The sequence below is a fragment of the Kocuria rhizosphaericola genome (assembly GCF_044462205.1).
Taxonomy (GTDB): Bacteria; Actinomycetota; Actinomycetes; order Actinomycetales; family Micrococcaceae; genus Kocuria; species Kocuria rhizosphaericola.
In genome coordinates, this window is sequence record NZ_JBISWK010000141.1 from 1 (window position 1) to 47,434 (window position 47,434).

Annotated in this window: 47 protein-coding genes; 22 read left to right on the forward strand and 25 right to left on the reverse strand. The window is 73.9% G+C overall.

Annotation, left to right across the window (positions count from 1 at the left end; all coding sequences use genetic code 11):
• A partial coding sequence (gene allB, locus ACH9D2_RS14460) for an allantoinase AllB (protein ID WP_396363507.1) occupies window positions 1-1,206 on the forward strand: 1,206 nt, incomplete at its 5' end.
• Window positions 1,207-1,301: 95 nt separating this feature from the next.
• Here the strand turns inward: allB and ACH9D2_RS14465 are convergent.
• Entirely contained in the window at window positions 1,302-2,192 is an 891-nt protein-coding gene (locus ACH9D2_RS14465) for a lysylphosphatidylglycerol synthase domain-containing protein (protein ID WP_396363508.1), read from the reverse strand.
• Window positions 2,193-2,283: 91 nt separating this feature from the next.
• On the opposite strand from ACH9D2_RS14465, the gene ACH9D2_RS14470 reads away from it, so the two are divergent.
• Window positions 2,284-3,051, forward strand: coding sequence for a CDP-alcohol phosphatidyltransferase family protein (locus ACH9D2_RS14470; RefSeq protein ID WP_396363509.1), 768 nt, complete (start codon window positions 2,284-2,286; stop codon window positions 3,049-3,051).
• On the opposite strand, the gene ACH9D2_RS14475 is transcribed toward ACH9D2_RS14470, so the two are convergent.
• The 5 genes from ACH9D2_RS14475 to ACH9D2_RS14495 form a co-directional block, all read right to left on the reverse strand.
• Window positions 3,044-3,910: a class I SAM-dependent methyltransferase gene (locus ACH9D2_RS14475; RefSeq protein WP_396363510.1), complete on the reverse strand. Its 867-nt coding sequence runs from the start codon at window positions 3,908-3,910 to the stop codon at window positions 3,044-3,046. The two genes, ACH9D2_RS14470 and ACH9D2_RS14475, sit on opposite strands and share 8 nt — an antisense overlap.
• A gap of 42 nt (window positions 3,911-3,952) precedes the next feature.
• The gene (locus tag ACH9D2_RS14480) at window positions 3,953-5,080 is read right to left on the reverse strand and encodes a glycosyltransferase (protein ID WP_396363511.1); all 1,128 of its coding nucleotides are present in this window, start codon (window positions 5,078-5,080) and stop codon (window positions 3,953-3,955) included.
• The gene (locus tag ACH9D2_RS14485; protein WP_396363512.1) at window positions 5,077-5,496 is read right to left on the reverse strand and encodes a 6-pyruvoyl trahydropterin synthase family protein; all 420 of its coding nucleotides are present in this window, start codon (window positions 5,494-5,496) and stop codon (window positions 5,077-5,079) included. The genes ACH9D2_RS14480 and ACH9D2_RS14485 overlap by 4 nt, the downstream gene beginning before the upstream one ends.
• Before the next feature lie 29 nt (window positions 5,497-5,525).
• Entirely contained in the window at window positions 5,526-6,530 is a 1,005-nt protein-coding gene (locus ACH9D2_RS14490) for a zinc-dependent alcohol dehydrogenase (RefSeq protein WP_396363513.1), read from the reverse strand.
• A 65-nt stretch (window positions 6,531-6,595) separates the two neighbouring features.
• Window positions 6,596-7,042 carry a MarR family winged helix-turn-helix transcriptional regulator gene (locus tag ACH9D2_RS14495; protein ID WP_396363514.1) on the reverse strand — a complete coding sequence of 149 codons (447 nt, stop codon included), beginning with the start codon at window positions 7,040-7,042 and terminating at the stop codon, window positions 6,596-6,598.
• A 75-nt stretch (window positions 7,043-7,117) separates the two neighbouring features.
• Between ACH9D2_RS14495 and ACH9D2_RS14500 the strand changes: the two genes are divergently transcribed.
• The 3 genes from ACH9D2_RS14500 to ACH9D2_RS14510 all read left to right on the forward strand — a co-directional run bounded on the left by ACH9D2_RS14500 (window position 7,118) and on the right by ACH9D2_RS14510 (window position 9,368).
• On the forward strand, window positions 7,118-7,765 hold the full coding sequence (locus ACH9D2_RS14500) for a maleylpyruvate isomerase family mycothiol-dependent enzyme (RefSeq protein ID WP_396363515.1): 648 nt from the start codon (window positions 7,118-7,120) through the stop codon (window positions 7,763-7,765).
• A 73-nt stretch (window positions 7,766-7,838) separates the two neighbouring features.
• Window positions 7,839-8,372, forward strand: a complete 534-nt coding sequence (locus ACH9D2_RS14505; RefSeq protein WP_396363516.1) for an alpha/beta fold hydrolase — start codon at window positions 7,839-7,841, stop codon at window positions 8,370-8,372.
• 51 nt (window positions 8,373-8,423) lie between these two features.
• Window positions 8,424-9,368 carry a hypothetical protein gene (locus tag ACH9D2_RS14510; RefSeq protein ID WP_396363517.1) on the forward strand — a complete coding sequence of 315 codons (945 nt, stop codon included), beginning with the start codon at window positions 8,424-8,426 and terminating at the stop codon, window positions 9,366-9,368.
• Window positions 9,369-9,370: 2 nt separating this feature from the next.
• On the opposite strand, the gene fmdA is transcribed toward ACH9D2_RS14510, so the two are convergent.
• The 6 genes from fmdA to ACH9D2_RS14540 form a co-directional block, all read right to left on the reverse strand.
• Window positions 9,371-10,624, reverse strand: a complete 1,254-nt coding sequence (gene fmdA / locus ACH9D2_RS14515) for a formamidase (protein ID WP_396363518.1) — start codon at window positions 10,622-10,624, stop codon at window positions 9,371-9,373.
• 53 nt (window positions 10,625-10,677) lie between these two features.
• The gene (locus ACH9D2_RS14520; RefSeq protein ID WP_396363519.1) at window positions 10,678-10,962 is read right to left on the reverse strand and encodes an FmdB family zinc ribbon protein; all 285 of its coding nucleotides are present in this window, start codon (window positions 10,960-10,962) and stop codon (window positions 10,678-10,680) included.
• 153 nt (window positions 10,963-11,115) lie between these two features.
• The gene (locus ACH9D2_RS14525; protein ID WP_396363520.1) at window positions 11,116-12,543 is read right to left on the reverse strand and encodes an FAD-binding protein; all 1,428 of its coding nucleotides are present in this window, start codon (window positions 12,541-12,543) and stop codon (window positions 11,116-11,118) included.
• Between the two features lie 110 nt (window positions 12,544-12,653).
• Window positions 12,654-14,327 (reverse strand): peptidoglycan DD-metalloendopeptidase family protein, encoded by a 1,674-nt coding sequence (locus ACH9D2_RS14530; RefSeq protein WP_396363521.1) that lies wholly within the window; start codon window positions 14,325-14,327, stop codon window positions 12,654-12,656.
• Between the two features lie 203 nt (window positions 14,328-14,530).
• Window positions 14,531-16,165, reverse strand: a complete 1,635-nt coding sequence (locus tag ACH9D2_RS14535; protein ID WP_396363522.1) for a M23 family metallopeptidase — start codon at window positions 16,163-16,165, stop codon at window positions 14,531-14,533.
• A 137-nt stretch (window positions 16,166-16,302) separates the two neighbouring features.
• The gene (locus tag ACH9D2_RS14540) at window positions 16,303-16,827 is read right to left on the reverse strand and encodes a mycothiol transferase (protein WP_396363523.1); all 525 of its coding nucleotides are present in this window, start codon (window positions 16,825-16,827) and stop codon (window positions 16,303-16,305) included.
• A gap of 178 nt (window positions 16,828-17,005) precedes the next feature.
• Between ACH9D2_RS14540 and ACH9D2_RS14545 the strand changes: the two genes are divergently transcribed.
• Window positions 17,006-17,602: a hypothetical protein gene (locus tag ACH9D2_RS14545; RefSeq protein ID WP_396363524.1), complete on the forward strand. Its 597-nt coding sequence runs from the start codon at window positions 17,006-17,008 to the stop codon at window positions 17,600-17,602.
• A complete protein-coding gene (locus ACH9D2_RS14550; protein WP_396363525.1) occupies window positions 17,599-19,152 on the forward strand; it encodes an FAD-dependent monooxygenase in 1,554 nt (517 codons plus the stop codon). The genes ACH9D2_RS14545 and ACH9D2_RS14550 overlap by 4 nt, the downstream gene beginning before the upstream one ends.
• Here ACH9D2_RS14550 and ACH9D2_RS14555 read toward each other — a convergent pair.
• Complete coding sequence (locus ACH9D2_RS14555; RefSeq protein WP_396363526.1) at window positions 19,115-20,626, reverse strand: MFS transporter; 1,512 nt, start codon at window positions 20,624-20,626, stop codon at window positions 19,115-19,117. The genes ACH9D2_RS14550 and ACH9D2_RS14555 overlap by 38 nt on opposite strands.
• 122 nt (window positions 20,627-20,748) lie before the next feature.
• On the opposite strand from ACH9D2_RS14555, the gene ACH9D2_RS14560 reads away from it, so the two are divergent.
• Window positions 20,749-21,294 carry a TetR family transcriptional regulator gene (locus tag ACH9D2_RS14560; protein ID WP_396363527.1) on the forward strand — a complete coding sequence of 182 codons (546 nt, stop codon included), beginning with the start codon at window positions 20,749-20,751 and terminating at the stop codon, window positions 21,292-21,294.
• Between the two features lie 33 nt (window positions 21,295-21,327).
• On the opposite strand, the gene ACH9D2_RS14565 is transcribed toward ACH9D2_RS14560, so the two are convergent.
• On the reverse strand, window positions 21,328-22,551 hold the full coding sequence (locus ACH9D2_RS14565) for an FAD-dependent oxidoreductase (RefSeq protein WP_396363528.1): 1,224 nt from the start codon (window positions 22,549-22,551) through the stop codon (window positions 21,328-21,330).
• A 195-nt stretch (window positions 22,552-22,746) separates the two neighbouring features.
• Here ACH9D2_RS14565 and ACH9D2_RS14570 point away from each other — a divergent pair, with 195 nt between their 5' ends.
• Window positions 22,747-23,304: a dihydrofolate reductase family protein gene (locus tag ACH9D2_RS14570; RefSeq protein WP_396363529.1), complete on the forward strand. Its 558-nt coding sequence runs from the start codon at window positions 22,747-22,749 to the stop codon at window positions 23,302-23,304.
• Between the two features lie 18 nt (window positions 23,305-23,322).
• Here the strand turns inward: ACH9D2_RS14570 and ACH9D2_RS14575 are convergent, their stop codons facing one another.
• Together ACH9D2_RS14575 and ACH9D2_RS14580 are read right to left on the reverse strand one after the other, a co-directional pair.
• The gene (locus ACH9D2_RS14575; RefSeq protein ID WP_396363530.1) at window positions 23,323-25,008 is read right to left on the reverse strand and encodes a RecQ family ATP-dependent DNA helicase; all 1,686 of its coding nucleotides are present in this window, start codon (window positions 25,006-25,008) and stop codon (window positions 23,323-23,325) included.
• 16 nt (window positions 25,009-25,024) lie between these two features.
• Entirely contained in the window at window positions 25,025-26,488 is a 1,464-nt protein-coding gene (locus ACH9D2_RS14580; protein ID WP_396363531.1) for an aldehyde dehydrogenase family protein, read from the reverse strand.
• A gap of 124 nt (window positions 26,489-26,612) precedes the next feature.
• Between ACH9D2_RS14580 and ACH9D2_RS14585 the strand changes: the two genes are divergently transcribed.
• Both ACH9D2_RS14585 and ACH9D2_RS14590 read left to right on the forward strand, forming a co-directional pair.
• Window positions 26,613-27,365 carry a TSUP family transporter gene (locus ACH9D2_RS14585; protein WP_396363532.1) on the forward strand — a complete coding sequence of 251 codons (753 nt, stop codon included), beginning with the start codon at window positions 26,613-26,615 and terminating at the stop codon, window positions 27,363-27,365.
• Between the two features lie 100 nt (window positions 27,366-27,465).
• On the forward strand, window positions 27,466-28,740 hold the full coding sequence (locus ACH9D2_RS14590) for an FG-GAP-like repeat-containing protein (RefSeq protein ID WP_396363533.1): 1,275 nt from the start codon (window positions 27,466-27,468) through the stop codon (window positions 28,738-28,740).
• A gap of 17 nt (window positions 28,741-28,757) precedes the next feature.
• Here ACH9D2_RS14590 and ACH9D2_RS14595 read toward each other — a convergent pair whose 3' ends face one another.
• Together ACH9D2_RS14595 and ACH9D2_RS14600 are read right to left on the reverse strand one after the other, a co-directional pair.
• Window positions 28,758-29,183 carry a ChaB family protein gene (locus ACH9D2_RS14595; protein ID WP_396363534.1) on the reverse strand — a complete coding sequence of 142 codons (426 nt, stop codon included), beginning with the start codon at window positions 29,181-29,183 and terminating at the stop codon, window positions 28,758-28,760.
• A gap of 35 nt (window positions 29,184-29,218) precedes the next feature.
• Window positions 29,219-30,121 carry an SDR family oxidoreductase gene (locus ACH9D2_RS14600; protein WP_396363535.1) on the reverse strand — a complete coding sequence of 301 codons (903 nt, stop codon included), beginning with the start codon at window positions 30,119-30,121 and terminating at the stop codon, window positions 29,219-29,221.
• A gap of 200 nt (window positions 30,122-30,321) precedes the next feature.
• Between ACH9D2_RS14600 and ilvD the strand changes: the two genes are divergently transcribed.
• The gene (ilvD, locus tag ACH9D2_RS14605; protein ID WP_396363536.1) at window positions 30,322-32,013 is read left to right on the forward strand and encodes a dihydroxy-acid dehydratase; all 1,692 of its coding nucleotides are present in this window, start codon (window positions 30,322-30,324) and stop codon (window positions 32,011-32,013) included.
• Here ilvD and ACH9D2_RS14610 read toward each other — a convergent pair.
• Entirely contained in the window at window positions 32,003-32,887 is an 885-nt protein-coding gene (locus ACH9D2_RS14610; RefSeq protein ID WP_396363537.1) for an SRPBCC family protein, read from the reverse strand. The genes ilvD and ACH9D2_RS14610 overlap by 11 nt on opposite strands.
• A 267-nt stretch (window positions 32,888-33,154) precedes the next feature.
• Between ACH9D2_RS14610 and ACH9D2_RS14615 the strand changes: the two genes are divergently transcribed.
• The 5 genes from ACH9D2_RS14615 (at window position 33,155) to ACH9D2_RS14635 (ending at window position 36,772) form a co-directional block, all read left to right on the forward strand.
• On the forward strand, window positions 33,155-33,676 hold the full coding sequence (locus tag ACH9D2_RS14615) for a hypothetical protein (protein WP_396363538.1): 522 nt from the start codon (window positions 33,155-33,157) through the stop codon (window positions 33,674-33,676).
• Between the two features lie 39 nt (window positions 33,677-33,715).
• Window positions 33,716-34,915: a histidine kinase gene (locus ACH9D2_RS14620; protein ID WP_396363539.1), complete on the forward strand. Its 1,200-nt coding sequence runs from the start codon at window positions 33,716-33,718 to the stop codon at window positions 34,913-34,915.
• Window positions 34,912-35,625 carry a response regulator gene (locus ACH9D2_RS14625; RefSeq protein WP_396363540.1) on the forward strand — a complete coding sequence of 238 codons (714 nt, stop codon included), beginning with the start codon at window positions 34,912-34,914 and terminating at the stop codon, window positions 35,623-35,625. Before ACH9D2_RS14620 ends, ACH9D2_RS14625 begins: the two co-directional genes overlap by 4 nt.
• 167 nt (window positions 35,626-35,792) lie before the next feature.
• Window positions 35,793-36,326 (forward strand): hypothetical protein, encoded by a 534-nt coding sequence (locus ACH9D2_RS14630; RefSeq protein WP_396363541.1) that lies wholly within the window; start codon window positions 35,793-35,795, stop codon window positions 36,324-36,326.
• A 122-nt stretch (window positions 36,327-36,448) separates the two neighbouring features.
• Window positions 36,449-36,772, forward strand: a complete 324-nt coding sequence (locus tag ACH9D2_RS14635; RefSeq protein ID WP_396363542.1) for a hypothetical protein — start codon at window positions 36,449-36,451, stop codon at window positions 36,770-36,772.
• On the opposite strand, the gene ACH9D2_RS14640 is transcribed toward ACH9D2_RS14635, so the two are convergent.
• The 4 genes from ACH9D2_RS14640 to ACH9D2_RS14655 all read right to left on the reverse strand — a co-directional run bounded on the left by ACH9D2_RS14640 (window position 36,747) and on the right by ACH9D2_RS14655 (window position 39,571).
• Entirely contained in the window at window positions 36,747-37,280 is a 534-nt protein-coding gene (locus ACH9D2_RS14640; protein WP_396363553.1) for an Lrp/AsnC ligand binding domain-containing protein, read from the reverse strand. The genes ACH9D2_RS14635 and ACH9D2_RS14640 overlap by 26 nt on opposite strands.
• 82 nt (window positions 37,281-37,362) lie before the next feature.
• Complete coding sequence (locus tag ACH9D2_RS14645; protein ID WP_396363543.1) at window positions 37,363-37,698, reverse strand: permease prefix domain 1-containing protein; 336 nt, start codon at window positions 37,696-37,698, stop codon at window positions 37,363-37,365.
• A gap of 53 nt (window positions 37,699-37,751) precedes the next feature.
• Window positions 37,752-38,108, reverse strand: a complete 357-nt coding sequence (locus tag ACH9D2_RS14650; RefSeq protein WP_396363544.1) for a helix-turn-helix transcriptional regulator — start codon at window positions 38,106-38,108, stop codon at window positions 37,752-37,754.
• A 2-nt stretch (window positions 38,109-38,110) separates the two neighbouring features.
• Window positions 38,111-39,571, reverse strand: coding sequence for an aldehyde dehydrogenase family protein (locus tag ACH9D2_RS14655; RefSeq protein ID WP_396363545.1), 1,461 nt, complete (start codon window positions 39,569-39,571; stop codon window positions 38,111-38,113).
• A 122-nt stretch (window positions 39,572-39,693) separates the two neighbouring features.
• Between ACH9D2_RS14655 and ACH9D2_RS14660 the strand changes: the two genes are divergently transcribed.
• The gene (locus tag ACH9D2_RS14660; protein WP_396363546.1) at window positions 39,694-41,247 is read left to right on the forward strand and encodes a GMC family oxidoreductase; all 1,554 of its coding nucleotides are present in this window, start codon (window positions 39,694-39,696) and stop codon (window positions 41,245-41,247) included.
• A gap of 43 nt (window positions 41,248-41,290) precedes the next feature.
• Here the strand turns inward: ACH9D2_RS14660 and ACH9D2_RS14665 are convergent, their stop codons facing one another.
• Together ACH9D2_RS14665 and ACH9D2_RS14670 are read right to left on the reverse strand one after the other, a co-directional pair.
• Window positions 41,291-42,082: a nitroreductase family protein gene (locus ACH9D2_RS14665; RefSeq protein WP_396363547.1), complete on the reverse strand. Its 792-nt coding sequence runs from the start codon at window positions 42,080-42,082 to the stop codon at window positions 41,291-41,293.
• A gap of 11 nt (window positions 42,083-42,093) precedes the next feature.
• Window positions 42,094-42,516 carry a hypothetical protein gene (locus ACH9D2_RS14670; protein ID WP_396363548.1) on the reverse strand — a complete coding sequence of 141 codons (423 nt, stop codon included), beginning with the start codon at window positions 42,514-42,516 and terminating at the stop codon, window positions 42,094-42,096.
• A 130-nt stretch (window positions 42,517-42,646) separates the two neighbouring features.
• On the opposite strand from ACH9D2_RS14670, the gene ACH9D2_RS14675 reads away from it, so the two are divergent.
• The 4 genes from ACH9D2_RS14675 to ACH9D2_RS14690 all read left to right on the forward strand — a co-directional run bounded on the left by ACH9D2_RS14675 (window position 42,647) and on the right by ACH9D2_RS14690 (window position 47,375).
• Entirely contained in the window at window positions 42,647-43,414 is a 768-nt protein-coding gene (locus ACH9D2_RS14675) for a methyltransferase domain-containing protein (RefSeq protein ID WP_396363549.1), read from the forward strand.
• A 57-nt stretch (window positions 43,415-43,471) separates the two neighbouring features.
• Complete coding sequence (locus ACH9D2_RS14680; RefSeq protein ID WP_396363550.1) at window positions 43,472-44,692, forward strand: NAD-dependent epimerase/dehydratase family protein; 1,221 nt, start codon at window positions 43,472-43,474, stop codon at window positions 44,690-44,692.
• Between the two features lie 8 nt (window positions 44,693-44,700).
• Window positions 44,701-45,852 carry a glycosyltransferase gene (locus ACH9D2_RS14685; RefSeq protein WP_396363551.1) on the forward strand — a complete coding sequence of 384 codons (1,152 nt, stop codon included), beginning with the start codon at window positions 44,701-44,703 and terminating at the stop codon, window positions 45,850-45,852.
• Between the two features lie 113 nt (window positions 45,853-45,965).
• Entirely contained in the window at window positions 45,966-47,375 is a 1,410-nt protein-coding gene (locus tag ACH9D2_RS14690) for a rhodanese-like domain-containing protein (protein WP_396363552.1), read from the forward strand.
• Window positions 47,376-47,434: the final 59 nt, after the last annotated feature.

Consider the following 47,434-nt stretch of genomic DNA (forward strand, 5'->3'; position numbering starts at 1 on the left):
GAGGTCGTGGAGCTCGCCGACGACGAGACCTTGCTGCCCGGGCTGGTGGACACCCACGTGCACATCAACGAGCCCGGCCGCACCGAGTGGGAGGGCTTCGCCTCCGCGACCCGGGCCGCCGCCGCCGGAGGCGTCACCACGGTCCTGGACATGCCGCTCAACTCGATCCCGGCGACCGTGAACGTGCCGGCCCTCGAGTACAAGCGCCTCTTCGCCCAGGACAACGTCTTCGTGGACGTCGGCTTCTGGGGCGGGGCGATCCCCGGCAACACCCCCGACCTGCGCGGGCTGCACGACGACGGCGTCTTCGGCTTCAAGTGCTTCCTGCTGCACTCCGGGGTGGACGAGTTCCCGCACCTGGAGGCCGACGAGATGGAGGAGGACCTCGCGGAGATCAAGACCTTCGACTCCCTGATGATCGTGCACGCGGAGGACTCCCGGGCCATCGACCGGGCCCCGCAGCCGGAGGGGGACCTGTACCAGAACTTCCTGGCCTCCCGGCCGCGCGGGGCGGAGAACCTCGCGATCGCCGAGGTCATCGAGCGCACCCGCTGGACCGGAGCGCGGTCGCACATCCTGCACCTGTCCTCCTCGGACGCCCTGCCCATGCTGGCCACCGCCAAGCGGGACGGCCTGGACATCACGGTCGAGACCTGCCCGCACTACCTCACCCTGCTCGCCGAGGAGGTCCCCGACGGCGCCACCGCCTTCAAGTGCTGCCCGCCCGTGCGGGAGGCCGGCAACCGCGAGCTGCTGTGGGAGGGCCTGCTCGACGGGACCATCGACTTCATCGTCTCGGACCACTCCCCCTCGACCCTGGACCTGAAGGACCTGGACAACGGGGACTTCGGGGTGGCGTGGGGCGGGGTGTCCTCCCTGCAGCTGGGGCTCTCCCTGATCTGGACCGAGGCCCGCCGCCGGGGCATCGGGCTGGAGCGGGTGGTGGAGTGGATGTCCACCAAGCCGGCCCAGCGGGCCGGCCTGCGCACCAAGGGCAGGCTGTCCCTGGGCTACGACGCGGACCTGGTGGTCTTCGCCGCCGACGACGCGTTCGTGGTCGACGCCGGACGGCTGCACCACAAGAACCCGATCACCCCGTACCAGGGCAAGGCGCTGTCCGGGAAGGTCCGGAGGACCTTCGTCCGGGGCACCGCCGTGGACTTCGAGACCCCTCGGGGCCGGCTCCTCCGGCGCGGGGAGAGCTGACGGGCGGGGGCCGCCGTCCGCCGCGGTCGTGCACGAGACCGCGGTGCCCGTCGCCGGCCGGCCTCCGGGCTCTCCGCTCCCGCACCTGCTGCCGGTCACGGGCGGGACGCGCGGTGACGCACCGGCAGGAGCCAGCGTGCCAGGACCGCAGCACCCGGCAGGGCGGAGATCAGGGCGAGCAGGCCGTAGCCGATCGAGATCGCGAAGCCGGTCTCGGCGGGCAGTCCGTGGGCCATCGCGGCCAGGGTGGTGATCCCCTCGCGCGGGCCCCAGCCGCCGACCCCGACGGGGACGGACATTCCCGCCAGGCCCAGCACGGTGGTCCCCCACAGGTTCGCCAGGGACTCCTGCGGAGCGGTGCGCACGGCGGCCAGCAGGAACAGTCCCTGGTAGCAGGCCCAGGCGAGCACGGACAGTGCCCACACCCCGGTCCGGTCCCGCGCCGGGGCGCCTGTCGTCGACCGCCAGGCGACGGCCCCGACGGCGAGCGCCCCGAGGCCGATGGCCACGGCGAGCCAGCCACCGACCGCCAGGGCAGGAACGATCCCCGCCGCGAGGAGAACGGACGTCCCGGCCAGCCGCTCGCCCAGCACGGAGCCGCCGGCCCCGGGCCAGCTGTCGCCGCGCCGGCGGCGGCGCAGCACGCGCACCGCGTCCCCGGTCACGCCACCGGGCAGCAGCAGGTTGACGAGCCCGGCCGCCAGGCACTCGCCCATCGCCTCCCGGAAGCCGATCGGCACGCCTTGGCTGCGGGCCACGAGCCGCCAGCGCTGGGCCTGGGCAGCGGTGGCGAGGAGCCCGGCGCCCAGCGCGAGCGCCACCGTGGCGGGGGTCAGGATGCCGACGGCGCTGCGCACCGCGTCCGCGCCCAGGGCGCGGAACAGCAGGGCGAGCAGCACGAGTCCGGCCACCGCCTGACCGGCGGCGAGCAGCGCGCGGAGAACGGGCCGCCGACCGGTGAGGGCAGGCGGGGTCTCGGCGGGCATGGGCGCAGTCTAGCCACCGCCCGTCGTCGCCCGGATTGACGCCGCGGGCCGGATCCGCTCACGATGAAGGCCCCCTCCGGAAGGCGGCCGCATGCCCCTGCCCCGTTCCACCTGTCCTCGTCCCTCGGCACGCCGGGACGGTGTCCTCGCGTTCGTGGCGCTGGGAGGAGCGCTCGCGGTGCTCTTCCTCCTGGTGGACGTGGAGCTCCCCGTGCTGGTGGCCGCTGGGGCACTGGGCCTCGCCGTGGTCGGCGCGGTGGTGCGCAGCGCCGTGCGCCGCCGCGACGAGCCCTACGGCCCCGCCGACCGGGTCACCGTGGGCCGCTCCGTGCTCGTCGCGCTGGCCGCCGCGCTCCTGCCCGTGGGGCTGGCCCCCGTGCTGGGACAGGACGCGGACCGGCCCGTCGACGCCTGGTGCTGGGCCGTGTTCGCCGTCGCGCTGCCCGCCTGGCTGCTCGACGGGGTCGACGGGTGGGTGGCCCGCCGCACCGGCACCGCCACGCGCGCCGGGGCACGGTTCGACCAGGAGGTCGACGCCGCACTGCTGATCGTCCTCTCCCTGGCCGCCGCCGCGCGGCTCGGACTGCCCGGCGCGTGGTGGGTGCTGGCGATCGGCGCGCTGCGGTACCTGTTCCTGCTGGGCCAGCGGGTGCGTCCCGCGTGGCGCCGCGCGCTGCCCTTCTCCTCGTACCGGCGGGTCGTGGCGGGGATCCAGGGCGGGGTCCTGCTCGGCGCGCTGGTCCCTCTGATCCCGCTCCCGCTGGCCGTCACCGCCACAGTGATCGCGCTGGTCCTGCTGCTGGGGTCCTTCGGCCGGGACGTCCTGTGGCTGGAACGGGCGGGCCGCGACCTCAGCTGACGGGTGGCAGGCCGAGCACGTCCGCGTGCCCCACCGTGGCCCGCAGCCGGCCGCGGGCGCAGTCCACCAGGCGGGTCCGCAACCAGGCGTGGGACTCGGCCGTGAGGTCCGGGCGGTGCTCCACGGCGGCGTCCGCCCGGTCGGCGAGGAAGCGCTCCAGGAGGGGCCGGGCCCACGCCTGGTCCGAGATCCACCAGGGCGTGGGCGTCACGTCCACGGCCATGCCGTGCTCCTGCAGGGCCTCCGCGGCCAGCCGCACGGCGTCGGTGCCGGCGTGCTCGCCGCGGTGCTGGTGGTCCTCGAAGGCCCCCAGCACCGAGGGGTCCAGGTGGTGCGGCGGGTCGAGCAGGACCTCGCCGTCGACGGTGAGGGCGAGGAGGGCCGGAACGCCCTCCTCGGAGAGCACACGGGCCAGCTCCCGGACCTGCGCCCGGGTGAGCAGGTCGAGCAGCGCGGAGCACGTCACGAGCCGGCGGGCCGCCGGGTGGTCCGCCAGGACACGGCCGAGCTCCTCGACCCCGGCGAGGACGGGCACGACGTCGGAGCCGTCCGCCCGGGCGGCGGCCACGGCCTGGTCGAGCAGCTCGCGGTCGTGGTCGAGCAGGATCCAGCGCTGGGGACCCGGGAGGTGCCGGGCCAGCCACGCCCGGTTCGCGCCCGTTCCGGCGCCGAGGTCCACGACGACGACGGGCTCGGCGTCCGAGGAGCCGGGGGCCCCGGCCGGCGGATGCTCCTCCCAGTGCCGGACGAGCCGGGCGATCAGCGGCAGGGAGTGTTCTCGGGCCGCGGCGTCGGCCGGCTCGCGCAGGGCCAGCCAGTCACCGGCGACGGGCCGGTCGGGGGCGAAGTGGTTCGTCATGTCGGTCTCCTGGTGCGGTCGGTGACGGGGTCGGGGTGTCTGTCAGGATGCCTGTCGTGGTGGGTGTCGTGGTCCGGGGGGATCCGTCGGGTCGAGGGGCCGGCCGATCGCCGCGAGGACGTCGCGGGCGGTGTCCTCCCAGCTGCGCAGGTGCTCGCGCCGGGCCAGCGCCGCGGTCCGCCACTGTGCGCGCAGGGCGGGATCGGTCAGCCAGTCCCGCAGCACGGCGGTCCAGGCGGACGGGTCGGCGGGGTCGAGGGCGGCACCGGCCCGGGCGCCGGCAGCCGGACCGTGCCGCGGCGTGCCGTCGAGGGCCTCGACCGCCCCGGTGCCGGCCGCGACCACCGCGGGAACGCCGTGGGCGAGCGCCTCGGTGACGACCATGCCGTAGGTCTCTGCCGTGGAGGGCAGCAGCAGCAGGTCCGTGCGCGCCCACTGCCGGGCCAGAGCGGCGCCCTCGAGGGGGCCGTGGCAGCGCACCCGCCCCGGCTCGGGGAGGCCGAGGACCGCCGCGCGCAGCTCGCGGACGTGGCGGGGGTCGCCCGCGGGGCCCACGAGGTCGAGGGTCCAGCCGAGGCCGGCCAGCGGCGCGAGGGCCCTCAGCAGGAGGCGCTGGTTCTTGCGCGGGGTCAGGGACGCGAGGCAGAGCAGCCGCGGCGGGCTCGACCCCGCAGCCACCGGCCCGCGCCCGGCCCCCGGTTCGGCCACCGCGGCGCCCGCGGTGCCGTAGCGGCGGCGGAGGTCGCGGGCCGCCCAGTCGCTGGGCACCAGCACGCCGGTGGCGGCGGCGAGGGCTGCGGCCTCCCGCCGGGCGAGCTCCCTCGTGGCCGCGGGGTCCAGCCCGGTCTCGGCGGGCAGGGGCAGGTGCACGAGCAGGTGCACGGGCACGCCGGAGCGCACGGCGTCGTCGACGGTCTCCGGGTCCGCGCACCCCATGAGGCCGTCGAGGACGACCGCCCGCCCCGGGGCCGGTCCGCCCAGCGCCCGCCGCAGCCGCACCCGGGCGGCGCCGTCCGGCGCGGGCCAGTCCCCGGCCACCGGCACGAGGCGGGCCGGGCGGCCCAGGACGCCCAGCGCCGCCACGAGCCGGCGGTCGTAGAGCGAGCCCCCGGTGGGCCGTCCGCCGTCGTCGGGCACCACCACGTCGATGCCCGCGCGCGTGGTGCTCACCGGGCCGGGACGGGCCCACCGCGCTCGCTCAGCACGGGCAGCTCGAGGGTGTAGGAGGCCCAGGCGTCGGGGTTCTCCCGCAGGGTCACGGTCAGCCGCTCGAGCCCCTCGATGAACGCCGCACCCGCCGCGAGCCGCTCGGCCACGTACTGGGCGAGGACCTCCGTGGTGGACAGCCGGCCCGCGAAGTCCGGGTGCTCGTCGAGGTTGCGGTAGCGCAGCCCGTCGAGGACGCCCGCGAGCAGGTCGTTGGCCACACCGATGTCCATGACCACCCCGTGCTCGTCGAGGACCGGCCGGGACCAGGTGGTCTCCACCTCGTAGGTGGCCCCGTGCAGGTTCTGGGCGGGGCCGAAGAAGGGGTCCGGCAGGCTGTGGGCGATCATCATGTGGTCTCGGACGGTCAGGGTGAACACGGGGCTCCTCGGGTCGGTGTGGCGGGTGGTCAGTCGTAGTGCACCACGTGGCACAGCACGTCCGGGGAGACTCCGGCGGCGAGCCGCGCCATGGTGGCGGGCAGCTCGTCGAAGGAGGAGGTCCCGGAGAGCAGGGCGTCGAAGCGGGGGTCCCGCAGGGCGTCCAGCGCGGTGGCGAGCCGGTCGGCGGTGGTGCGGCGGGCCCGGCGGGCGGGGGCGACGACCCCTACCTGGCTGGCCCGGATCTGCAGCCGGCGGGCGTGGAAGTCCGCGCCGAGCGGGACGGCGGGGTCCTCGTCGCCGTACCAGGACAGCTCGATCAGCTCGCCCTCCTCGCCGAGCAGCTCGAGTCCCCTCGCCAGGCCGGCGGCGGTGGAGGAGGCGTGCACGACGACGTCGCACTCCCTCGCGGCGTCCTCCGGCAGCACGTGCTCCACGCCTAGCCGTGCCGCGAGTTCCCGGCGGGACGGCTGCGGGTCCACGAGCTGCAGCCGGGCGAGCGGGAAGCGGGCCAGCAGCGCGGCCGCGCACGCGCCGATCATCCCGGCGCCGATCACGGCCACGCGGTCCCCGAAGCGGGGCGCGGCCTCCCACAGGGCGTTGACGGCCGTCTCCACCGAGCCGGCGAGCACCGCGCGGTCGGAGGGCACGTCGTCGGGCACGGGGGTCACGGCCGAGGCCGGGAGCACGTAGCGGTCCTGGTGGGGGTGCAGGCTGAACACCCGCCGGCCCACCAGTTCCTCCGGCCCCTGCTCCACGACGCCCACGGACAGGTAGCCGTACTTGACCGGGCCCGGGAAGTCCCCCTCCTGGAAGGGGGCGCGCATCCGCTCGTGCACGCGCGCCGGGACGAGGCCGCGGTGGACGAGCGACTCGGTCCCGCGGCTGATCCCGGAGCGCAGCGCCCGCACCAGGACGTCCTCCGGGCCCGGGCACGGCAGCTCCGCGGTGCGCAGCTCGCCCCGGCCGGGCTCCACGGTCCAGTAGGCGCGGCAGGTGCGGGAACCCTCCGGGGCGGCAGCGGCGTCGGTCATGCTCCCATTGTGGCGTGCCCGCGACTGCGCGCCACCACCGCCCGTGGCCGGTCCCGGCCCGCGGGTCAGGCGGTCGGGGCGGCGGGCCCCTCCTCGTGCAGCTCGGCGAGCGCCCGGCGCAGCGCGGCATAGCGTCTGGCCCCGAGCCTCCGCCGCCACTCTTCCTCCACCTCGGCGACCACGCCGGCCGCCACCGCCTGGGCGGCCCTGCCGCGCTCGGCGATGGTCACGAGCCGCGCCCGGGCGTCGGCGGGATCGGGCCGCCGCTCGACGTACCCCTCCTCCTCCATGGCCTGCACGAGCAGGCTGGCCGTCTGCTTGGTGACCCGGGCCTGCTCCGCCAGGTGCACCGTGCGGGTGCCGTCCGGGCCGATGCGCTGGAAGATCCGCGCCTGGGCGTAGGAGAGGTCCGCGAAGCCGGCGGCGTGGAGGGCCTCCAGCACCCGGATCTCCATGTCCCGGTACGGGTAGTACAGCAGCAGCCCCGTGTTCGTCCCCTCGTCCTCGCGCATTCCACCCCTTGACGACGTGGCGGTCCCCGCCGGAAAATTTAGTCAGTAAACCTGACCTTTTAGGGGGAGACTACCATGGACCGCACCGCCATCTGGGACGCCGTTCACCAGGAGCGGTCCGCGCTCGCGGACCTGCTCGAGACCCTCAGCCCCGAGGAGTGGGACCACCCCACCCTGTGCCCCGGATGGGCGGTGCGGGACGTGGCGGCCCACGTCATCTCCTCGCCCCAGTTCGGGCTCGCCGATCTCGTCGCGGCCCTGTGGCACGGCCGGGGAGACTACAACCGCGCCGTGTTCCTGGACGCCCGGCGCCGCGGCCGTCAGCCGGTCGAGTCCATCGTCGCGGACTACCGCCGCCTGGACGGTTCGCGGCGCCATCCCCCGGGAACGGGCATCCGGGACCCGCTCCTCGACGTCCTGGTCCACACCCAGGACATCGCGCTGCCCCTGGGGCGGCGCCACGCCATGCCGCCGGAGGCCGCCCGCACGGCAGCCGACCGGGTGTGGTCCATGCCGTTCCCGTTCTGGGCGCGCCGGAGACTGCGCGCAGTGACGCTCGCCGCGACCGACATCGACTGGCGCGCCGGCAGCGGTCCCGAGGTCCGCGGAACCATGGAGGCGCTGCTCCTGCTGCTCACCGGCCGGACCGCGGCGCTCGACCGGCTCGAGGGGCCGGGCCTGGGCGTCGTGGGACCGGGGGCAGGGGCCGCCCGCCGCTCTTGACACCCCGCCGCGGCGGCGGGGACGCTGGTGGAGGCGGCGTCCGCCGTCACCTCCCCCGTCCCCGAGGTGACCCATGGTCCAGCGCATCCTCTTCCTGCACGGGGCCGGACTCCAGCCCGGCCCCGGTGGAAACCCGGTGCTCGAGGCCGTGCGACGGCAGTGGCCGGACGCGGATCTCGTCGCCCCCGACCTCCCGAGCCCGGAGAACCCCGATCCGGAGCTGTGGCAGGAGGCGATAGGCCGGGCCGTCCGCGCCATCCCGGACGAGCCCTGGGTGATCGTGGGCCACTCCCTCGGCGGGTCCGAGGCACTGCGCTTCCTCTGCAACCGGATCCCCACCCTGCTGCAGCGCGTCGTGACCGTGGCCTCGCCGTGCTGGGACCCGGAGGACCCGGACTGGAACGAGCGCGGCTTCGCCCTGCCCTCCACCGTGGGCCGGACGCTGGCGGACCTCGAGATCGTCGTGGTCCACGCCGAGGACGACGACGTCGTCCCCTCCGCCCACGCGCGCCGCCTCACCGAGCGGCTGCCCTCGGCCCAGCTCGTGCTGCTCCCCTCCGGAGGACATCTGCCGACGTCCTGGACGGACCGAGGTCTCATTACGTGAGGCGGACCCGCGCGAATCGGGAGAACCGCCGCCGTGCGGGAGCATGGGGCCATGACCCGACCGCACCCGCAGCACCGAAGGACCGTCCGCACCCTGGGGACCGCCGCCCTCCTCGTGGGGCTCTCCGTGCAGGCTCCCGCGTCAGCGCTCCCCGCCGCCCCGGGCGGCGAGGTCGCCGGGACCTCCTCGGTCGCCGTGCCCGCCTCCTGCGGTCCGGCGGCCGCCGCGTCGCTCCCCGTCACGGACGGACCCACGGCGGAGGACGACCGGCGCGCCCTGACCGCCGCGCTGGACGGGCTGGGCGGAGCGGTGGGAGCCGAGATCGGCCTGCTGGTGCAGGACACGGAGGGCCGCACGGTCTTCGCCCACCACCCCGAGCTGTCCGGCATGGAGGCGAGTCTCTCGAAGGTCCCGCTGGCCCTGACCACCATGCGCCTGGCCGCCGAACGGGACGGCCGGCTCACGGAGCAGCAGCGCGCGCTGATCCGCGACAGCGTCCACGAGAGCGGCAACGAGTCGACCACCGCCCTCTACGGCGCGCTCGGGCCCACGGTCTCCGCGATGGAGGGCGAGATCAACGAGACCTACGACCTCATGGGCGTCACCTCGACCCGGTCCTCGGGCGGCTGGGGCCACAACCTGACCACGGCCTCCGACCAGCTGGCCGTGCTCGGCACGGTCGTCCACGGGGCGGACTGGCTGCCCGAGGAGGACCTCGCCTGGCTCCGGGAGCAGATGCGCCCCAGCCACCCGTCCCAGACGTGGGGCGTGGGGGCCGCGCGCGCTGACGGGGCCGGTACGGCTGGCTCCCTCGTCAAGAACGGGTGGCTGCCGGACGCCGGTGGCGAGTGGGACACCCACAGCGTGGGCCGGGCCGCGGTGGGCGGGACGGCCCACCACATCGCGGTGCTGGGCTCCGGCTACCCCACCGCGGCGTGCGGTCAGGACGTGGCCACCACCGTGGTGGAGCTGTACCTCGCGCTCGAGGACGCCTGAGCTCACGCGGCCGCGTGCGGCGCCCCCGCTCCCGGGTCCACCCGGTGCGGACCGGCCGCGGAGGGCCGGATGTCGAAGTCGAAGATCGCGGTGGGGATGTACACCGTGGCGCAGGAGTTGGGGATGTCCACCACCCCGGAGAACCGGCCCTCGATCGGCGCGGCGCCCAGCAGCAGATACGCCTGCTCGGGTGCGTACCCGAACTTCGTGAGGTAGTCGATGGCGTGCAGGCACGCCCGCTGATAGGACAGCTGCGAGTCGAGGTAGCGCTGCTCGCCGTCGAGGGTCACCGAGGTGCCGGAGAAGGAGATCCACTCGCTGTACTGCGGGTCCGTTCTGCCCGGCAGGAAGATCGCGTTCTCCGAGACCCCGTAGGTCTCCATGCCGCCCTTGATGACGTCCACGTGGAAGTCGATGAACCCGCCCATCTCGATGGCGCCGCAGAACGTGATCTCGCCGTCGCCCTGGGAGAAGTGCAGGTCCCCCACGGAGAAGTTCGCGCCGTCCACGAAGACCGGGTAGAAGACGCGGGTGCCCTTGGTGAGGTTCTTGATGTCCTGGTTGCCGCCGTTCTCCCGCGGCGGAGCGGTGCGCGCGGCCTCCGCGGCGACCCGCTCGGCGTCGGAACCGGGGACCCCGCCCAGCAGGGCATTCTCGGGCTCGGGCGGCAGCGCCAGGGGCGGGACCCGGTCCGGGTCGGTGGCGATGAGCGCGCCTTCGCGCGCATTCCACCGAGCCAGCAGCTCGGCGGAGGGCGCGGTGCCCATGAGGCCGGGGTGGACGATGCCGGTGAAGGAGACCTCCGGGACGTGGCGGGAGGTGGCCGTCTGGCCGCGGAAGTCCCAGATCGCCTTGTAGGCGTCAGGGAACCGGTCGGTGAGGAAGCCCCCGCCGTTGGACCGCGCGAAGACACCGGTGTACCCCCAGCCCTGCCCGGCCAGCGGGCCGGAGTCCTCCTGCGGGATGGGGCCGACGTCGAGGATGTCGACGACGAGCAGGTCTCCCGGCTTCGCGCCCTGCACCGCGAACGGGCCGGAGAGCTTGTGCACGGTCGTCAGCGGCGCGTTGCGGACGTCCTCCGCGGAGTCGTCGTTGACGATCGCGCCGTCGAACCACTCCCGGCAGTGCACCCGGAACGTGTCCCCCGGTCGCACGGTGGCCACCGGAGGGATCTCCGGGTGCCACCGGTTGTGCCCCACCAGCTGCTGGTCCTCGAACGGCCGTGACGAGTCCAGGGGAAAGATGAGCTCCGGCATGACGTGCCTCCTTGGCTGCTGTGCTGCGGGGTGGTGCTCCGGTGGTGTGCCTCTCAGGGCCGGGGAAGTCTGCGGTGCAGGGGATTGCCGGTGGTCCGGGGCGCTCTCCGGGAGCCGGGCGGGGGCGCGGCGACGACGTCGGGCTCGGCCGCGGTGCGCTCGGCGCGCTCGATCAGCCGCGCCGCGGGGGTGCCGGCCCGGGAGAGTCCGGGCGCGCTCATCAGCCGCCGCGCCGCGGACCCGCAGCGGGGGCAGGCGCTCTCGCGCGTGGCGGCGCCCATGCCCAGCAGGAGCTCGAAGACGCCGCACTCCGGGCAGCGGTACTCGTAGATCGGCATGCGGTGCGCCTCCTGGGAACGCGGGGTCTCTGGACTGTCGACCGTAGTGCCGGGCCCGCGGCCGGGGAAGGGCGGTCACCGACATCGCCCGGACATGACGGGTCGGGCCTGCCCGGTGCCCGCGCCGCGGACGTGGGCGGTCCTGCCGTGCGCTCAGGACCGGCCGGGCGGGACGTTCAGGTTGTGCCGGAAGAGGTTCCCGGGGTCGTAGCGGTCCTTGAGGACGGCCAGCCGCTGGTGCTTGTCCCGCCCGTACGCCAGGCGGGCCGCCTCCGAACGGTCGCCCCCGAGCTCGGCGTCCGGGCCCATGAGGTTGACGTACTCGCCGTGCTCGGCGAACGGCTGCATCCCGTCGCGCACGGTTCGGACGAAGGCGGCGAGGTGCTCGTCGTCGGCGGGGTCGTGCCGGACGCCGTAGACCGTCAGCCAGTACCGCGCGGACCGGTTGGGGAAGGCGGTGGCCTCCTCGGGCACCCGGCCGAAGGCGCCCTCGAGGTGGTGGACGTCGATGCCGGTGCCCCGGCACGTGATCGCGGACGCCAGTCCGACGAGGACGTCGACGACCTCGTCGTCCAGCCGGGAGAAGGGCACGTTCCGCCAGTGGCCGTGCGAGCCCTTCGGGTAGGCTCCGTCCCTCGCTCCCTGCCAGGCGAGCCACGGCGTCGGGCCCATCTCCTCGGCGTCGGGGGGCGCGTCCTGCCGCAGCGCGTCGACGACGTCCAGGCCGGCGACGTGGTCCTCGGAGACCCAGCTGAACCCCACGGTCAGCACCGGCTCGTCGCCCATCCCGGCCCCCGGCGACGGGATCGCGAACGTGAGGACCGGGTTCATCTCGTCCGGCAGACCGTGCGACCACTCGGCGAAGGCGGTCAGGGCGTCCCGCCAGTGCGGTCTGCGGTAGTAGAGGTTCCCCGCGAGCACCGCGGACGGCATCCGGCGGGCCCGGAAGGTGAACGAGGTGACCACCCCGAGGTTGCCCCCGCCGCCGCGCAGTCCCCAGAACAGCCCGGCGTTCTCCTCCTCGCTGGCGTGCAGGTGGTCGCCGGCGGCGGTCACGACGTCGGCGGAGTCCAGGTTGTCGAGCGTCAGCCCGTTGCTGCGGGTCAGCCACCCCATGCCCCCACCGAGGGTGAGTCCCGCCACGCCGGCGACACCGACGAGGCCCCCGGGAACGGCGAGGCCGTGCCGGGCCGTGGCCCGGTCGAGCCCGGCGAAGGTGGTGCCCGGGTCCACGCTCACCAGCTGGTTCGCGGGGTCGACGACGACGCCACGCAGCCGCCCGAGGTCCAGCACCAGACCGCCCTCGACCGTGCCGTGGCCAGCCACCCCGTGTCCGCCGCCCCGCACCGCCAGCGGCAGCCGCGTGCGCTGCGCCGTGGCCAGGACGAGGTCGATGTCGCCGACGCCCCCGGCCCGCACGACAGCCCGGGGACGGACGTCGATCATGCCGTTCCAGACCCGGCGGGCCCTGTCGTAGTCGGGGTCCCCCGGCTCGATCAGTCCCCCCGAGAGACGGTCCCGGAGTTCGTGGAGCGCCCCGGCCGTTCCGTCGCCCGGCGCACCGTGGTCCGTGCTGCTCATGGCTCCCGCTCCTGCGCGAATAAATCGTCAGCCCGGGGGGAAATTCTAGTCCGCCCAGCTCAGGAGTCGGCGGAACCCCTTGTCACGCCTGCATAACTCCGGGCAGCGCGTCAGGGACGGACCGCCCCGTCCGCGCCGGCTGCCGGCGTGGACCCGGCAGCCGGCGCCGCCCCGGCGGCGCCGGCGCCCTGCTTCGTGCCGGCGGCGCCGCCCGGCTCGGCCGGGTCTGCGGTCGGCTCGGTCGCCGCCTTCGGCGCCGGGCGACGGGGCTCGTCGTCGTCGGTGTCGAGGATCCCGTCCCCGTCGAGGTCGTCGTCCAGCTCGTTGCGCAGGCCGTCACCGTCCATGTCCGGGTCGACGTCGTTGAGGATCTGGTCCCCGTCGATGTCGGAGTCCAGCTCGTTGGGGATCGTGTCCCCGTCGATGTCGGGGTCCTCGACGTCGAGGACCCCGTCTCGGTCGACGTCCCGCACGGCGTCCGGAACGACGACGGGAGCGACTCCCGGCTCGAGCACGGGCTCGGGCTCGGGCACCGGCTCGGGCTCGGGCTCCGCCACCGGCACGGGCTCGACCTCCGGCTCGGGCTCCACCACCACGGGAGGCGTGGTGGGCTCTCCGGAAGCCGGCGGGGTCGGCGGGGGAACCGTCACGACCGGAACGTCCGGCGCGGGAACCCTCACCACCGGAGCATCCGGAACGGGAACCGTCACCGCCGGGGTCGCCGGAACCGGTGCCGCCTCCTCCTGCTGCACGGGCCTCGCGGGGGTCGCGGTCCTGTCCGGACCTGCCGTCCTCGCGGCGTCGGCCTGTTTCTTGGCCGCCTCCACCTTCTTCGCCGCGTCGGCCTTGTTCTTGGCGTCGATCTTCTTCTTGGCGTCAGCCTTCTCCTTGGCGTCGGCCTTCTTCTTGGCGGCTTCTGTCTTCTCGAGGGTCTCGGCCTTCTTCGCCTTCTCCCCGGCCCGGTCCTCGACCGTGTCCGGGACGGGGACCTCGAGGGAGTACTTGCTGCGGGAGGCGGGGATGACGCGCATGCCGTCGACCCAGTCGAAGGACTGCGGGTCGACCGCCTGGCCGTTCACCCAGGTCTCGAAGTGCAGGTGCGGGCCCGTGACACGGATGCCGGTGGCCCCGATCGAGCCGAGCTGCTCGGAGGCGGCCAGCCGGTCACCGGTCTGCACCCGGACGTCCTCGAGGTGGTTGTAGGTGGTCCTGATCCCGTCCGCGTGGGTGACCTCCACCCGGTTGCCGCCCCAGACGTCCCAGAACACGGCCGTCACCACGCCGTCGAGGGCGGCGACGACCGGGAGACCCGCCGCGGCGGAGACGTCGGTCCCGTTGTGGAACTCGCGCCCGCCGCGATCAGGGGCGATCCGCCACCCGAACTGCCCACCGGGCAGGACAGCACCGGGCCGGGCCGGCGCGATGATCGTGTTGACCGGCAGCTCCCCCTGGTACAGCTTCGGCGCCTGCCGGCCCGGGCGCACCGATGACGCCGTCTCGCGGCCTCCGTCGCCGCGCCCCGTTCCTGGCCGCCAGGAACCCTTCCCCTCGCCGCCGTCCCGCACGGGCGAGGCTGCGTGGTCGTCCCGCACCGGACCGGCCGGAGGAACGACCTGCTCCGCTCCGGCCGCGAGCAGGCTCCACCCCTTGTTCGGCGGTTCGGCGGATGCGGCGGGGACGCCGAAGGCCGACGGACCCCGTTCGCCGCCGGCTCCTGGTGCGATGCCCGCGCTGACCGCCACGCTGACGGCCACGAGGGCCGAGAACGCGGTGAGAGCGGTCACCGGCGACGAGGCACGATGGCGCAGGTCGGTGGGCGCAGGGCGGCGAGAGGAGTCGCGGGGCATGACAGTGTTTCCCCCAGGATGTCGCGGCGAGCGACGAGAAGAACGAGCAGATGGTGGGGGCACTCTCGCCCCACGGCATCAGCTTAAGTGAACCAGAGGGTGTGGACCGAGGGATCGGCCGTCCCCTCATCGGCGCCTTGTCACACGGCGACTTTATGCAATTGCAACACAACTGACCGGTGGACCGGCTCCGGAGCCAGAGCAGGCCCAGGAGCCCCGAACAGCTGAGCCGCGGTGCCACCACCGTTGCCGGAGGACGAGTCCTCCGAAGAGGGCAGCGCCACTGGGCAGTCGGTGCGTCCGCCTTCCGCCGCCGGGCAGTCCTCCGGTCCGGCCCCTGCGGGCGCGCAGTCCAGAGCGCCAGGACCGCGTACAGCGCAGTCCTCCAGCCCGGGACCCAAGGGGTGGCAGTCGACCTGACCGGGCACTGTGGGCGGGCAGTCCTCGGGCCCCGGCCCGAGAGGCTCGCAGTCGACCGACCCCGGCGTCGCAGGGGGGCATGCCGGGGACTCCGGCGTCGGACACCCAGGAGTCCCCAATCCACCCTCCGGACACGGATCCCGCTCCGGCTCCGACGTCGGACACCCAGGAGTCCCCAATCCACCCTCCGGACACGGATCCCGCTCCGGCTCCGACGTCGGACACCCAGGAGTCCCCAATCCACCCTCCGGACACGGATCCCGCTCCGGCTCCGACGTCGGACACCCAGGAGTCCCCAATCCACCCTCCGGACACACCGGCACCTCCCCCGACCTCGGACACTGCTCCGTCACCGGACCACCCTCCGGACACTGCACCTCCCTGCCTTCATCGGGGCAGTCGCTGTCGTCGCCCCCCGTGGAGCACCTCTCCTCCAGGTCCACGGCGTCCGGTGCGCTGCATTCGATGTCGTGGTCCTCCGGATAAGGGCAGTCCTCGGACTCGTCGAGCGAGGTTTCGTCGCCGGGACCGCCGGACGGGATCCGTTGCACTTCCTGCCCGGCCTCGCGGGGCGCCTTGATGACGCGCCCCTGGTCGATCCAGTCGAAGGACTGCGGGTCCACGGTCTCGTCATCCACCCACGTCTCGAAGTGCAGGTGCGGGCCGGTGACGCGCGACCCTGTCATGCCCACGGTCCCGAGCTGCTGGGACGCCTTGAGGGGGTCCCCCTTTTTCACGTGGATGTCATCGAGGTGGTTGTAGGTGGTCAACAAGTCGCCGACATGGGAGACCTCGACCCGTTTGCCCCCCCACTCGTTCCAGAACACTGCCCGCACCACGCCGTCCATCGCTGCGACCACGGGGGATCCGCGCGGGGCGCCGATGTCGGTACCGTTGTGGAGCTCCCCGCGACCGAGGTCGGGGGCGATCCGCCAGCCGAACTGCCCGGCCGGATGCACGGCGTCCGGTGGTCTGGCTGGGGCGATGAGCGTGTTCACCGGCAGCTTGCCCTTGTACACCGGGGGGTCGGCCCCCGGAGCCAGGTGGGACACCAGCGGGGTCCCCTGGGCCCACGGCGAGCCGATCTGCATGAGGGAGAACTTCACCTGCCACTGCTCGGACCCGGCCAGGAACACCGTCCACCCGGCACTGCCCCCTTCCTCCGCGGTGCCCGTGGGACGCGCGCCGGAAGTGCTGGTGGCCGGCGCGTCGGGCCCGGACGGTGACTGCGCCCCGGCCTGGGCCACGCAGCCGCTGAGCACGAGCAGCACGGCGAAGACCAGGGCCGGCACCAGGGAGAGACGCCGATGACGGGGCCCCGTGAGGGCCTGTCGGCGGACGCGGTCGTCAGGCATGACGTCACCCACTCCGGGAGACCGCGGCAGAGCCGCGGTGGTGGTTCCGAGCACTCCCACGCTAGAGGCCGGGCAAGGCGTCCGCGGATCTGCGCGCGCACCTCCTCATGGGCAGAGGTGCTCGCCCCTTGGGGCAGTCAGTAGGGCCCGGACCACCCGTCGTCGAGCAGGCCGCGGACGTAGGCGGCCTGGCCGAGGTGCTGCGCGGAGTCGTCGACCGTGCTCATCAGGCGCACTCCGCGGGTGACGGGCGGGGTCCAGGACCGGTCCACCACGTCGTCGAGCTGGGCGTCGGTGAGCCCGCGCACGTAGGCCACCGTGCGCTCGACCACCGCGTCGAGGTAGCCCCTCAGCAGCTCGGGGGACGTCACACGGATCCGTGCGACGTCCTCCGGACCGTCGCCGAAGCCCATGGAGGAGTCGGGGACGTCGAGGCCGAGCCGCCCACTCCACCCCTCCGCGGTCCACACCTCCTCGGTGCCGGCGAGCTGGGCCACCTGCACGTCCTGCTGGCGGGCGGCGTGCCACACCAGCCAGGCCACGGAGTTCGCGGTCCCTCCCGGCATGGTGTTCAGCACCTCCGACGAGATGTCCTCGAGCACGTGCTCCGCCACCTGGGACGGGCGACGGGCGGCGTCCTCGAACAGGTCCTGCGGCGTCATCGCGACCACTCCTTCCGTACCGAGGGACCGGGCCGGCCCCTGCCGCCGAGCCTACGTCCCACGAAGCGCGCGGATCCGCGCAACAATCCGGCGGCGTCGCCCGGTCCGGGGCCGGGTGGGACGTCCCGGACCTACACTGGCATCTCCGACCATGCCCACGGCGGAGGCGGAGCATCCGATGGCAGCACCACGCACAGCACAGACGATCACCCGCCCGTTCCTGGGGACCAGCCCTGCGGCCCGGGCCGTGGCGGCGTCCGTGGCCTCCACGGCCGCTCTCCTCGCGGAGCGGCGCCTGCACCAGCCGGCGGACCACCGGGGAGCGCGCCTGAGCTTCGCCGACGGGACGGGCTCCCGCGTCTACCGCGAGACCGCGGTGGACGGAGAGCATCCCCGCGAGCCGGTCGTGCTCGTCGTCGCCTTCCGGCTGCGGGCGGTGCGGGGCCGGGCGCACGCCCTGTTCCGCTGGGAGAGCGAGCTCAACACCCCGTTGTTCGCGGGCTTCCCAGGGTTCGTCTCGAAGCTCTGGACGGCTCACGACGACCAGGACCGCTACCGCGGCCTCTACGAGTGGGACGGCCCGGAGCGTGCCCACGACTACGTGCGGGCCCTGGGACGGGTGCTCAGCCTGGTCAGCGAGCCGGCGTCGGTGCAGGCGGTGGTCTTCCCCGGCCTGCGCCGCGACGAGGTGCTGCAGACACCGGACCTGATGGCGGACCACGGCGCGCCCGCGTGGGGCGTGCTCACCTCCGTGGACCCGTCCCCGATGCCATGACGCCGGAGGCCGGGGCGGAGGACCCCGCCGATGTGCTCGTGGTCGGGGCCGGTCCGAGCGGTCTGGCCCTCGCCCTGTCCGCGCACGACCACGGGGCGCGGGTGCGGGTCGTCGAGCGACGCCCCGAGCGGTTCCGGCCGTCCCGCGCCCTCATCCTGCATCCGCGCGCCCTCGAAGGTCTGCGCCCCCTGGGGGTCGTGGACGAGCTGCTGGCCCGCGCCGACACCTCGCCCGTGGTGGACCTGCACCTCGGCGCGCGCGTGGTCACGGCCCGGCTCGACGACGTCGTCCTGCCGGGCACCGCGTTCCCGCACCCGGTGCTGGTGCGCCAGGCCGAGGCCGAGTCCGTGCTGGACGAGGCCCTGGCCCGGCGGGGGGTGACCGTGGAGCGGGGCACCGAGTTCGTGGGCAGGGTCGGTCACCGGGCGGGCCTGCGCCGCGGCGGGACCTCGGAGGAGGCCTCCTTCCGTTGCCTGGCCGGGTGCGACGGGCCCGCCAGCGCCGTGCGGGCCACGACCGGTGTGCCCTGGCGCGGCGGCCCCTACCGGCAGGAGATCCTGCTCGCGGACCTCGAGCTGGACGGTCTGCGCCCGGGGCGGGCCCACGTCGTGGCCGCGGCGGACGGACTCGTGTTCCTCTTCCCGATCGGCGAGCACGCACCGTGGCGACTGCTGGCGACCACGCGCTCGACCCCGTTCGAGACCCCTTTCGGCCAGCCCGGCCCGCCGGTCCCGGACCAGGAGCTCCGATCCGTGCTCGACGCCTCGGGACTGCCGGTCCAGCTGGTCCGGACGGCCTGGTCCTCCCGGGTCAGGCTCCAGCACCGGGTGGCGGACCGGTTCCGGCAGGGCGACGTGTTCTTGGTGGGGGACGCCGCCCACGCCCACTCCCCCGCGGGCGGGCAGGGCATGAACACCGGCATCCTCGACGCACTGAACCTGGGCTGGAAGCTGGCCGGCGCCGTCGACCCGAGGGCGGGCGGCACCGCCCGGGAGGCGCTCCTGGACTCCTACGAGCTGGAACGCCGTCCCGTCGACCGCCAGGTGCTGGCCCTGACGCACGCCATGTTCTGGGGCGAGGCCGGCACCGGCCGGCTGCCCCGGTTCGTGCGCGGTCGCCTGGCACCGCTGGGCGCCCCGGCGGCATCGGCCCTGCTGGGGCGCCCCCGGCTGACGGCCGCCGGGCTGGGGGTGCTCGCCCAGTTCCACGTCCGCTACCGGAGGAGCCCGCTGTCGGTCACCGCGGGACGGGTCCGCGGGAAGCCCCGGGCCGGGGACCGGCTGCCGGACGCGCTCGTGCGCTGTGGTGCCCCGGCCGTGCGGTTGCACGGGCTCACGGCCGCCCCCGGGTTCCACGTGCTGCTGGAACGCTCGGCCCCCGACCTGGACGCCGCGGCGCTGGGGCCCGGCGTCCAGGTGCACCGGCTCGAGGACCGGCCAGGTGAGGGCGGCACGGTGGTGCGCCCGGACGGGCATGTGGGCCTGCGCGCGGCACGGATCGACGGCGGGCAGGTCAGCGCGTGGCTGGCCGCAGCACGCGGGCGACCGTGAACGCCGCCAGGACCACCACGGCGGTCATGACCACTGCCGTCCAGTGCATGCCGGCGGTGAAGGCGGCGAACGCCGCCTCCCGCACGGCGGGACCGAGCTCCCCCGCGCCCTCCGCGATCCCGACGGCTCCGCCGAGGGTCTCGTGCGCTGCGGCGGACGATCCGGCACCCAGGGCCGCGGGCAGGTCGAGGTGGCGCTGGTAGAACGCGGTCAGCAGCCCGCCGAGCACGGCCGTGCCGAGCACCGCACCGACCTCGTAGCCGGTCTCCGAGATCGCCGAGGCCGCTCCGGCCTTGTGCGGCGGGGCCGCCGTGAGGACCAGGTCGTTGGAGAGCGTCTCGGCGAGCCCGATCCCGGTGCCGACCAGGCAGAAGGCCACGAGGACCACCACGGCGCCGGCGGAGAGGTCCGCGAGGGCGACCACGAGGAAGCCGACCGCGGACAGGAGCATCCCCGCCGTGATCACGGTCCGCGGGGTCAGCCACCGCACCGCCCGCACCGCGAGGAAGCCGGCGAGGACCGTGAGGACGAGTCCCGGGACCATGGTCACGCCCGCGGTCATCGGGTCGAGCCCGACCACGAGCTGCAGGTACTGCGTCAGCATGAACAGGAAGCCGTAGAGTCCCACGTTGCCGAGGACGTTGACGGTCACGCCGCCCGTGAAGCCCGGGTGCCGGAACAGGGCGAGGTCGAGCACGGGGTGCGCCAGGACCGCCTGGCGCCGGACGAACAGCACGCCGGCCAGCACGCCGAAGGCCGCGCTGAGCAGGCCGTGGAAGAGCTCCCCGGAGGCCGTCGCCGCCTTGATGCCGTAGACCACGGGGGTCATGGCGAGCATGGCGAGCAGCACGGACGGGACGTCCACGGGTCCGGGCCGGGGGTCGCGCGACTCCGGCACCAGCACGGGGCCGAGCACGAGCAGGGGCAGCAGCACCGGCACGGACATCAGGAACACCGAGCCCCACCAGAAGTGGTTGAGCAGGAAGCCGCCGACGATCGGTCCGAGCGCGGCACCCCCGCTGAAGCCGCCGGCCCACACCGCGATGGCGATCCGGCGCTGGCCCGGGTCCAGGAAGATGTTGCGCAGCAGGGACAGCGTGGCGGGCATCAGCATCGCGCCGAAGAGCCCCATCGCGGCCCGCCCCGCCACGAGCAGCTCGGCGGTGGGCGCGAAGGCCGACGCCGCGGAGACGGCGGCGAAGCCCGTGCCGCCGATCAGCAGCAGCCGCCGGCGGCCGATCCGGTCCCCCAGGGCCCCCATGGGGATGAGCAGGCCGGCGAGCACGAGGGGATAGACGTCCACGATCCACAGCAGCTGCGTCCCGGTGGGGTGCAGCGCCTGGGAGATGGTGGGCAGCGCGAAGCTCAGCGCCGTGTTGTCGACCGACACGAGCAGGACGGGCATCATCAGGACCGCGAGCGCGGCCCATTCGCGCGCACCGGCCGTGGGGCGGGGCGTCAGCAGAGTGGTCATGGTTCACCTCCGGGGAGACGGATCGGATCGGACAGCCTCAATAACTGTACCGTCTAGACGGTACAGTTATGGACGGGCTGGCACAATGGGCACCACGTCCGACCCAGGGAGGTCTTCCTCACATGCCACGCCCACCCGTGGCCCGGGACAAGCTCCTGGCCGCCTTCGAGCAGATCGTCCTCGACGACGGCGAGCGCGCCGCGACCCTCGACGCCGTCGCCACCGCCGCCGGCGTGTCCAAGGGGGGTCTGCTCTACCACTTCCCGCACCGCCAGGCCCTCGTGGACGCCACGCTGCAGCGGCTCGAGGAGCTCATGCGCCTGGACCTCGAGGGCATGGCAGCGGCGCCGGACGGGGCCGCCCGCTACTTCCTCGTCACGTCCCTGTTCGAGGACAGCCGGCTCGACCGGGCCCTGATCGTGGCCTCCCGCCTGGTCCAGGCCGGGGACGAGAACGCCCGCGCCGCCCTCAAGCGGCTCGAGGAGGCGTGGTACGAGCTGATCCTCGCGGACGTGGGAGACCCGGTGGTGGCAACCGCGGTCCAGCAGATGGGCGACGGGCTCTACCACAACGCCTCGATCGGACTGCTGCCCGACGACAGCGGGCAGCGGCACACCATCCTGGAGAACCTCCTGGCCGCGGTGGACCGGCTCAGCCCGCGCCCCTGAGCGCACTGTCCCGCCCGGACGGGACGGAGCCCCTCAGCCGCGGGCCGGCGGGCGGACGTGCTCGGGCCGGAGGCCGATGCCGATGGCCCGTCCCGTCACGTGGGGCAGGAACGGCAGGGCCCGCACCACCCCCAGCGGCAGCGGAGGCCGCGGTGTCTGCCCGGGCCGGGCGGGCACCAGCCGGCGGGCCAGCACGAGCTGGAACAACTGGGTGGCGCGCGCCGGCCACGCCCGCCGGCGCTGCACCCGCGCGAGGTCCCGCGCCCGCACCCGGCCGCGCAGCAGACGCGGGCCCAGGATGTTCGCCGCAGCCACCGCGTCCTGGATCGCGAGGTTGATGCCCACGCCGCCGGCCGGGGACATCGCGTGGGCGGCGTCGCCGAGGAACAGGATCCCGGGCCGCCACCAGCGGCGCAGCCGGTCCACGCGCACGCGCAGCAGCTTCACCTGCTCCCAGTCCTCGATCGTGTCGAGCCCCTCCCCCAGCCCGGGGGCGAGCTCGTGCACCCGGTCCCGGAAGACCTCCAGACCCTGGGCGCGCAGCGCGTCGTGCTCGCCGGCCCGCACGATCATGGCGGCCTGCCAGTAGCCGGTGCGCGGCAGCGCGACCACCGCGCCGTCCCCCGCGTTGAACAGCGGCTGCTCCTGGCCCTCGTCGCGGGGCACGCGGAACCACAGCACGTCCATCCGGGACGGCGAGGCCACCGGGGTCAGCCCGGCCGCGGCCCGCAGCACGGAGTCGCGGCCGTCGGCGGCCAGGACCAGCTCGGCCCGGATCTGCACCCGTGCCCCGTCGTCGTCGTGCGCCGTGACGCCGGTGCACCGGCCGCCCTCGACGAGCAGGCCGTCGGCGGCCGTGGAGCGCAGCAGCCGGAAGCCGGGCAGCGCCTCGCCCTTCTCGGCGAGCAGGTCCAGGAAGTCCCACTGCGGCAGGAATGCGATGAACGGGCAGCGCACGGGCAGCCGGTCGAACCGGCCGACCACGACCGTCTCCCCGCCGAGGGCGACCGTGGCGCGCTCCACGCGGGTGTGCGGCAGCGCCAGGACGTCCTCGAGCCAGCCGAGCTCGGCCATCACCTCCAGGGTGGAGGGGTGCAGGGTGTCGCCGCGGAAGTCGCGCAGGAAGTCCACGTGCTTCTCCAGCACGACCACGTCCACGCCCTGCCTCGCGAGCAGCACCCCGGCCATCAGTCCGGCCGGGCCACCGCCCACCACGCAGCACGTGGTCCGCACCTGCTCCGTCGTCTGCTCCGCCACGGGTGCCTCCCGGAACCTCGCCGAACCGCCGTCCCTGCCGACGATCCCACCGGGGTGCCGGACGCGCAAGAGCCCGGCGAGGCCTGCGCGCCGGCCGAGCGCGTCATGCCCCGCCGCACCCTTCCCACCGCCGCACGGGAGCACCAGAGTGGGAACCGCACGCCCGAGCGGCGACCGCATCGACAGGAGATCTCCATGGGAACGCTGATCATCACCGAGTTCATCACCCTCGACGGCGTCGTCGACTCCCCCGGCGGCGGCCCGCACCCGCACGCCGGCTGGACGTTCCGGCACGTCGCCTACGAGGAGGCCGCCTACGAGCTCAAGGACCGGGAGCAGAAGGAGGCGTCGGCGATGCTGATGGGCCGGGTCAGCTACGACGAGTTCGCGCCGGTCTGGCCGTCGATGGAGGAGTTCGCGGAGTACAACGCGATGCCCAAGTACGTGGTCTCCTCCACCCTGGAGGACCCGCAGTGGCACAACACCTCCGTGCTGCGCTCCCTCGACGAGGTCGCCCGGCTGAAGGAGACGCTCGACGGCACCGTCCTGGTGCACGGCAGCGCCACCCTGGCCAAGGGCCTCGCCGCCGCGGACCTCGTGGACCGGTACCACCTGCTGGTGTTCCCCGTGCTGCTCGGCGCGGGCCGCCGTCTCTTCGACGACGCCGCCGACACGTTCCGCACGCTCGATCTGGTCGAGCACGAGGCCTACGCCAACGGCGTCCTCAAGGCCGTCTACGACGTCGTGCGCTGACCGGCCGCACCCGCCGGCTCACGCCCCTCCTTCCCGCCGCTCCACCGGGCCGCGCTCCAGCAGGCCCTCGTGCTCCTGGACGAGCCGCAGCGAGAGCTCCTTGTACCCCACCGAGTCGAACAGGACGATGATCCGGTCCGGCTCCGCGCCCATCACGATCCCGTGGCCCCACTCGCGGTGGACGACCGGGGTCTGGATCTCCCAGCCGTGCGGGGTGGCGGCGGCCCGTTCCTCGGCCTCGGCGGCGGACCCTGTCTCCGCGCAGTTGTCGCAGTTGCCGCACCAGCCGCCGGTCTCCTCGCCGAAGTAGTTGAGCAGCCAGTCCCGCCGGCACCCGTCGGTCTCGGCGTAGCCGCGCATCATGTCGATCCGCGACCGGTCGATCCGGTGCCGGGCTTCGGCCTCCGCGAGCGCGGCGGCGACGGCGGCCTCCGGCGTGGCCCCCTCCACGGCACGGTAGCCCTGGTGCTGGGCGAGCACGCCGCCGCTGTGCTCGAGGAGGTGCAGGGCCCGGGCCTGGGCGCGGGGGCCGAGCCCGGTGTGCTCGCGCAGCTCCCGGGCCCGGACCGGCCCGTGCCGGTGGACCGCGCGGAAGACCTGCTCGAGGTCCTCCCGCTCGGGGGCGGCGCCGGCGAAGTACTGCTGGAGACCGAGGTCCTCGGAGCGGTAGTGCAGCACGGCGAGGGCCGGCCTCCCGTCCCGGCCGGCGCGGCCGATCTCCTGGTAGTAGCTGTCCAGGGAGTCGGGGACGTCCGCGTGCACCACGAAGCGCACGTCCGGCTTGTCGATGCCCATCCCGAACGCGGTGGTGGCCACCACCACGTCGAGCTCGTCGCCGTGGAACCGGGCGTGCACCTCGTCCCGGTCGGACCGCCGGCGCCCCGCGTGGTAGGCCTCGGCGCGCACGCCGCGCCGGGCGAGCCCGGCGGCGTAGTCCTCCGTCTCCCTGCGGGTCGCGACGTAGACGAGCCCCGGCCCCACGAGCCCGGAGACCTCCTCGAGCACCGCCCGGCGCTTGTCGGAGGACTGGTGGTGCCGCACCACCCGCAGCTCGATGTTGGGCCGGTCGAAGCTGTGCACCAGGACCAGGGGGTCGCGCAGGCCCAGCCGGTCGACGATCTCGGCCCGGGTGTGCGGGGACGCGGTGGCGGTCAGGGCGACGACGGGCGGGCGCCCCAGTCGCTCGACCGCCTCCCGGAGCACGAGGTAGTCGGGACGGAAGTCGTGGCCCCACGAGGAGATGCAGTGTGCCTCGTCCACCACGAACAGGGACGGCCGGTGCGCGGCGAGCCGCCGCGTCGTCTCCTCCCGGGCCAGCTGCTCGGGGGCCAGGAAGAGGAACTTCGCGTCCCCGCGCGCCACGGCCTCCCATGCGGCACGCTCGCGGCGCGCCCCCACGGCCGAGTTCAGCGCGAAGGCGACCTCCGCCCCGAGGTCCTCGTTGATCGCCTCGACCTGGTCCTGCTGGAGGGCGATCAACGGGGAGACCACCACGGCGGTCCCGGGCAGGGCGGCGCCCGGGACCTGGTAGATCGCGGACTTTCCGTGGCCGGTGGGCATCACCGCGAGAACGTCTCGGCCGGTGGCCGCCGCCTCCATCGCCTCGAGCTGGCCTTCCCGGAACTCCTCGATGCCGAAGCGGGCCGCGGCCACCTCCCGGAGCCGGTCCGCGGAGACCGGAGCGGTGCGCTGGTGCGCGCTCATGGGCGCGCTCCCCCGCTCAGAACGGGAACCGGGCGTGGCCCTCCTCCTGGACGGTGATCCACCGCCGCTCGCTGAACGACTCGACGCCGGCCTGGCCGCCGAACTTGCCGTACCCGGACTCCTGGATCCCGCCGAAGGGGGCCTGCGGCTCGTCGGAGACGGACTGGTCGTTGACGTGCACGATCCCGGTCCGGAGCCGCTTCGCCACGGCCATGCCCGCGCCGAGGTCTTCGGTGATGACGCCGGCGGTGAGACCGTAGTTGGTGTTGTTCGCGAACTCCACGGCCTCGTCCGGGCCGTCCACCTCGAAGACGGTCGTGATGGCGCCGAAGATCTCGTCGTGGAAGATGTCCATCGCCGGGGTGATCTCGGTGAGGACGGTCGCGGGCACGAGCGAGTTCTCGAGCCGGTGACCACCAGCGCGCACCACGGCCCCCTTGGCCACGGCGTCCTCGATGAGCCCGTACTGCCGCTCGGCGGCCCGGGCGTTGACCGCGGGGCCGATGACGGTGGCCGGGTCGGTCGGGTCCCCGGTGGGCAGGTCCTTGACCTTCTCGGCGAACTTCTCGGTGAACTCCTCGGCGATGCTGCGGTCCACGAGCACGCGGTCCACGGACATGCAGATCTGCCCGGCGTTCATGTAGGCGCCGAAGGCCGCGGCGTCGACCGCGTAGTCGAGGTCGGCGTCCGCGAGCACCACCAGGCTGTTCTTGCCGCCGAGTTCCAGCACGGCGGGCTTGAGGTGCTGCGCCGCGAGCGTTCCGATGGTGCGGCCCACGGCGGTGGAGCCGGTGAAGTTGACGATCCGCACCCGCCGGTCGGAGATCAGCGCCGAGACGACGTCCGCGGCGTCCGCGCGGTCGTTGGTCACCACGTTCAGCGCGCCGGCGGGCAGTCCGGCGTCGACCAGGGCGTCGGCGAGGAACAGGCCGCAGGCCAGGGGCGCGTCCTCGCTGGGCTTCAGGACCACGGTGTTGCCCACGGCCAGGGGCACGGCGATGGAGCGCATCCCCAGGATGAAGGGGGCGTTCCAGGGGGAGATCGCGGCGACCACCCCGTAGGGCTGGCGCACCGACATCGAGCGCACCCCCGGCAGGTCGGTGGCGAGCACCTCGCCCTGGGGCAGGGTCGTGGCCCCGGCGGCCTCGCGGAGGATGTTGGCGGCCAGGTGGGTGTTGAACTCCGCCCAGCCGCGCACGCCGCCGACCTCCCGTGCCATGATGTCGGCGCCCTCCTCGATGCGCTCCTCGAACAGGTCGGCCGCGCGCAGGAAGATCCGCCGGCGGGCGCTGGGGGTCATTCCCGCCCACTCCTCGGAGGCGGCCGCGGCGGCGTCGACGGCGCGGGTCACGTCCTCGGGGCCGCCCGCGGCGACCGTGGCGTAGACCTCGCCCGTGTAGGGGTTGACGTCCTCGGCGGTCCGCCCGCTGAGGGCGGGCACGTGCTCGCCATTGATGATCAGGTCTCGGGTGATGCTCACGGCGCACCTTCCGATCGTCGTCGTCCCACAGGGGACCTGGCATGACAGCAAGGGTACTGAGCGGATCCGGGAAGTGCCACGACGGGCTGTGTGCGGACCGGGACCGGGCGGACGGGGGCGCAGAATGGGACCCGTGGAGATCATCGTCGTCGCCGCCCTCGCGATCCTCGTGGGCTCGGTCCTGCAGCGCGTCTCGGGCACCGGGGTCGGCCTCGTGGTGGCCCCGACCCTCGCGCTGCTGCTGGGCCCCGCCACGGGCGTGCTCGTGACCAACGCGACGACGACCGTCTCCGGTTTCCTCATCATGCTCTCGGTGTGGCGCCACGTGGACTGGCGGCGCTACGCCCTCATCGCCCCGGCCGCCGCGGTGGGCGCCGTGCCGGCGGCGCTCGTGGTGCGCGAGCTGCCCGCCGCCTGGCTGCAGGTGGTGGTGGGCGGCGTGGTGCTGCTGGCCCTGACCACCATGTTCGGGCTCCCCCGGCTGCCCCATTGGCCGGGGCGGCTGCCCACGGTGCTCGCCGGGGCGATCGGGGGGTTCTTCAACACCACCGCGGGGGTGGCCGGCCCGGTCATGGTGATCCACTCCCGCCTGGCCCACTGGGAGCAGCGCTCCTTCGCCGCGACCCTGCAACCGGTGTTCATGACGATGGGCGCCCTGTCCGTGCTCACCAAGACGCTGCTCGGGGCGGCCGGCACGGACGGGATGCCGCCGTGGTGGGTGGCGCCCGGCGTGGTCCTCACGGTGGTGCTGGGCGTGCGGATCGGCGGGGTCGTCGCCCGCCGCGTGCCCCTGAGCGCCGCGCGCACGATCGCGCTCGTCCTCGCGGGACTGGGCGGCGCGATCACGCTGGTGCGCGGGCTCCTGGGCGTCCTCTGAGTCCTCGGAGGCAGGAGTAGCAATCAGAAACGTGCGCGTCCGGGAGACGCGGCGCCACGACACGGCCCTACGCTGTGCGCACCGACATCGGAGGGACGCCATGAGACGCCGGATCCGCACTGTGCTCCTCGCCGCAACGACCGCCGCGGCGCTGGCGGCCGGCCCGGCCGCCGCGTCGCCCGCCACCGCGGACCAGCACACGCCGGCGGACCGGGACCGGGCCCCCATCACGCACCTCGACTTCGGCTGGGCGCAGGGGTGGCGCACCGATCGCCACGTCCGGGGAACGGGGGACGTCAACGGTGACGGGCACGCGGACGTCGTCGGGATCGGCGACCGCGGTGTGCATCTGGCCCTCGGCGGCGAGACCGCCGAGCTGACGGGCGCGGGCCTGGTGCTGCGGGACTTCGGGGTGGCCCAGGGCTGGCGCACGAGGCTCCATCCTCGGATGCTGGCCGACCTCGACGCGAACGGCACGGATGACGTCGTGGGCTTCGGCAACCGCGGGCTGTTCGTCTCCGACGCCGGCCCCGGCGGCACCCTGACGGCACCGCGCGGGCCGGAGGCGACGGTGCGGGACTTCGGGGTGGACCAGGGCTGGCGCACCGACCGCCACGTCCGGGAGCTGGCCGACCTCCAGGGGGACGGGCTGGTCGACGTCGTCGGCTTCGGGAACCACGGGATCCAGGCGGCCTCCGGGAGCCCGACCGCCTTCTCACCCTCGACACGCCGGCTGGCGGACTTCGGCTGGAACCAGGGCTGGCGCCCCGACCTCCACGTCCGGCAGCTCGCCGACGTCACCGGCGACGGCGTGCTCGACGCCGTCGGCTTCGGGGACGCCGGGGTGCAGGTGGCTCGGGGTCGCGCCGACGGGACCTTCTCCGCCCCCGCTCTCGTGCTGCGCGAGTTCGGCCGCGCCCAGGGCTGGCGCGTCGAGCGCCATCCCCGGCACGTGGCGGACGTGAACGCGGACGGCCGCGCCGACGTCGTGGGCTTCGGCCACGCCGGGGTGTGGGTCTCGCACGGAGAGGCGGACGGGACCTTCGGTGCGCCGTCGATGACGCTGCGGGACTTCGGTGCGGCGCAGCGCTGGCGGCCCGATCGTCACCAGCGGGAGGTCGTCGACCTGAACGGAGACGGCCGGGCCGAGATCGTGGGCTTCGGCAACTCCGGCACCTTCGTGTCCTATGCCGGGTTCGACGGGAACTTCGCGGTCTCCACGCGCAACCTGAGCGATTACGGCTGGCACCAGGGCTGGCGACCGGGCCGCCACCTGCGTCAGCCGGCGGACGTCACCGGGGACGGCCTCCTGGAGGTCGTGGGCTTCGGCGAGCGGGGCACCGCGGTCACGGAGTGGCTGAGCTTCTCCGGGTGACCCCCGGGGGCAGAGGATCAGCCGTCCTCACGCGCCCTGCGGGTCGCGGCGTCGCTGGCCTTCCGGATCGCGTCGACGAGCTCCTTCTTGGTCATGTAGGAGCGCCCCTCGACACCGAGCCGCTTCGCCACCTCGTAGAGGTGCTGCTTCGAGGCGTTGGCGTCGACCCCGCCGGCGGTCTCCGCACGGGAGTCGCGGCCGCCCGCGGCGTGCTCGTCGGAGGGCCCGTACTCCTCCTTGCCCTCCCAGTGGTCGCCGACCTTCTCGTGGGTGTGCTTGAGCGCGCTGTAGGCCGTGCGCGCCGCTCGCTCCTCCTCGCCGTACTCCTCGAGCGCGGAGTCGTAGGTCTTGGCGAACGTGTCCTGCGCCTTCTGCCCCGAGCGCTGCAGGGTGGAGGGCAGCTCACTCTTCTTGGCGTGGTCGTCCTTGCCGGTCTTGGGCACGATGTGCTCCTTCCGTAGGGGTGTGGGGGCGCCGCTCAGAAGACGGGCATGCCGCCGGTGACGCCGAGGACGATGCCGCTGACGTAGCTGGCCTCGGCCGGGCTGGCCAGGAAGACGTAGGCGCCGGCCAGCTCCGCGGGCTGGGCGACCCGCCCCAGGGGCGTCTCCTTGCCCATGTTCGCGACCGCCCCGGGCTTCTTGGTGGCCGGCCCCAGGGGGGTCCACACCGGCCCGGGGGCCACCGCGTTGACGCGGATGCCCTCGGGGCCGAGCTCGGCGGCGAGGTTGGCGGTGACGTTGTTGAGGGCGGCCTTCGTCGCGGCGTAGTCGAGCATCGACACCGACGGGTCGTAGGCCTGCACGGACGTGGTGTTGATGATGCTGTCCCCGCGGCCGAGGTGCGGCAGCGCCGCGCGGCTGATCCAGAGGGTGCCGTAGAGGTTGGTGCGCACGGCCCGCTCGAGGTCCTCCGTGGCGAGCCCCTTGAGCCCGGACTCGCCGCGGGCCCAGTGGAAGCCCGCGTTGTTCACGACCACGTCGAGCCCGCCGAGCCCCTCGACCGCCCGGTCCACGATGTCCTGGCAGCTCTGCTCCTCGCGCACGTCGCCGGGGACCAGCACGGCCGTGCGACCGGCCTTCTCGATCCACCCCACCACGTCCTGGGCGTCCTCCTGCTCGTCGGGGAGGTAGTTGATCGCGACGTCGGCGCCCTCACGGGCGAACGCGATCGCCACGGCCCGGCCGATCCCGGAGTCCCCTCCGGTGATCAGGGCCTTGAGCCCCTCGAGCCGGCCGCGGCCCTCCCAGGACGCCTCCCCGTGGTCGGGCACGGGGTCCATGGCGGCGGTCAGGCCCGGGAGCGCCTGCTGCTGCTCGGGCATCCCGCCCTCGGCGTCGGCCATCGCTCGGGCGTGCTGGGAGACGGGTGCCTCTGGCATGTCGGACTCCTTCGATCAGGTTGCTTATCTTTTGTTGCTCCCACCCTAGGAGGGCCGGGCACGACTTGTCTTCCCCGGCGCGCACAAACTTCCGTGCCGGCCGTGGACATCCCTCGACGCTCGTCGAGTTCCGTTGATAGGTTCACGGCACGCCCTGCCCCGCGCACCCCACCGCGCACCGACGACCCGGAAGAGACCGCATGAGCCCCGACATCAAGCCCCGCAGCCGTCAGGTCACCGACGGCATCGACGCGACCGCCAGCCGCGGCATGCTCCGTGCCGTGGGCATGGGCGACTCGGACTGGGAGAAGCCCCAGATCGGCATCGCGAGCTCCTGGAACGAGATCACCCCGTGCAACCTCTCCCTGGACCGGCTCGCCCAGGGCTGCAAGGAGGGCGTCCATGCCGGCGGCGGCTACCCCCTCCAGTTCGGCACGATCTCGGTCTCGGACGGGATCTCGATGGGCCACGTGGGGATGCACTTCTCGCTGGTCTCCCGCGAGGTCATCGCGGACTCCGTGGAGACGGTGATGCAGGCCGAGCGACTCGACGGGTCCGTGCTGCTGGCCGGGTGCGACAAGTCCCTGCCGGGCATGCTCATGGCCGCCGCCCGGCTGGACCTGGCCTCGGTGTTCCTCTACGCCGGGACCATCGCCCCGGGGTGGGTGAAGCTCACCGACGGGACCGAGAAGGACGTCACCCTCATCGACGCGTTCGAGGCCGTGGGCGCGTGCAAGGCGGGCCTGATGGGCAAGGCCGACCTCGACCGGATCGAGCGGTCCATCTGCCCGGGCGAGGGCGCCTGCGGCGGGATGTACACGGCCAACACGATGGCCTCCGTGGCCGAGGCCCTCGGCATGAGCCTGCCCGGCTCCGCGGCCCCGCCCTCGGCGGACCGGCGGCGCGACCAGTTCGCCCACCGCTCCGGGGAGGCCGTCGTCGAGATGCTCCGGCAGGGCATCACGGCGCGGGACGTCCTGACGAAGGAGGCCTTCGAGAACGCCATCACCGTGCTCATGGCCCTCGGCGGGTCCACGAACGCCGTCCTGCACCTGCTGGCCATCGCCCACGAGGCGGAGGTGGAGCTCACCCTGGCGGACTTCAACCGGATCGGGGACCGCGTTCCGCACCTCGCGGACCTCAAGCCGTTCGGCCGGTACGTCATGAACGACGTCGACCGGCACGGCGGCATCCCCGTGGTCATGAAGGCCCTGCTCGACGCCGGGCTGCTGCACGGGGACGCTCTCACCGTGACCGGCCGCACGGTGGCCGAGAACCTGGCCGCCCTGGACCCCGACCCTTTGGACGGGGACGTGATCCGCACCCTCGACAACCCGATCCACCGCACGGGCGGGATCACGGTGCTGCACGGCTCCCTGGCGCCCGAGGGCGCCGTGGTGAAGTCCGCGGGCTTCGACGCCGAGGTCTTCGAGGGCCCGGCCCGCGTCTTCGAGCGCGAGCAGGCCGCGATGGACGCCCTCGAGGCCGGCGAGATCCAGGCCGGGGACGTGCTCGTCATCCGCTACGAGGGCCCCAAGGGCGGCCCCGGCATGCGCGAGATGCTGGCCATCACCGGGGCGATCAAGGGTGCCGGGCTGGGCAAGGACGTGCTGCTGCTCACCGACGGGCGGTTCTCGGGCGGCACCACGGGCCTGTGCATCGGCCACATCGCGCCGGAGGCCGTCGACGCCGGGCCGGTCGCGTTCCTGCGCGACGGCGACCGGATCCGGGTGGACCTCGCGGCCCGCTCCCTGGACCTGCTGGTGGACGCCGAGGAGCTGGCACAGCGCCGCAGCGGCTGGGCCCCCCTGCGCCCGCAGTACGAGGGCGGCGTGCTGGGCAAGTACGTCAAGCTGGTGCGCTCGGCCTCGCTGGGCGCCGTCACCGGCTGACCGGCCGGCGCCGCGACCGGCACCACCGTCGGTTCCGCCGCCGCTCAGCCGCTCCGGGCACCCGCCCGTGCGCGCTGCCCGAGGGACGGTCGTCGATGCCCCGGGGGGCGGGGTCCACGTCCAGGTCCCCGTCGACGGTGTCGCCGGTGAGGGCCCCGTCCACGGGAGGAATCGGAGGGACCTCCCCCGTCACGGTCTCCCCGGACGCCACCGGTGCCGCCGGCGGCGCGGTCGACTCGAAGGTGATCGGCTCCGTGTCCGGAGCGGAGTCCTTCTTCTTCGCCGCGGCGGCCGCCCCGGCGGCGGCCACTCCGGCCGCGGCGACGCCCGCGGCGACCGCCTTGCCCGACACCCCGGCCTTGCCGTCGTCACCGCGGGAGGCCGCGGCGTGCTCGACACCGGGCGTGCCGACGGGGGCGCCCTCGTTGACGGAGCCCCGCCAGGCGCCGGTCGCGTAGCCCTCGTCCTCGATGAACTTCTTGAACCGCTCGAGGTCGCCCTCGGCCTGGTTCTCGACCACGTTGAGCTTGTCCCCGACCTTCTCCACGAGCCCCTCGGGCTCGTACTCGAGGACCAGGTGCACCTCGGTCCGGCCGTTGCCCGCGTCGTGGAACAGCACGGTGCCGGCGTTGGTGGCGCCCTCGGTGGCGGCCCAGGAGACCCGGCTGTCCGGGACCTGCTCCACGATCTTCGCCTCCCACTGCCGGCGGACGCCGCCGAGCTCGGCGACCCACTCGAGGCGGTCGTCGCCGAGCTGGGTCACGCTCTTGACCCCGTTCATGAAGTGGGGGAAGTCCTCGAACTGGGTCCACTGGTTGTACACGGTGCTCAGGGGCACGTCGACCACGACAGTCTTCTCGACCTTGGTGCTCATGGCATCTCCTTCGGCTCGTCTCGACGATCAGGATGACGAAAAGTCGCCAATTCGCCAGTGTGCTTACGATAACGTCCGGAGCCGAGCGTGGCCAGAGCGGCGGGGTCCGGGCGCCGCCGCGGGGGCACCGGCCGGCGTGACCGGCGGCAGACCAGGGACGTGACATGGGCGGCGACTATGGACTTGACGTGGGCGGACGGGGAGAATTGCCGCACGACCTGCGGGGGGCTGGACATGGCGACACTCGAGACAGAATTCCGGACACTGGTGTCCGTCCAGAACGCGCGAGCGTCCGACGCCGTCGAGGGACACCTGGCGTGGGGACGCCTGGTGGACAGCGACTACGTGCTGGTGCAGGGCCCACCGGACTGGCTGGGACGGGACGTCGACCCGGAGGTGCTGATCGCCCGGGTCGCGTCGGGGCGAACGGACGAGGTCGAGCGGATCAGGATCTCGCGGATCCAGCTGCACGGCGTCCTGCACGACCCGGCGTCCGAGATGACGGGCATCCGGCTCGACCGTCCGTCCGGGTGCCCGGCGCAGGGCCCCCCGGACGGCGCGGGCTCCGACCGTCCGCTCGCCACGGGCGCCGAACTGTGCTCGGCCGTGGAGACGGCCCTGGGACCGCAGTCCGCCGAGACCCCGGACCGCCCCGAGGACGCCCTCCGGCCCGTGGCGGCGTGGGAGGAGATCCGGCGCCACTCGATCGTCGAGGACTGCCGCCTGCCCGCCCCTCCCGTCGAGCGGATGTGGATCTGCACCGTCTTCGGCAGGTCCGTGTGTAGCTGAGCGGGGGTGCCGATGAGATCCCGGAGGTATCCCTCGCGCGTGGCCCTGGACCTCATCGCGGTGCCGGTGCTGTGGGGCATCGAGCTCCAGATCACCTGGGACCGCACGGCGGAGCCGGGCGTGGTCGCCCCCTGGGTCGTCGTGCTCTCGGCGGCACTGCTGTACCTTCCCCTGTTCTGGCGCCGGCGGTGGCCCCTGGCGGTGCTGCTCCTGGTCACGCTGGGCGCCGTGACCGTCGCGCTGCTCGGGTTCGGGTTCCACCCCATCTTCTGCGTCTGGCTGGCCCTCTTCGCGGTGGCCGCGCACTGCTCGGACCGGAGGGCGGTCCTCGGCCTGGCGCTGGCGTTCCTGCCGGTCGCCACGAGCGTGCACGCCACCGTCCAGGACACCCCCGACCCGTCGATGCGGGCCGCGGCGTTCCTCGTCGCGGCCCTGTTCCTCACCGTGGCGCACGTGGTCGTCTTCGGCGTGGGCCGGTGGGTCCGCTGGAGCGTGGCCCAGCGGGAGCTCGTGGCCCGGCTGGCCGCCGCCCGGGCCGAGGCCGAGGAGCGCCAGCGCATCGCCCGGGAGCTGCACGACGTCGTGGCCCACGCGGTCAGCCTCATGGTGCTCCAGGCCGGAGGGGCCGAACGCGTCATGGACCGCGACCCGGACCGGGCCCGGGCGGCACTGCGACAGGTCGACGAGCTCGGGGAGCAGGCCGTCACGGAGCTGCGGCGCATGCTGGGCCTGCTCTCCCCGGCGCCGTCGGCGCAGGCCGCGCAGCAACCGGCGGGGATGCAGCACCTGGACGGGCTGCTCGACCACCTGCGCGCGGCCGGCCGGGACGTGGAGTTCTGCGTGGCGGGCGAACCCGGCGCCCTGGAGCCGGCGGTGGACGAGGCAGCGTACCGCATCGCGCAGGAGGCCCTGACCAACGCCGTCAAGCACGCCGCCCCGGACCGCCCGGTCCACGTCGCCCTCGACTGGGGGCCCCGGGAGGTCGAGCTCTCGGTCCGCACGGACGGCGCCGGGGCCCGTGGCCGCCTCTCCGCACGGCTGTCGACCGGGCACGGGGTGCGAGGAATGGCGGAGCGGGCCCGGGCGGTGGGCGGCGAGGCGACGGCCGGACCCGACCCGCACGGGGGATACCTGGTGTCCGCGCGGCTTCCCGCCCGCCCGGCCGGCCCGCCCGACCCCGCGGCGGAGGACGCCGCGGTGACCCCGGCGGCCACCGGCCGCGGGGAGGGGACCGGATGACACGCGGCACGGAATCCGCACCCGTCCGGGTGCTGCTGGTGGACGACGAGGCGATGGTCCGCTCCGGACTGGCCATGCTCCTCACGGCCGAGCCGGACCTGATCGTCGTCGGCGAGGCCGCCGACGGCACGGAGGCCGTCGAGGAGACGGCCCGCCTGCAGCCGGACGTGGTGGTCATGGACGTGCGCATGCCCGGCACGGACGGAGTGGCCGCCACCCGGGTGCTCACGTCCGACTCGTTCCTGGACCGGATGCCGAACGTCGCCACCGTCCTCATGCTGACGACCTTCGACGAGGACGCCGCCGTCCACGCCGCCCTGCGGGCGGGCGCCTCCGGCTTCATCCTCAAGAGTTCCGCGCCGAAGGTCCTGGCGGACGCCGTGCGCTCCCTCGCCCGCGGCGGAGGCTGGCTGGACCCCGAGGTGACGCGCCGGCTCCTGACCGAGTTCAGCCGGCACCCCGATCCGTCCGATCCGTCCGGCCCTCCTCCCGAGCAGCTGCAGCAGCTGACCCGGCGGGAGCGCGAGGTCCTGGTCGCCGTCGCCCACGGCCTGACCAACACGGAGATCGCCCGGCGGCTGTTCCTCAGCGAGGCGACCGTGAAGACCCACGTCCACCGGATCTTCCTGAAGCTGGGCGTCAGCGAGCGCGCCCAGGCGGTCACGGCCGCGTTCAAGAGCGGGCTCGTCAAGCCCACCGACCGCTTCTGACCCCTGCGCGTACCACCCCGGTTGTACGCCGGAGTTCAACTCCGGGGTGGACGCCGGGAGGTGCCCCCGACTGCGAATCTTGTCCTGTCGGTTCGAGAAGTTCCTCTCCGGACCCCGGGAAGGAACCACCGGCAACCACGAGATTCCTCTTCCGCAGGAGACCCGAAATGTCCATCGAAACCACTTCCGCAGCCCCGCATCCGGCCGGCGCCCGCCGCTACGCCCGCAAGGCCGTGCTGTCCCTGGCCTCCCTGACCCTGGCCGCTGGCGCCCTTCCCCTGCTGGGCACACCGGCCCAGGCCGCCCCGGAGGCGGCCGCCTCGGCGCAGTCCTCGGTGCTCGAGACGGCGTCGCCCAAGCCGCACCAGAAGCACTGCTCGGTCGACGCCCACAAGCCCTCCTGGAAGTGGCACCACGGGAAGAAGTACGTCAAGTACCCGTTCCACGTGAAGTGCCACAAGGGGTACAAGGTGGAGGTCAAGCAGCACTACTACGCGGTCGACAAGTACGGCAACCACTTCTACACCGGCGGCGACCACAACTACTACTGGGGTGGCGCGTGGGGCGGCGGGCACTACAAGCACCTGGACCACCACGACGCCAAGAAGGTCTACCACGTGGTCAAGTACCGCTACTACGACGGCAAGCACTGGTCCCACTGGTACCAGGACACCAGCCACTGGACCCATCTCGGTCACTGACCGCACGGCGCCGGGGGCCGGTCACCGGCCGGCCCCGGCGCCACTCCTCCTCCCGATGTCCCCGAGGCCGTCCCCGGTGCCGAGCGCGCAGAACGGACTCCCTCCCAGCACAAGAGCCGATCATGGATCTCACCCATCAGCACCGCACCACCAGGGCCTGGGACCTCGCTCCCGGCGACACGTTCCACGGGCGCACCATCGTGGCCGTCCACGGCGTCGTGGGACTGGCCCTCAGCCCGGTGGCCGTCATCTCCTTCACGGAGGACAGCCGTGAGCACCGCGCCCAGGCCCGGATCGGGGCCGCCCACTGCGAGACCCGCCAGCACTACGACGAGATCATGCTCAGCGCCCGCGCCTGGGTCCGCACCCACGGTCTGCACGAGGGCGACACCCTGGACCTGGACCGACTGCGGGCTGAGGTCATGGGCGCGGCCGCCCGGAACTGACCCCGTCCCCGGCCCGTCCCGGCCCCTCGTCCCCCGCGAGCAGCGGCGCCACCCGGTACGGGATGACGGTGCGCAGGAACATGCTCGTCGAGGTCCGCAGGATGCCGGGGCACAACCGGATCTCCTCGGAGACCCGGTAGAGGTCCTCGGGATCCTTCGCCACCACCCGGCACAGCAGGTCCGTCTGCCCGGCGGGGGCGAACACCTCGATGACCTGGGGTATCGCCTGCAGGCCAGCGATCGCCTCGTCGAGCTGGTGCTGGTCGAGCTCCACGGCCACGCTCGCGGCGAGGCCGTAGCCGAGCGCCGCGGGCGTCACCCGGGTGCTGTGCGGGCGCAGCGCGGGACTCGCGCGGTAGCGCTCGAGCCGCGCGTGGATCGTCCCGCGTGCCAGGCCCGTGCGCTGGGCCAGGGCGAGCACCGTCAGGCGCGGGTCCTCGTCCAGCGCCGCCAGGATCTTCCGGTCCGTCGCGTCCAGCGGGGCCGCGCCGGCCCCGCCGTTCGTCATGCTGATCACGGCAGCCCCTCTTTCCCCTGCTGATCTGATCGATCTGATCAGTTCCAGAGTAGACGTTTGCGCATCGTGCCGGTCACAGTGTCAACTGATGATCACACGATGCGCCACCCGACCCGGTTCCGCGCATCCCGGCCGGCGCCGGTCGCCCACGAAGCGCCCTACGTCCTGCGCCGCCCGGCACCCCGCGGCGGCAGAGGCCCTCTCCCGGCCCGCGGGATCTCCCCGGAGCTCCCGCGGGCCGAGTGCTGTTCCCGAGCAGGGCCGGGCCGCCGAGCTCCTCGAGGGCGCGACGCTCCGCCTCGGCCGGCGGGAGTCCCTGCGCCACGCCGTCGTCGACCATGTCGGCGAGGGTGCCCCGCAGCTCCTGGGAGACGTCCTCGCGGGCCCTGGGCGGAAGACGGCGGGCCACCTCGTGGAGGTAGCTCTCGGTGCGTGGCGTCAGGGTGCTGGCGGACAGGGCGATCAGTCCTGGGAAGGAGTGGGGCGGGAGAGAGTGGACAGGGCGGCGTGCAGCCGGAGCCGTTCGGCGTCGAGGGCCTCCCGGACGCGGACCCCGAGCCCGGTGATCCGGTAGAACTTGCGGGGCCGGGACTCGTCGGTGTTCCAGTCGCTCTCGAGCAGGCCCTGGGCCTCGAGGCGGCGCAGGAGCGGGTAGAGGGTGTTGGCCTCGACGTCGAGCCCCGCGTCGCCGAGGGTCCGGAGCAGGGCGTAGCCGTAGCGGGGCTCGTCCAGGACGAGCAGGCAGGCCAGGACCACCGTGCCACGGCGCAGCTCCTGGAAGTGGGCGGCGACGACCTGGTCGACCGGTTCAACTGCCATGGCTACACAATAGTGTGTCTCACACACCATTGGAAGACCCGCAGGCCCCTGCCGTGCCCTCGCGCCTCCCCCCAATCGCCGAACTCCACGCCGAAGCCGGAGCCCTTGATCCCGCCGAAGGGCATGCGGGGGTCGATCGCACCGTGCTTGTTGATCCACACCGTGCCGGCCTGGATCCGTACGGCGACCTCCCGGGCGCGGTCGGTGTCGGAGCCCCACACCGAGGCGCCGAGCCCGACGTCCAGCCGGTTGGCCATGCGCACGGCCTCGTCCACCGAGGAGTACTTCACGATGGGCAGGGCGGGCCCGAACTGCTCCTCGGTCACGAGGGGGTTGTCGTCGTCGAGATCGGCCACCAGGGTCGTCGGGTAGAAGTGGCCCGGCTGGTCCGCGGCCGGGTCCCCGCCGAGCAGCACCCGCCCCCCGCCGGCCTTGGCCTTCTCCACGAGGTCGGCGACGATCTCGAACTGCGACCTGTTCTGCAGAGGCCCGAGGACGTTCCGCTCGTCCCGGCCCTCGCCCATCGGCATGGCCGCCGCGACCTCCGTGAGGGACTCGCACACGGCGTCGTAGACGTCCTCGTGGACGTAGAGGCGCTTGAGGGCCGCGCAGGTCTGGCCCGTGTTGATGAACGCGCCCCAGAACAGGCCCTCGGCGATGGCCCGCGGATCGGCGTCCGGGAGCACGATGCCGGCGTCGTTGCCGCCCAGCTCGAGGGTCAGCCGGGTCAGGGTGTCCGCGGCCGAGCGCATGATCGCCTTGCCCGTGGCGGTCGACCCGGTGAACGTCAGCTTGTCCACACCGGAGTGCTTGGACAGCGCCTCGCCGATCTCCCGGCCGCCGGGGACCACGGTGACGAGGCCCTCGGGCAGCACCTGGTTGAGGACGTGCACCAGCCCCAGGACGGAGAGCGGCGTGTACTCGGAGGGCTTGAGCACCACGGTGTTGCCCATGCGCAGCGCCGGGGCGATCTGCCAGACCGAGATCATCATCGGCCAGTTCCAGGGACCGATCGCCCCGACGACGCCGATGGGGTCGTACGTGAGGACCGCGGTGCCGGACTCGTCGTCGAAGACCGTCTCGGGCTCGAGCGGCAAGGACGCCGCCGCGCGCATCCAGGCGGCCGCGCCGCCGACCTCGAACATGGCGTTCGGCCCGTGGTGCACCGGCTTGCCCTGCTCGCGCGAGAGCAGCTCGGCGAGCGCCGCGGCGTTCGCTTCGATCGCGTCGGCGGCCCGGTGCAGCAGGGCGCAGCGCTCGGCGTCCGGGACGGCGGCCCACTCGGCCTGCTCCTCCCGGGCCCGGGCCAGGGCCCGCTCCAGCTCCTCGACCGTGGACTCGTGGACGCGGCCGACCAGCTCCCCGGTGGCCGGGTCGAGGATCTCGCGACCCTCCGGGTCGGTGATGGCGGCGAGCAGGTCGTCATAGGTCGTGGCGGGCGAGGACTCGGTCGTGGCGGTCACGGGATCTCCTTCGGGAGGGTCGGATCAGTGCTGTCCCCATGGTGACCCAGGACACGTGGCCGCGGCTTGTCCGTGCGCGCCGGGACAAGGCTCCGCGGTGTGCCCGGGATCACACTGGAGCCATGAGCAACGAGAGCGCCAAGACCTACGTCGTCGTGGGCGCCGGCACCGCCGGCAGCATCCTGACCCGCCGCCTCCTGGACGCCGGCCACGAGGTGGTCCTCCTCGAGGCCGGCGGCAAGGACCTCAACCCGGCGATCCACCTGGTGTCCCGCCTGGGCGAGCTGTGGCACTCGCCGGAGGACTGGGACTACTTCACCGTGCCCCAGCAGCACGCGGACGGCCGGGTGATCCACTGGCCGCGCGGCCGCGTGCTCGGAGGCTCCCACGCGCTCAACGCCACCATCTGGGTGCGCGGGGCGGCGCAGGACTACGACGCCTGGGCCGCGGACGGCTGCCCGGGATGGGGCTGGGAGGACGTGCTGCCGTGGTTCAGGGCGGTCGAGACCTACGTCCCGCCCGCCGACGCCGTCCCGGACGGGAGCCGGGGCACCGACGGCCCTGTCCCCGCGGTGCAGGACTATCCGCTCAATCCGCTCTTCGAGGCCGTCATCGAGGCCGCCGAGCACGTGGGCGTGCCCTACAACGAGGACTACAACGCCGGCACGCTCGACGGCGTCTCGCAGCAGCAGATCAACGTCCGGGACGGACGGCGCTTCAACACGTACATGGCGTACGTGGCCCCGGTGGAGGAGGACCCGCGGCTGACGGTCCGCACCGGCGTGCTCCTGCAGAAGGTCCTGCTCGAGGACGGCCGCGCGGTCGGCGTGGCCGTCCTGCCCCTCGACGACCCGGACGGCGACCCCGAGGAGATCCTCGCCGACGAGGTGATCCTGTGCGCCGGGGCCCTCGACTCCCCCAAGATCCTCCTGCGCTCCGGGATCGGCCCGGCCGAGCACCTCGCCGACGTCGGGGTCCCCGTGGCCCACGACCTGCCGGGGGTCGGCGCCAACCTCCACGACCACCTGCTGGCCCCCGTCATCGCCGAGGCGACGAACCGGACGATCGAGCACCCCGAGTCCGACTGGTCCGTCACCCAGACCCACCTGTTCTGGCGCTCCCGTCCGGACCTGGACGCGCCCGACACACAGCCGATCCACTTCTCGGTGCCGATGTACGACGAGCAGATGACCGGACCGGCCAACGCCTTCACCCTCCACTCCGGGCTGGTCCGCCCGTACTCCCGGGGGACCGTGCGGCTCACCGGGCCGGGGGTCTCCGACCCCGTGGCGCTCGACCCGAACATCTTCGACGACCCGCGCGACCGCGAGGCGCTGCTGGCCTCCTTCCGCCAGGCCCGCGAGATGGTCGCGACACCGCCCCTGGCGGAGGGGTGGGGCGCCGTGGAACTCTATCCCGGCCCGGAGGTGCGCACCGAGGACGAGGAGATCGCCTACCTCAACAAGTTCGTCACCACCTACCACCACCAGGTCGGCACGTGCCGCATGGGCACCGGCCCGGACGCGGTCGTCTCCCCCGACGACCTGCGCGTGCACGGGATCGACCGCCTGCGGGTCGTGGACGCCTCGATCATGCCGCGGGTGCCGAGCGGCAACACCAACGCGCCGACGGCGATGATCGCGGAGCGCGCCGCGGCCCTCATCGCCGGAGGGTGACGGCGCCGCCCGGCCCCGGGGGCGAGCCCGTGCGGAGCGGAGCTCAGTCGTCCCAGCCCTCCTGCGGCGTGGCGCAGGACTCCCGGAACACGTACTGGGAGATCCGGCGCCGCTCCCGGCTGGACCAGTCGATCGCCGGGCGGCGGTGCTCCTCCGGGACGTAGCCCAGCCGGTAGACGGCCATGAGCTCGAGCTCCTCGGGCACGTGCAGGAGCTCCACGATCTCGGCCCACCGGGCGGGGGCCTCCATGGGGAAGGAGATGAACTGGATGCCCATCCCGAGCTCCACGGTGGTCAGCCACAGGTTCTCCATGGCCGCGCCCATCGAGAAGAGCGAGTAGAAGCCGGAGAGCTCCCCCGGGCGGTACTCGCGGCGGTCGAGCATCACGCCGAGCAGCAGCGGGGACCCCGCCACGAGCTTGTGGTTCTCCGAGCCCAGGGTCTGCGGCACCCGCAGCCGGTTCATCATCGCCTGCCCGCCCGGGGTGAACGCCTTCTTGGTGAAGGGGCGCAGCACTGCGGGCAGCTTGTCGAAGAGCATCCCGAAGCGCTGCTCGTCCATCTCCTGCCTGCTGAACCGGAAGTAGCGCTTGTACCGGTCGAAGAAGGTCCCCTCGGCCATCACCTGCGTCATCGAGTCCGCGCTGATCCGGGCGATCCGGTCGATGGTCCCCCGGTCCTCGATCAGCACGAAGCGCCACGGCTGGCTGTTGAACTGGGAGGGCGCGGCCGCGGCCGTCCGCAGCAGCAGCCTCTGGTGCTCCGGGGAGACCCGGTCCGGCAGGAACGGACCGTTGGTGGTGCGGCGGTTGAAGACGACGTCGAGGAACTCCATGTGCTCTCCGGTCAGGTCGGGCGGGCGGATCGGGTCGGTCGGGCGGGTCGGCCCGCGCGGGCGGCGCGGGCTCGGAACAGGGCTGCGGCGTAGAACGGCGCCGCGGACAGCGCCGCGAGCGCGTGGCGTCGCGGGTGCCCCTGGGCGGGCGTGCCGATGTGCGGCAGGGCGGCCAGGGGCAGCAGCGCCGGCGCCAGGGCCCGTCCCGCCGCGCGCCCGGAGGCGGAGGACGAGCCGGCGGAGAGGACCGCGGCCAGCGCCGTCGTCGTGGTGGTGCTGATGTAGAGGGCGTGGTGGATCCAGCGGAACCGGCCCGTGCGCACGAGCCCTGCGCCCACGGACGCGCCCAGGGCGGCGTTGGCGGCCCAGCACGCGCTCGCGAGGCCGATCCACGGACCGGGCGACGAGCCCACGGCACCCACGGTGTCTCCCACACGGCCCCCTTCTCCCGTCAGCTCCTGCCGGGCACCGGCAGGGATCCCCAGTCTAGTGACGGCGCGCCGCGCCACCCCCCGGCCCGCCGCGCTCCTTGGCGGAACGTGTCGGCCCGCAGAGAATGGGCAGATGCCCTCCGTCCTGCCGCGCACCCGCCTCGACCTCTCCCGGCGGGACGCCGAGCTGCGCGAGCTGATGGACGACCCCTGCTGCGACCTCGCCGCGCTGGAGCGCACCTACGCGCGCTTCGACCTCGTCAACCTCCTGGTCGCCGGGTGGTCCACCGCCTACCGGCGCAGGATCCGGCCCCTCGCCGAGCCCGGACGGCCGCTGACCCTCCTGGACGTCGGTTCCGGCGGCGGGGACGTCGCCCGCGCCCTGGCCCGGTGGGCCCGGCGGGACGGGATCGACCTGCGGATCACCGGCATCGACCCGGACGCCCGCGCCCACGACTGGGCGTCGGCACGGACCGCCCGCTGGTCCGCCCGGCACCCGCGGGCGGTGCCCCCGGTCTTCCGGCGCGTCACCAGCCGGGAGCTCGTGGCGGCCGGCGAGACGTTCGACGTCGTGGTCTCCAACCACCTGCTCCACCACCTGGACCCCGGACCCGTGCGGGAGCTCGTGGCGGACTCCGAGCGGCTGGCCGGCCGGCTCGTGGTGCACAACGACCTCGTGCGCAGCCCGGCGGCCTACCGGCTGTACTCGGTGGGCGTCCTGCCCCTGGCCCCGGGCTCCTTCCTGCGCACCGACGGGCTGCGGTCCCTGCGCCGCGCCTATCTGCCCCACGAGCTGCGCGAGCTGGCCGGTCCGGACTGGGAGGTCGGCCCCGGTTCGTTCGGGCACCAGCAGCTGGTCCAGGAGCGTTCACTCCCGGTTCACACGCGTCCTCCACGCTGAGGCCGGGACCGACACGACGACGTGCCCGGCACCGGCCGGGCCGGGAACGGAGAACCAGTGAAGATCGCGATCCTCGGCGGTGACGGCTTCTGCGGCTGGCCCACCGCCCTGCACCTGTCCGCGCGCGGCCACGACGTGGTCGTGGTCGACAACCTCTCCCGCCGCGCCATCGACGTCCAGCTCGGGACGGAGTCGCTGACCCCGATCCGCGGTCTCGACGAGCGCCTGGCGGCCTGGGCGCAGCGCACGGGCCGGCGGATCGGCGTCGCCGGGATCGACCTCGCCGAGGACTACGAGGCGTACCTCGACCTCCTCGTCACCGAGCGCCCGGACGCCGTGGTGCACTTCGCGGAGCAGCGGGCTGCGCCGTTCTCCATGAAGAGCCCGCGCACCAAGCGCTACACCGTGGACAACAACGTCAACGCCACCCACAACGTGCTGTGCGCGATCGTGGAGTCCGGCCTGGACGCCCACCTCGTGCACCTGGGCACCATGGGCGTCTACGGGTACGGCACCGCCGGGATGCGGATCCCGGAGGGCTACCTGGACGTGGAGGTCCCCGGCCCGCACGGCGGCGTCGCCCAGCAGATCCTCTGCCCCGCCCGCCCCGGCTCGCTCTACCACATGACCAAGGTGCTGGATCAGACCATGTTCGCGTTCTACGCCAAGAACGACGGGCTGCGGATCACCGACCTGCACCAGGGCATCGTCTGGGGCACCAGCACGGCCGAGACGGCGCTCGACGAGCGGCTCGTCAACCGCTTCGACTACGACGGCGACTACGGCACGGTCCTCAACCGCTTCCTCGTCCAGGCGGCCGTCGGCCACCCGCTGACCGTGCACGGCACCGGCGGGCAGACCCGCGCGTTCATCCACATCCGGGACATGGTCCGGTGCGTGGAGCTCGCCCTCGCCCACCCCCCGGCGGCCGGTGACCGGGTGAAGATCTTCAACCAGATGACCGAGACCCACCGGGTCCGCGACCTCGCCCAGCTCGTGGCCGGGCTCACCGGCGCGGAGGTGGAGATGGTCCCCAACCCCCGCCAGGAGTCCGCGGAGAACGACCTGCACGTGGACAACGACGCGTTCCTGGACCTCGGTCTGCGGCCCACCACCCTCTCGGAGGGCCTGCTCCGGGAGGTCGAGGAGGCCGCCGTGCGCTGGGCGCACCGCGTGGACCTCTCCCGCATTCCGGCGACGTCCGTGTGGAACGCCCGCCGGCGCCCGGGGGTCCCGGCGCGGGGGGCCCGCCCTGCGGCCCTGGGCGTGGGCGCCTGAGCCGGCGGATGCGGATCGCGCTGTACACGGACGTCTTCGTCCCGAACGTCGACGGGGTGGTGACGCGCCTGACGCACACCCTCGACGAGCTCGGGGACCTCGGCCACGAGGTGCTCGTGCTCACCCCGGGGAACCCGCCCGAGCGGTGGGGTCCCCACCGGGTGGTCAGGGCCCCGTCCGTGGCGTTCCCCTGGTACCGGGACGTCCGGGGAGGCCTGCCGTCCCCGCGGGTCGAGCGCGCCGTGTCGGCGTTCCGCCCCGACGTCGTGCACGCCGTGAACCCGGTGTGGTTCGGCGCGTGGGGCGCCCTCTCGGCGCGGGCCCGGAGCCTGCCGCTGCTCGCGTCCTTCCACACCGACGTGCCGCAGTACCTGGACGCGTTCGGGCTGGGGGCCCTGCGCCGGCCGGTGGAGCGGTGGATCCGCGCGACCCACAACCTCGCCGAGGTCAACCTGTGCACGTCGGGGCCCATGGTGGAGCGGGCCACGGCCCTGGGCGTGCGCCACGCGGCGCTGTGGCCCAAGGGCGTCGACACCGGGCTGTTCCATCCCGCGAAGGCCTCGCCCGCGATGCGGTGGCGGCTCACGGGCGGGCACCCCGGGGAGAGGCTGGTGCTGTCCGTCGGGCGGCTGTCGAAGGAGAAGGACGTGGAGGCCCTCCTCGACCCGCTCCGGCGGCTGCCGGGCACCCGGCTCGCCGTGGTGGGCGACGGCCCGCACCGGGCGGAGCTCGAACGGCGGTTCGCGGGCACCCCCACGGTCTTCCCGGGCCGGCTCGCCGGGGAGGAGCTGGCCGCCGCGTACGCCTCGGCGGACGTGTTCGCGTTCCCGTCCAGCACGGAGACCCTGGGGCTCGTGGCCCTGGAGTCCCTGGCGAGCGGGGTGCCGGTGGTCGGCGCCCGGGCCGGCGGCATCCCGTTCGCGGTGGACGACGGGCGGACCGGGCTGCTCGTGCCGCCCGGCGACGCGGACGCGCTCACCGACGGCCTGGCCCGGCTGCTCGACGACGCGGCCCTGCGCGCACGGATGGGCGCGGCCGGCCGGGCCGACGCCGAGGGCCTCGGCTGGCGGGCCGCGACCGAGTTCCTCGTGGCCTCGTACGACGAGGCGGCGGACCGGCACCGGCGGCGCCGGGAGGGGACCGGGCGGTCCGCCGCCTAGATACCCCGGGGGGTACTTGCGCTATACCCCCAGGGGTATTATCGTTGTGTTCAGGACGACGCGGGCACCCCTCCGGGGCACGCGTCACCAGCCACCGAACGAAGGAGAGATTCATGCTGATCGAGCGCATCTACGACGAGGACCTCGCCCAGGCCAGCTACTTCATCGGGTGCCAGCGCACCGGCCAGGCCCTGGTGGTCGACGCCCGCCGCGACATCGACGTCTACCGGGACATGGCGGCCGAGAACGGCATGGAGATCACGGCGGTCACCGAGACCCACATCCACGCCGACTACCTCTCCGGCACCCGCGAGCTGGCCGCGGCCACCGGCGCGACCGTCCACGTCTCCGGCGAGGGCGGGGAGGACTGGCAGTACGAGTTCGAGGCCGCCCGCCTGCACGACGGCGACGAGATCCGCATCGGCAACATCGTCGTGGCCGCGGTGCACACCCCGGGCCACACCCCCGAGCACCTGTCCTTCCTGGTCACCGACGGCGCCTTCGCCGACGCCCCGGGCTACCTGCTCACCGGCGACTTCGTGTTCTCCGGCGACCTGGGCCGCCCGGACCTGCTGGACGAGGCCGCCGGCGGCGTGGACACCCGCTTCCTCGGCGCGAAGCAGATGTTCACCAGCCTGAAGGAGAAGTTCCTGACCCTGCCCGACCACGTCCAGGTCTTCCCCGGCCACGGCGCCGGCTCGGCCTGCGGCAAGGCCCTGGGTGCGATCCCCTCCACCACGGTCGGCTACGAGCGCCTCTACGCCTGGTGGGGCCCGTACCTGGCGGCCGACGACGAGGCCGGCTTCGTCGCCGAACTGCTCGAGGGCCAGCCCGACGCCCCGTTCTACTTCGGGCGGATGAAGAACCAGAACCGCCGCGGCCCGGCCGTCATGGGCGAGCGCGCCCCGCTGCCCGAGCTCGACACCCAGCAGGTCGCGGAGCAGCTGGCGGCCGACGAGGTGACCTTCGTGGACACCCGTTCCGCCGACGAGGTGCACGCCGGGACCGTGACCGGGGCGCTGAACATCCCGGCCGGCAGGGCGATCGCGACCTACGCCGCCTGGGCCGTGAACCCCGAGGCCGACTCCCGCCCGCTGGTGCTCCTGGCCCCCGACCAGGAGGCCGCCCAGGAGTTCTGGGACCACCTGGTGCGCGTGGGCGTCGACGCCGTGGCCGGCTACGTCACCACCGTCGAGGGCCTGCCGCAGTCCACCCCGCGGCTGGTCGCCCCGGAGGAGGTCGAGGCCTTCGAGAAGGCGATGCTGCTGGACGTGCGCGCCGTCAGCGAGCACACCGCCGGCCACGTCCCCGGTTCCATCCAGCTGCACGGCGGCCGGGTCCTGTGGAACCTGGACCGGCTCCCGGAGCAGGGCACGGTCGTGACCTACTGCCAGAGCGGGCTGCGCAGCTCGGTCGTGGCCTCGACCCTGCGCCACGCCGGCTACGACGTCGTGGAGCTCGAGGGCTCCTACGCCGCCTGGTCCGCCCGGCAGGAGGCCCTGCAGGCCACGCCCGCCGGCTGAGCCGCGCTCCGCTCCGGCGGAGAGCTCCCCGAACGCCGCGTCCCCCGGGTGCCACCGCA

Bases quoted from the DNA above. Each gene is read 5' to 3' on its own strand.
- ACH9D2_RS14465 (WP_396363508.1), bottom strand. From the start codon at position 2,192: ATGCCCGCCGAGACCCCGCCTGCCCTCACCGGTCGGCGGCCCGTTCTC.
- ACH9D2_RS14470 (WP_396363509.1), top strand. From the start codon at position 2,284: ATGCCCCTGCCCCGTTCCACCTGTCCTCGTCCCTCGGCACGCCGGGAC.
- ACH9D2_RS14475 (WP_396363510.1), bottom strand. From the start codon at position 3,910: ATGACGAACCACTTCGCCCCCGACCGGCCCGTCGCCGGTGACTGGCTG.
- ACH9D2_RS14490 (WP_396363513.1), bottom strand. From the start codon at position 6,530: ATGACCGACGCCGCTGCCGCCCCGGAGGGTTCCCGCACCTGCCGCGCC.
- ACH9D2_RS14495 (WP_396363514.1), bottom strand. From the start codon at position 7,042: ATGCGCGAGGACGAGGGGACGAACACGGGGCTGCTGCTGTACTACCCG.
- ACH9D2_RS14500 (WP_396363515.1), top strand. From the start codon at position 7,118: ATGGACCGCACCGCCATCTGGGACGCCGTTCACCAGGAGCGGTCCGCG.
- ACH9D2_RS14505 (WP_396363516.1), top strand. From the start codon at position 7,839: ATGGTCCAGCGCATCCTCTTCCTGCACGGGGCCGGACTCCAGCCCGGC.
- ACH9D2_RS14510 (WP_396363517.1), top strand. From the start codon at position 8,424: ATGACCCGACCGCACCCGCAGCACCGAAGGACCGTCCGCACCCTGGGG.
- fmdA (WP_396363518.1), bottom strand. From the start codon at position 10,624: ATGCCGGAGCTCATCTTTCCCCTGGACTCGTCACGGCCGTTCGAGGAC.
- ACH9D2_RS14520 (WP_396363519.1), bottom strand. From the start codon at position 10,962: ATGCCGATCTACGAGTACCGCTGCCCGGAGTGCGGCGTCTTCGAGCTC.
- ACH9D2_RS14525 (WP_396363520.1), bottom strand. From the start codon at position 12,543: ATGAGCAGCACGGACCACGGTGCGCCGGGCGACGGAACGGCCGGGGCG.
- ACH9D2_RS14535 (WP_396363522.1), bottom strand. From the start codon at position 16,165: ATGCCTGACGACCGCGTCCGCCGACAGGCCCTCACGGGGCCCCGTCAT.
- ACH9D2_RS14540 (WP_396363523.1), bottom strand. From the start codon at position 16,827: ATGACGCCGCAGGACCTGTTCGAGGACGCCGCCCGTCGCCCGTCCCAG.
- ACH9D2_RS14545 (WP_396363524.1), top strand. From the start codon at position 17,006: ATGGCAGCACCACGCACAGCACAGACGATCACCCGCCCGTTCCTGGGG.
- ACH9D2_RS14550 (WP_396363525.1), top strand. From the start codon at position 17,599: ATGACGCCGGAGGCCGGGGCGGAGGACCCCGCCGATGTGCTCGTGGTC.
- ACH9D2_RS14555 (WP_396363526.1), bottom strand. From the start codon at position 20,626: ATGACCACTCTGCTGACGCCCCGCCCCACGGCCGGTGCGCGCGAATGG.
- ACH9D2_RS14560 (WP_396363527.1), top strand. From the start codon at position 20,749: ATGCCACGCCCACCCGTGGCCCGGGACAAGCTCCTGGCCGCCTTCGAG.
- ACH9D2_RS14570 (WP_396363529.1), top strand. From the start codon at position 22,747: ATGGGAACGCTGATCATCACCGAGTTCATCACCCTCGACGGCGTCGTC.
- ACH9D2_RS14575 (WP_396363530.1), bottom strand. From the start codon at position 25,008: ATGAGCGCGCACCAGCGCACCGCTCCGGTCTCCGCGGACCGGCTCCGG.
- ACH9D2_RS14585 (WP_396363532.1), top strand. From the start codon at position 26,613: ATGGGACCCGTGGAGATCATCGTCGTCGCCGCCCTCGCGATCCTCGTG.
- ACH9D2_RS14590 (WP_396363533.1), top strand. From the start codon at position 27,466: ATGAGACGCCGGATCCGCACTGTGCTCCTCGCCGCAACGACCGCCGCG.
- ACH9D2_RS14600 (WP_396363535.1), bottom strand. From the start codon at position 30,121: ATGCCAGAGGCACCCGTCTCCCAGCACGCCCGAGCGATGGCCGACGCC.
- ilvD (WP_396363536.1), top strand. From the start codon at position 30,322: ATGAGCCCCGACATCAAGCCCCGCAGCCGTCAGGTCACCGACGGCATC.
- ACH9D2_RS14610 (WP_396363537.1), bottom strand. From the start codon at position 32,887: ATGAGCACCAAGGTCGAGAAGACTGTCGTGGTCGACGTGCCCCTGAGC.
- ACH9D2_RS14625 (WP_396363540.1), top strand. From the start codon at position 34,912: ATGACACGCGGCACGGAATCCGCACCCGTCCGGGTGCTGCTGGTGGAC.
- ACH9D2_RS14630 (WP_396363541.1), top strand. From the start codon at position 35,793: ATGTCCATCGAAACCACTTCCGCAGCCCCGCATCCGGCCGGCGCCCGC.
- ACH9D2_RS14635 (WP_396363542.1), top strand. From the start codon at position 36,449: ATGGATCTCACCCATCAGCACCGCACCACCAGGGCCTGGGACCTCGCT.
- ACH9D2_RS14640 (WP_396363553.1), bottom strand. From the start codon at position 37,280: ATGACGAACGGCGGGGCCGGCGCGGCCCCGCTGGACGCGACGGACCGG.
- ACH9D2_RS14650 (WP_396363544.1), bottom strand. From the start codon at position 38,108: ATGGCAGTTGAACCGGTCGACCAGGTCGTCGCCGCCCACTTCCAGGAG.
- ACH9D2_RS14660 (WP_396363546.1), top strand. From the start codon at position 39,694: ATGAGCAACGAGAGCGCCAAGACCTACGTCGTCGTGGGCGCCGGCACC.
- ACH9D2_RS14665 (WP_396363547.1), bottom strand. From the start codon at position 42,082: ATGGAGTTCCTCGACGTCGTCTTCAACCGCCGCACCACCAACGGTCCG.
- ACH9D2_RS14675 (WP_396363549.1), top strand. From the start codon at position 42,647: ATGCCCTCCGTCCTGCCGCGCACCCGCCTCGACCTCTCCCGGCGGGAC.
- ACH9D2_RS14685 (WP_396363551.1), top strand. From the start codon at position 44,701: ATGCGGATCGCGCTGTACACGGACGTCTTCGTCCCGAACGTCGACGGG.
- ACH9D2_RS14690 (WP_396363552.1), top strand. From the start codon at position 45,966: ATGCTGATCGAGCGCATCTACGACGAGGACCTCGCCCAGGCCAGCTAC.